Genomic DNA, 42165 nt, shown 5'->3' on the forward strand with positions numbered 1-42165 from the left:
GTGAAACGCGGTAGCGCCGATGGTAGTGTGGCATTCGCCATGCGAGAGTAGGACACTGCCAGGCACCCAATTAAACGATGATGTGCAAAATCACGTCATTGGCCGAGAGGATGACACCTCGTTGAAACGGCAGACAATTTAGCAAAAAGCTAACCAGACAGCGGAGCGGTAGTTCAGTTGGTTAGAATACCGGCCTGTCACGCCGGGGGTCGCGGGTTCGAGTCCCGTCCGCTCCGCCACTAATTTGAAGGCCTTCCCAATCGGGAAGGCCTTTTTGCTTTTGCGATCCCTCAAGTTCATCCGCTTCAACCTTCTCAATATTTCCTTGGCTGTATCAATTCAATCCCATTCAAGGTCTGAGGCCTGCCTTTTTCGTCCCCTTCATACACTTCAGTAAAACACGCAGAGCCAGACTGTTGTCATGTCGGGGTGAGTCCATTCCACCCTGTGTTTCTGGCGGGCGGGAATATTGATGTGATCGCCCGGGCCCAGTTGTACCGACTGTTGTGCCTGGGTCTGGGGATCGACGAACAGCAGATTAGCTTCGCCCTGTACGACCAGGATCCACTCATGTTCATCTTGATCGTACCACTCTCCCGGTGCTGTCTGATGTCCGTGAGAGAGAATGCGCTCTATCCGCAGGTGGTTGGTACTGACCAGATCCTGAAAGAGTTCGGTAGGCAGTGGTGAGGGGATATCGTTCAGCAGATTGCGTGTGTGCATGGGGTCTCTCCCGTCTGGCTGTGCGAATGGGTTCTCTGCAGTATAGAAGTGTGTCCCCTGGGTGAAGGTGATAGCAGTAACAAGCTGGTATGCAAACTTGTGTCCGAACGAGAACGCTTTCCGCCATTTTGATGAAAAAGTCAGGGAATTCGCTGCAATTTCGACAAATTCTTGCTATTTTGCGCGCCACAAACGCAAACGATTTCCTTCACACTTTCAGGACATGTCATGGCAAAGCAAGATATGGCCGCCCAATCAGGGAACGGCGGCTTTTTGGACTCTTATTTTTCCATTTCCGCGCGCGGTAGCAGTGTGCGCCAAGAGCTGTTGGCAGGGCTGACTACCTTCCTTGCCATGGTCTACAGCATCATAGTGGTGCCGAACATGCTGGGTGCTGCCGGTTTTGAGCAGGGCCCCGTCTTCGTGGCAACCTGTTTGATCGCCGCCTTCGGCTCTCTGCTGATGGGACTGTGGGCCAAGCTGCCCATGGCCATAGGTTGCGCCATCTCCCTCACCGCCTTTACCGCGTTCAGTCTGGTACTGGGTCAGGGACTGAGCATTCCGGTTGCCCTCGGCGCCATCTTCCTGATGGGGGTACTGTTTACCCTGATCAGTATCACAGGCGTGCGCCAGTGGATCCTGGATAACCTGCCCTCCGGTATCGCCCACGGCACCGGCATAGGTATCGGTCTGTTCTTGCTGCTGATCGCTACCAACGGCGTCGGCATGGTGATCAAGAACGAAGGGGCCGGTCTGCCGGTTCAGCTGGGTGAGGTGACCTCCTTCCCGGTCATCATGACGGTACTGGGTCTGGCCGCCATCTTCGGTCTGGAGCGTCGCAAGGTGCCGGGCGGCATCCTGATGGTGATCATCGCCATCTCCATCCTCGGCCTTATCTTCGACCCGAAAGTGACCTGGCAGGGTTTCTTCGCCATGCCGAGCCTGACCGGCGAGAAAGGCTCTCTGGTTGGCAGCATGGATCTGCTGGGCGCCCTCAATCCGGTGGTCATTCCGACCGTACTGGCGCTGGTGATGACCGCCGTGTTTGACGCGACCGGCACCATCCGTGCCGTGGCCGGTCAGGCGGGCCTTATCAACGAGCGTGGACACATCATCAGCGGCGGCAAGGCCCTGACTGCCGACTCCGTCAGCAGCATGGTCGCTGGCGTGGTGGGTGGTGCTCCGGCCGCCGTCTATATCGAATCTGCCGCAGGCACTGCGGCCGGTGGCAAGACAGGTCTGACCGCTGCACTGGTCGGCGTGCTGTTCTTGCTGATGATCTTCCTTTCCCCGCTGAGCTATCTGGTGCCAGCCTACGCCACCGCACCGGCGCTGATGTACGTCGGTCTGTTGATGCTGGGCAACGTCACCAAGCTGGACTTCAACGACTCGGTCGATGCCCTCGCCGGCATGCTGTGCGCCGTCTTCATCGTGCTGACCTGCAACATAGTGACCGGCATCATGCTGGGCTTCGTGGCGCTGGTCGTCGGTCGCCTGTTTGCCGCCGAGTGGAAGAAGCTCAACGTCGGCACCGTCATCATCGCCGTGGCGCTGGTAGTCTTCTATGCCGGTGGCTGGGCCATCTAACCCGTCCGGTTATAGCGAAGGGCCCTGCGGGGCCCTTTTTCATGGCTGTGAGGCCGCTTGCAGTTTCCCGCCCGTTTGTCCCGTGTCGTTTCAGATTGAAACGCCGATACCCCCTCTGCTGTTTCAAATCCGAACCGAACAGGCCGTCATTTTTCTCCCGATTTATCCCGTTAGACTGGCTTCATCAACCATTTGCCCACCCGTGCGGTGGCAAGCCAAGGAGTGAGCCATGAAGAAACTGATCAATGCCGTCGATGCCGTGGTCCGTGAACAACTGATGGGGATGGCCGCCGCCCACCCCGAGCTCAAGGTACGTATCGAACCCCACTACATCACCCGCGCCGATTCTCCCGTGATGGGCAAGGTAGCGCTGGTCTCCGGCGGTGGCAGCGGCCACGAGCCGATGCACGGCGGTCTGGTGGGCAAGGGGATGCTGGATGGCGCCTGCCCCGGCGAGATTTTTACCTCGCCGACTCCGGATCAGATGTACGAGTGCGGTCAGGCCGTTGATGGCGGCGCGGGCGTGCTGTTTTTGGTGAAGAACTACACAGGCGACGTGCTCAACTTCGAGACCGCGGTCGAGCTGCTGCACGGCGATGGCGTCAAGGTCGGCTTCTCGCTGATCGATGACGACGTGGCGGTGAAAGACAGCCTCTACACCGCCGGTCGACGTGGCGTCGCCACCACAGTGCTGTGCGAAAAACTGGTGGGGGCCGCAGCCGAAGCCGGCTATGACCTGGCCCGTTGCGAGGCACTGGCCCGTCGCATCAACAATCAGAGTCGCACCATAGGCGTCGCCATGCACGCCTGTACCGTGCCTGCCGCCGGCAAGCCCTCCTTCACTCTGGCGGACAACGAGATGGAGTTCGGCGTGGGCATCCACGGCGAACCCGGTATAGCGCGCCGCCCCTTCACCGACCTCAATACCCTGGTGGATGACATGTTCAGCGAGCTGGCGGACAACACCCCCTATGGCCGCACCCTGCGCCATTGGGACAGAGTCTCCGGCAGCTGGCAGGAAGATCACACCTTTATCGAACCGCTCAACCGGGGCGATCGTGTCATAGCCCTGGTCAACAGCCTGGGCGGCACCCCGATTTCAGAGCTGTATGGCGTCTATGGTCGCCTCGCCACCCTGTGCGAAGAGGCAGGCATCCATCTGGTGCGCAACCTGATAGGCCCCTACTGCACCGCCCTCGACATGACAGGTATCTCCATCACTCTGCTCAAGGTGGACGACGAGCTGATGACCCTGTGGGATGCCCCCGTTCACACCCCCGCCCTGCGTCGCGGCTGCTAAGGAGCCCTTACTCTCATGCTAAGCAAACATCACATCGTCAACTGGCTGCTGGATTGCGAACACATCTTCACCGAGCAGCGTGACTACCTCACTGCGCTGGATACCGACATCGGCGATGGCGACCACGGTCTCAACATGCAGCGCGGCTTTACCAAGGTGGCCGAGAAGCTGCCTGCGGTGGCAGACAAGGATATCGGCCAGGTGCTGAAAACCACCGGCATGACCCTGCTCTCCTCGGTCGGCGGCGCCAGCGGCCCGCTCTACGGCACCTTCTTCATTCGAGCGGCAGCCAGTACGGATGCCTGCCAAAGCCTGAGCCTGAGTCAGCTTGGCAAAATGCTGAGCGACGGAGTCGAGGGGATTGTCTCCCGCGGCCGCGCCGAGCCGGGTGACAAGACAATGTGCGATGCCTGGTGGCCGGCACTGGCCGCCCTGCAACAGGCGCAGCAGCAAGAGCTACCGCTCAATGATGCGCTGGACAAGGCGGTGGCAGCCGCCGCGGCCGGCACCGAGGCCACCATACAGATGCAGGCCCGCAAGGGGCGAGCCAGCTATCTCGGCGAGCGCAGCATCGGCCATCAGGATGCCGGGGCTACCTCGACCCTGCTGCTGCTGACCGCCCTGCGTGACAGAGCGAGGTTGTGACATGATCGGAATCGTAGTTGTCTCTCACAGCGCCATGCTGGCGGCCGGATTGAAAGCGCTGGCCGACCAGCTCGGCAGCCCGGCCCGATTGCTGCTGGCGGCCGGGGTCGATGACCCCGACCACCCCATCGGCACCAATGCCATCGCCGTGATGAGTGCGATTGAAGAAGCGGACGACGGCAGCGGAGTGCTGGTGTTGATGGACTTGGGCAGCGCCCTCTTGAGTGCCGAGACCGCTCTCGAACTGCTGCCCCCCGAGTTAAGCGCCCAGGTGCGGCTCTGCCCCGCCCCCTTGGTCGAGGGCACCCTGGCCGCCGTGGTGGCGGCAGGTTCAGGTATGAGCCTCGACGAGGTGGCCGCCGAAGCGCTCGGTGCCCTTGGCCCGAAACAGGCAATGTTGCCTGCCAGCGCGGCGCAAGCCGCCACTGAGACGGCTCCCGTTACCGATGACGGCTGGCTGCGCTGCGAAGTGGTAGTGGATAATCCCCACGGCTTGCATGTGCGCCCCGCAGCCCGACTGGTGGCCGCCCTCAAGCCCTTTTCCGCTGAACTCAAGCTGCAAAAGGGGGAGAAAGAGGCCAATCCCCGCAGCCTGACCCGGCTCACCATGCTCAACGTACGTCAGGGCGACACCCTCGCCCTGCTGGCGCGCGGGGAGGATGCCACCGCCGCATTGACCTGCTTTCAGCAGCTGGCAGCGGAACGTTTCGGCGACTGACCCGCCTGCTTCAAGGCGCGGCAACGGCCTCATCGGCCAGCAGCCGCGCCACTTAAAGACGAAGGACTCCCCGACACAGCCGCCCCTTCGCCCCTGTTAGTTTCAAAAGAAGTCTTATGAACTAGAGAGAGGGATAGAATATGGACCGCATCATCATCAGCCCCAGCAAATACGTGCAAGGCAACGGGGCCCTCGCCAATATCGGCAACTACGTTAAAGCGCTCGGCGCCAAGCCGCTCATTCTGGCCGATGCCTTCGTCACCAAGCTGGTTGGCGACACGGTTGCCACCAGTTTCCACGGCGTGGACATCAAACCGGAGTTCGACTGCTTCAACGGCGAATGCTCCCGCCCCGAGATCGACCGCCTGCTGGCTCGCTGCAACCAGACGCCGTTCGACGTCATCATCGGCATCGGTGGCGGCAAGACGCTCGATACCGCCAAGTCGGTCGCCTTCTACCAGAAGGTGCCTGTGGTCATAGTGCCGACCATCGCCTCCACAGATGCGCCAACCAGTGCGCTGGCGGTCATCTACACCCCACAAGGGCAATTCAGCGAATACCTGATGATCCCGACCAACCCCAATATGGTCATCATGGATACCGGCGTGATCTCCCGCGCCCCGGTGCGGCTGTTGGTCTCCGGCATGGGGGATGCGCTCTCCACCTACTTCGAGGCGCGTGCCAACAAGATCTCCGGTTGCCAGACCATGGCCGGTGGCGCTTCCACGCTGGCGGCGCAGGCCATCGCCGAGCTCTGCTACAAGACCCTGCTGGCCGATGGCTACAAGGCCAAGCTGGCGGTGGAACAGGGGCTCTGCACCAAGGCGGTGGAGAACATCATCGAGGCCAACACCTATCTGAGCGGTATCGGCTTCGAGAGCAGCGGTCTGGCCGCCGCCCACGCCATCCACAACGGCCTGACCCAGCTCGCCGAGTGTCACCACCTCTACCACGGTGAAAAAGTGGCGTTCGGTACCCTGGTACAGCTGGTGCTGGAGAACGCCCCGATGGCGGAGATCGAGACAGTGCTGGCCTTCTGCCGCTCGATCGGCCTGCCGACCAACCTGCATATGATGGGGGTCAAGGAGCTGGACATGGCGCGTCTGATGGAGGTGGCCAAAGCCTCCACAGCCGAGGGCGAAACCATCCACAACATGCCGTTCAAGGTCACCGCCGAGGATGTGCTGGCAGCCATAGTCACCGCCCACCAGCTGGGGCTGTAACATCAGCCACTGCTGACACTGCCATATAACACGGCCCCGCAACTGCGGGGCCTTTTCATTTTCTACGGGCCGGTTCGCAACGACCTGAATAACCATCAGCCGTGATAGTCGGCGGGATCGATCTCAAGCAGCTTGAGTCGCCGCCACAGGGTGGTGCGGCTGATGCCCAGGTGCTGGGCCATCTGGCTCACCTGCCCCTTGCAGGCGTGGGCGCAGCGCAAGATGGCTTGCCGCTCCAGCTCCGCCAGTGTGAGCAGCGGTTGCCCCACCACCTCATCCGCTACCAGTTGATAGCCGTGACGGATTGCGGCTGGCAGTGCCTCCGGCGGGATCAGCCCCTGACCGGAATGAAGCAGCGCATGCTCGACCGCGCTGCGCAGCTCCCCCAGATTGCCGGGCCAGGGATAGGCGCGCAGACAATCGAGTGCCGCCGGACTGAACTGGCGCATCGGCTCGCGCCCCTGCGCCCCTAACTGCTGGCTGATAAGGCCCGGCAGATCGGCCGCGCGCTCCCGCAAGCCCGGCAGCCACAGCTCGCACGCCTGCAAGGCATAGAGCAGTTGGCGGCCAAACAGCCCCTCCTGCACCAGTTGCTCCAGCGGGGCGCTGCTGGTGGCGACGATCCGCACCTTGAGCGGCAGTATGCGGGCCGAATCGAAGCGCTGGATGCGGCCGGTCTTGAGCAGTTGCAGCAGCGCCGCCTGCATGGGGGCGGAGAGGCACTCCACCTGCTCCAGCACTAGCGTGCCACCGTGGGCCAGCTCGAACTTGCCCGCCCGCTCCTGCCCCGCCTCGTCGGAGCCCATCAGCTCCAGCGCCATCCGCTCGCTCGGCAGCGCCTGACAGTTGAGTGTAATGAGGGGCCCGGCAGCCCGCTCGCTGCCAAAGTGGATCGCCTCCGCCAACTGGGCCTTGCCCACCTCCTCCTCGCCGCGCAGCAGGATCGGCCCCTGACTCCGGGCCGCCTGCCGGGCGTAGCGCAACAGCTTGCGCATGGCGCTCGATTCGCCCACCAGCGCCGACAGCTCGGGCACCGTCTGGCGCAGCTGATGAATGGCCCGCAGCCGATCGACCGGGTGCAGCAGGGCGATAAAGCTGACTCCCTCCGGCCCCGGCAGCGGCTTGAGGCTTATCAGCGCATTGATGAACTCCCCCTCCTGCCCGCCGAGCCGCTCCAGCGTCACCTCCACATGGCTGAGCGGCGTCTGCCCCTTGATGGCGAGCTGCAAACGCTGGGGCAGCAGCAGGTGCTGCTCCAGCGGCTGGCCGAGACAGAGCGCCGGATCGAGCCGCAGCCGATTGGCCGCCAGCCCATTGAGGTAGCGCAGCCGGCCCTGCGGATCCCAGGCCAGCACACCGTCATCCATGCCATCGAGCAGGGCGTAAAGCTCACTCAGGTGGTGCTGGGACTCCTGCATCAGGGTCTCCATCTGCAGCAGATGGGCCAGCTCGCGCCCGGCGCTGACGGTGAGCGCCAGATCGCCAGCGCTCGCCTCCTCCACCTTGCAGATCAAGGCGATAATGGCGACCTGACGGCCATTGCTGTTGTAGACCGGGCTAGCACAGCTGTGCCACGGGTGCAGGGTCTGGTTGAAGTGCTGGGGGCCGCTGACGCAGAGCGGTACTCCCTCCAGTGCCGCCAGATTGATGGCATTGGTGCCGATGCGCCCCTCGCTGAAGAAGGCGCCGGGGCCAAACCCCAGCGCTGCCAGCTCGCGCAGGGTGTCGGGGTGGCCGGTCTGGGCCAGCAGGCAGCCGCTCTCGTCGGTGAGCAGCAGGGCACAGGGGCGCCCCTCCATAAATTCGTAGAGATCTTCGAGGGCCATCTCGCCGGTGGTGAGCAGATCCCGCTTGCGCTGGCGCAGGCTCTGCAAGGTCTGCCCCTTGGCGCTGTGAGGCGGATGCCAGAGGGTGGCGCTGGTCTGGTGGGCGCAGCGCAGCCAGGAGGCCTGCAGATAGTCAGGCCAGGGCTGCAGTGGCTGAAGGTCAGATGGCATGGTCACAGCAATATCCGGCAAAAAGATAAGCCGTCATTTAACCACGCCCTCCCCGCAGATTCAGTGACCTGCCTCAGAGGGTGACAAGCCCGCCATCTTCCCGCTCGAGCTCACCGTCGGCAAATTGCTGGCCGAGGCACTCCTTCGATCTTTTGATATATAACCCCGCTCACACTACTGACTTGTTTATGAAAAGGAGGCCAGATGGCGCTTTCCATTGCCGCCCCAAAAGTGTATTTTTGCCAAAGGAAGACGTCTGGCGAATGCGTTCAACACCAGAGTCCGTAGGCAATGCTTTAAAATGAATTTTTCCGTGGTGATCACGGCGAAACGGAGTTATATGGAAGGCTCAATTAACGGATTGGTACCGCCTTCCATCTAATCACTGTTAGCCATACAGGAGGGTCTGGTGGCAAAACCAATCGTAATCGGAGATATTCAGTTTAGAACCAAAACGGCCGCTAAGGCGGAGATCAGGCGCCGTATTGGTCAATATGAAGCCGGTGATATTCTGTCTGTTGCGGACTAAGTATTTTTCGAAGAGCTATTCAAGCTTCACGATGAATATGTTGAAAAAGTAGGCGTAGGTATAAAGCATATTCAGGTTGAAAGGGATTTTCATCGAAATAGGTGCTTGTATATCCACCGAACAGATGGTTCGGAAATTGATATTAGCTGGGTTCCTTGCGTTCAACCTGCATCCACGAAAACCGTTGTTTCTGCCGCCTTCAGAAGAGCAGTAAAAGATCGTGTAATGGCATTTAAATCAAGTCAACTATCAGAAGTGTGTCGCTGCCCCATTTTGAATATTCCGCTAGATTATGAAAATAGTCATGTAGCGTATACCAAGAATAGCTTCGAGTCGTTACTAGATGATTTTCTTGGTCAAGCAGGTGTCACCTTCGAATCTATCGAGCTAATAAACCCGAGTCCAGATGATAGCGACCAGCGAGGCATTCTGAAAAATCCGGTTATAAAGGAGCAGTGGAACCAATTTTATGACTCCAACGCTCGGTTAACATTGATGAGCGCGGAAGCCAATCTGCGAAGAAAAGGCTAACCAATCCATTAAATTCACGCACTTCGTGTGCCGGACCTCGTTTCATTCAGCTGCTTATCGCGGCATTAATTTTTAGGGAATCCCGTGAAGATTCGATATATAAAACTAGGTGATGGCGGGAAATGGGAACTCTACTGCATAGAAGAAAAGCAGCCCGTAGGTTCGATTAGCCGTCAGGCGTAATCGGACGTTCGCGTCAATCAATTCTCCCGCTATCACGGCCACCCGATTTTCCCTCTGACAGAGGCCGATGATTGACGGAAACTCCGGGGCAACTGTACCTCGATCGTCCGATTACGCTTCGCTAATCGAACCTACATGGGACGGTAATATGTGGTGCATGCAGGTTGGTGCGGATCAGCCAATCTGACACGATCGCCAAAACAGAAGAGCCGCCCGATGGGCGGCTCTTTGTATCAGCTATTTATGGCTGAATCGTCACTCTGCCTTTGGCGGGGCAAGCAGCGGCTCTGCTGCGGCTTGTTCATCTTCTCTCACCCAGGCATCCAGCAGGGTGTAACCCACCGCCAGCACGACCGGGCCGATGAATAGGCCGATAATTCCCATGGTCAACAAGCCGCCGATAACCCCCACCAGTATCAGGATGAGCGGCAAATCCGCCCCTCGTTTGATGAGGAAGGGACGCAGTATGTTGTCCATGGTGCCTGCAAACAGTGACCATACCAGCAGGAAGGTGCCCCAAGTGGTGTCACCGCTCCAGTAGAGATAACCGATACAGGCCAGCAATACAGGGAAGGGGCCGATCTGGGCCACGATCAGCAGGAACATCACCACCACCAGCACCATGGTGTAGGGGATGCCTGCAATCAGCAGGCCGATACCGGCCACGGATGATTGCACCAGAGCGGTCACCACGACGCCCATGGCCACGGCGCGGATCGCCTGGGAGGCGAGCACTGTGGCATTGTCACCGCGCTCGCCGGCAAGGCGGTGGGCGAAGCGGCGAATGCCGGTCGCCACCATTTCACCCGAGTGATAGAGCACGCCGCAGATCCCGACTGTCAGCAGGAAGTGCACGAACAGCAATCCCAGATTGCCTGCCTGGGAGGCGAGCCAGCGGGCTGTCTGACCGAAGTAGGGGGCCAGCTTGGTAAACAGTACCTGGCCGCCGCTCGCCAGGATCTGCTGCCAGAACTCATACAGCTTGGTGCCCACCAGAGGGACCTGTTGCAGCCAGAGCAGCTCGGGGGGCGGTGAGTGGCTGATGGTGGTGCCCAGCTCGATCAGCATGGGGGCTTGCTCCGCCACATTGGCCAGTGCCATGAACAGCGGAATAACGAACATCAGCAGCAGTACCAGCGTCATGAAGAGGGCTGCCAGCATGCGCTTGCCCCACAGCACGCGCTGTACCATCCGCATCAGTGGCCAGGTGGCTATTGTGATCATGGTGGCCCACACCAGCGCAGGCAGGAAGGGGCGCAGCACCATGAAGCACGAGATGATGAGAATGCTGAGAAACAGCACCCCCAGCGTGGTCTTGGCTAAATCCACTTTTTTCATATTCATAACAATCCCTTGTCGGAGCCGGAGCCCCTGGGTAACGGGTCAGAGTTCATGAGTGAGAGTATCCACCAGAGGCCGGCGCTCAACCAGAGCCCCAGGCAACAATAGAGTAGCCACTGGCCCAGAAGAGTGAGTCCTGAGCTGGTCAGCCAGCCTGGCAGCGACCACAGCAGCGCCCCGAGGGGCAGGCCACCGAGCAGGGTAACCGTCAGCATTCGCAAGTATTGTGTCCGTGCGCGCGCCAAGGGTAGCAGCATGCCGAGCATCAGACCCAGGCTGAACATGGCAAGGCCAGCCAGGGCAGAGGATTGGCTCCACCAGGCGGCCAGTGCGCAGGCAAAGGTCAGACAGATCCAGCTCGGTGGTTTTGCTGAAATACCGGATAATCCGGCGTGAATTGCCAGCATCAGCGCGCCCAGCAGCAGTCCTGCCGCCACGTCCGAGAAGAAATGAACGCCGAGCCAGACCCGGGCCAACCCTGTCGTGGCAGCCAGCAAGAGTGCCAACGCTGCGCTGCGCCAGGGATTGGCTGGCCAGCACAGCCTGAGCAGCACGCCCCAGAACAGCAGCGCCGAGGCAGCATGGCCGCTTGGCATGCCAAAGCCCTGTGCACTCTGTTGTGCCAGTGCAGGATCGAGGTGGAAGGGCCTGGGCCAGCCGATACCCTCCTTGACCACGAGCACCATCAGGGCAAGGGTCAGCATGGCCAGCAACAGCTGACGCAGGCGAGGCCAGCCCAGCAGCGGCAGCAGCAAAGGTAACAGGGCAAGCTGAAACGCGGCTGAACCAAACAGATTGCTGGCATCAAGCCAGAGCACGTCAGCACCGAGCCAGCTCTGCAACTGCCGGATCAGCGGGAGCTCTGCCCGGTGCAACTCGTTGCCGTCGGTACTGAAGTCGTGCTGCCACAACACTGGGCTGTCGGGAATGTCGGCCAATCTGGGGGCCAACCAGTCGAGCTGCGCCGGGAAGCGGCGTTGTGCATGTGGCAACTGTGCCGGATCGATCAGCCTGGCATTGAGTATTTCACCGCCGAGGTTGGGGGCCTGCAACAGTGAGACGAAGCCCGAGCCTGTTTGTACCCTGATGGGTTGCAGGGCCTGGCAGGCGAACAGGACAGCTCCCTGCCATTGTCCCAATTCACCACTGATCCGGCTTCGCAACCCTGTCTCTTCAAACAGCTCGCGCTGCGCGGCTAGTTGCGGGGTCTCGCCTGCATCTATGTAGCCCCCGGCCAGGCTGTAGCGGGAGGAGACCCTGTCCTGCACCAGCAGCAGTTGTTGCTGATGCTTGACCACGCAGACGGCGGCGGTGGGATCGGCTGAGGCTGGTTGCACCAGCAGCAGGGCACAAAGCAGTAAAAAACAGTAGCGAAACATGGCGCCTGAACTGTGGGTGTGGATGAGCGCAAGGGTCACAGAAATCAGATAGTTGGGCAATGATTTCATATCTGGATGCCAGCTAATGGCGGGTTTGGTACACGGCAGCAAGGCGAGGAAGGATTGCCGTGGGGTGAGGCAGTCCCTAGTATTGGCAGCTATGTTATTTTCATGCAGCAAACCTTGGGACCTTCCATGAGACAGTTTGGTTTTTTTCTGGGCATTGCCATCGGTGTCATCCTGATACTGTTCGGCAGCATCGTTATCTTTCAGGCCTTGTCTGCCGCACTGGATGTGCTGGAGATGCCGAGCCGAATCCCGTTCGTGCGTGAGGTCTACACCTGGCTGATGACCAGTGCCAGCGGCCTGACCGGTCAGCTCGAACAGAACTTCCTGGAAGCATTCCAGACTGTGCTCAAGCTGATCCTGCTCATCACATTCATGTGGGTCTGCGTCAAGCTGGTCAACATGGGGGTGCTGATCATCCGCGCCGGGGTGGATCTCATCCGCACCGCCATCGAGCACAGCGAAATCACCCAGGCCAAGAAGTCCGAACACGACAGCCACTTCCAGTAACAGTGCGCTGCAATAAAACAGGCCACCTTAGGGTGGCCTGTTTGCATCTGTCTTCATTCAATCAGGGGCAGGTGATCCGCTGGCGGGGATTGCACCACATCCTGATAGCGGGCGATTAGCCGCTTGAATGCTTCCCCCTGTCTGACCTTGTCCAGCGCCTGTTGCAGGCGGGCGATCTGCTGCTTGTCGGCCGCAGGGTTGAAGGCGAAGCAGTTGTCCTGCTCTGCCAGGATGGCAACGGTGACGAAGGTATCAGCTTGAAAGCCCAGCTGTTGGGCTTGATGAAACAGCATCACTTCGTTGCCCGCCACCAGATCGGTGCGGGCCATGATGAGCTGGCGTACCACCTGATCCATCCGTTCCACTGACATCATGTTGGCAGTGCTTACCCCCTTGTTCAGCAGCAGTTGTTCCCCTACATCGGCCTGCATGACACCAATCTGCAACTTGGCCAGATCGGCCTTGCTACTGATCTTGGGGGCATCTTGCTTGCGGCCCACCAATGAGACCCGAGAGTGGCTTATGGGGCAGACCCAGAGGAAGTGAGGATCTCGTGCTTTGGTGCGAGCTGTTGTGAACAGTACGGCATCCGGTTGCTGGGTCAGCAGGTACCAGGCCTTGGCCCAGGGCATGAAGTGAATGGGTTGCTCCGGTTCCCCCATCTCCTGCCACATCAGTCTCAGCACTTCGACCGCCAATCCAGTGCCTTTGCCCTGCTCATCCTGACCATTGAGCGGCATATTCTGTTCGGAATAGTAAGTGAATGTCGCAGCATGCAACGTCATGGAGAGGCAGTAGCAGATCATCAGGCTGAGCAGACGTGACATGACGGCACTCCTTGCGAAAAATCGTCTTTTCCAGTTTAGAGGGCTATATCGAGAAGTTCATGATTTGCGCTACAAGCATGCGGTTTGCAGCCAAATATGGGGGAGAGGAGGGGAAAACAGGCCATCGTATGATGGCCTGTCCAGATTATTTGAGCAGCGCTTCCATCTCTGCTTCGGCGGCGGCGCGTGCCTGTTCGCTCTGTCGCCGAGCCGCGTCGGCCTGTGCTGCCGCATCAAGGGTGGCCTTGCTGCTGCTCATAGCCTGCTTGGTGGATTCGGCCACGGCCTTGTTGGCCTGCTGTTGCACCGTGGTGGTGGCGCTGCTGATGGTTTGCTTGGCCGGTTCGGCGACGGCTTTAGTGGCCTGCTGTTGCACCGTGGTGGTGGCGCTGCTGACGGCTTGCTTGGCGGGTTCGGCGACGGCTTTAGTGGCCTGCTGCTGTACCGTGGTGGTAGCGCTGCTGACCGCCTGCTTGGTGGATTCGGCGACTGCCTTGTTGGCCTGCTGCTGCGCCGAGGCGGTGGCGCTGCTGACGACTTGTTTGGTGGTATCGGCGACGGCCTTGTTGGCTTGCTGCTGCGCCGAGGCGGTGGCGCTGCTGACGGCTTGTTTGGCGGGTTCAGCGACGGCCTTGTTGGCCTGCTGCTGCGCTGTGGCGGTGGCGTTGCTGACAACTTGTTTGGTGGTATCGGCGACTGCCTTGTTGGCGCCTTGCTGTATTGAACCCAGCACATTGCCGAGTACAGAGGTGGTCGCTGTGGCCCCTGTCAGTACCTTGTTGGTATCGGTCAGAGCAGTGTTGGCACTGGATAGCGCGGTCGCAGCCGGTTTGGCTTGAGCCTGCCAGCCCTGCATCTCGGTTGGCCAGCTTGGTGTCGCTGCCGCCAGATTTTCGCCAAATACCTGAGGCGTTCCATCCCCCTTGAGCAGCATGACGGACATCTGGTTGGTTTGTGAGTTCCACACCATGCCAGCCTGCTTGGCTACATCCGGCATGGGGGCATAGCGGGAGACCACATAGAACAGCGGGCCTTCCTGCTGCAGCTCGTTGGCGGTCTTGAGCAGTTGCATGGTGCTGTCGTAGTTGGGGCCCAGAATACTGGTCATCCGATCCTTGATGATGGGCTGTTCAAACAGATTGGCTTCGTTGGGATCGAAGCCCACCAGGGGTTTGAGCAGCGCCCACATCAGCTGGCTGGTCGGGCTCATCATCAACAGGGGGGCAACGCAGGCGGACAACATCAGGCTCAGGCAGGCCGCCTGGAGCAACGGCATGATACGCATTGGGATAATATCCAAATAACGATTTGATAAATAAGGTTATATTTGTCGATGGATGACAAATCTACCGGGGTTTTCCTGCGCCGATTTTGACGGGCGTGGGCAGGCGCTGGCAGGCTATCATACTGGGTTGGGAATGCCAGCCAGCGCTGGGCTTATTAATCAAGTTTGCGCCTGTTATGGTCGCCCGATACTGGTATCGCGCAAGGAGTGATGTCATGAATCGAATCAAGGGTGGGACGGCTTGCCTGTTGCTGGCCATGTTGGGGACGAGCGGCGTGGTAGCCGAACCTGTCAAGGTGACGCGGGCAGAGGTCGGGACCGAGTGGGTGTTGCCGTTGGGATCGCTGCCGGAACGGATTTGCTGGTATCAGGATCAGAAATATTCGCTGGGTGCCCGAATTCAACAGGGGAATCGCTGGCTGGAGTGTGGCCCGCAAAACGAGCAGGAGACCAATGGCCCACTGGCCTGGCGCTTGCCGCCTCAGGTGACGCCTGTGACCAGGGCTCCGTCGGATAGCGAGACAATTAGCCTGGGCCAGTGAGGCTTTTCTTGATCCAGCTAAAGACATGGACGTGATCTCTATCGCATAATGCGGCTCTTTCCTTCTCTTGGCTGGGACCTAAGAAATGGCTCGTCGCTCTTCCAATACTCAACGTCGTCGCAGTAACTGGTGGTATAAACGCCTGTTGGTACGGGAACGGGCAGAGCGCGAAGCGCGTTCCGTTCGGGATTGATACAGCATTGAAAACGGAGCCCGGGGCTCCGTTTTTTTATTTACCCTTTCCGCTGCAAGACTCGACGTGCGATGGATTCAGTCGTGGGCGGGTCGCTCTTCCTCCCTTTGCCATATCCAACGTCGTCGCAGTCACTGGTGGTATAAACGCCTGTTGATACGGGAACGGGCAGAGCGCGAGGGCGCTGCGTTCGGGATTGATACAGCATTGAAAACGGAGCCTGGGGCTCCGTTTTTTTATTGCCGTTTCTGCTGCAAGACTCGACGTGCCGTGGGCTCAGAATTTATCCCGTGTACTGGGGTTGAAAGAAGGGGGCCCGCCGGCCCCCGTTCTTTTATTGCATCCTGGTCGCTTAGCGTTGCAGCGCAGCCAGTGCCAGCTCCACCCGCTTGGCGTACTCGGGGTCGGCCTGCTCAAGATGCCGGAGCTGGGCGACGACGATGGCGTCATCCTCCACGTTGATGAGGGAGCGTGCCATATTGGCGGCGAGGCGCGAGCGCTGCCCCTCATCCATGATGCGGAACAGCTTGCCCGGCTGGCTGTAGTAATCGCTGTCGTAGTCACGAAAATCGTAGTGCAGAGCAGCCCCTTCCAGACTCAAGGCCGGTTCGTGCTGCTCGCTCGGCTGCTGGGTGCCAAAGCGGTTCGGCTGATAGTTGGGGCTGGCGCCGCCATTGCTGTCGCTGCGCATGGCGCCATCACGATGGGCACCGTGGTGGAACGGGCAGCGCGGAGCGTTGACCGGCAGCAGACCGTGGTTGACCCCGAGGCGATAGCGCTGGGTGTCGCCGTAGGAGAAGAGCCGTCCCTGCAGCATGCGATCCGGCGAGAAGCCGATGCCGGGCACCACGTTGGCCGGGGTGAACGCCGCCTGCTCCACGTGGGCGAAGTAGTTGTCAGGGTTCTGGTTGAGCTCCAGCACGCCCACCGGGATCAGCGGATAGTCGCTGTGCGGCCACACCTTGGTGAGGTCGAACGGGTGGATCCGGTAGGTCTGGGCGTCGGCCTCCGGCATCACCTGCACATAGACCTTCCAGCGCGGGAAGTCGCCCCGCTCGATGGCATTGTACAGATCGGCCTGGCTGGTTTCCCGATCCTGACCGACGACATTGGCCGCCTCTTCATCTGTGTAGAAGCTGTGGCCCTGCTCGGTCTTGAAGTGGAACTTGACCCAGAAGCGTTCGTTGGCGTCGTTGATAAAGCTGAAGGTGTGGCTGCCGTAGCCGTTCATCTCCCGCAGACTCTTGGGAATGCCCCGATCGCTGAACAGTATGGTGACCTGATGCAGGGATTCGGGGTGGCGTGACCAGAAGTCCCAGGCGGCGGTGGCGCTGCGCAGGTTGGTGCGCGGATCCCGCTTCTGGGTGTGGATGAAATCGGGGAATTTCAGCGGATCGCGGATGAAAAAGACCGGGGTGTTGTTGCCCACCAGATCCCAGTTGCCCTGCTCGGTGTAGAACTTGAGGGCGAAGCCGCGTACGTCTCTCTCGGCATCGGCAGCACCCTTCTCACCGGCTACGGTGGAGAAGCGCAGGAAGACCGGGGTCTGCTTGCCGATGGCGTTGAACAGGTCGGCCTTGCTGAACGCGCTGATGTCGTGGGTCACGGTAAAGGTGCCGTAGGCGCCCGAGCCTTTGGCGTGAACCACCCGCTCGGGAATGCGCTCGCGGTCGAAGTGGGCGAGTTTCTCCATCAACCAGATATCTTGCATCAGCACTGGGCCGCGGGGACCGGCGGTAAGGCTGTTGTTGTTGTCGACGACGGGGGCGCCGTTGGTACTGTGCAGTGTCTTGTCAGTCATGAATGTCTCTCCTTGTTGATAGGAGTCAGCCTACGGATCCCGCTCCTCATGGGCCAATGGGCCTTTCCTAGCCCTTTGATAGGTATCGCAAATGGGTATTGTGGGGGGATGTGTAACCGCGTCGGATATTGCATGATGGGGGTTTCGAGAAGGAGCCTCATATGCAGATTACTATCCGTCATGCCGAACCCACCGATGCCCCCGCCTTGCGGGATCTCTATGCCATGCCTCATGCTCAGGCCGGTACTCTGCAACTGCCTTATCCAGCGTTGGGGGTCTGGCAGCAGCGGCTGGAAAACAGCGGTTTGGTGGCGCTGGTAGCGGAGGTGGATGGTCTGCTGGTGGGCCAGATCTCATTGCATATGGAGCCCAATCCCAGGCGCAAGCATGTGGCCTGTATCGGTATGGGCGTGCGAGATGACTGGGCAGGAAAGGGCATAGGTTCGGCCCTGCTGGGAGCCGTGCTGGAAATGGCCGACAACTGGCTTAATCTGCGGCGCATCGAGCTCACCGTCTACAGCGACAACGATGCTGCGCTGGCGCTCTATCGCAAGTTCGGGTTCGAACAGGAGGGGCTGGCTCGCGGTTATGCGTTTCGCCAGGGCGAGTATGTGGATGCGCTCTACATGGCCAGGATCCGCCCGTGATTGACTACCGTCGCAGACTCATCCCTGTGCTGCGGGCGCTGGAGCAGGATCCGGATCTCTCCATTGAGGCGCTGGCGAATCGAGCCTGCCTCTCCCTCTATCATTTTCACCGGGTGTTCACCGCAGTGGCGGGCGAGGCGCCGGGGGAGATGTGTCGGCGCCTGCGCATGCAGCGGGCTGCCTGGCAGCTGTGTTACACTGACGCCAGTGTCACTACCATAGCGCTGGGTGCGGGGTTGGCCAGCTCCCAGGCGTTTGCCAAGGCATTTCGGCGTCACTACGGCTGCACGCCGGGGGCGTTTCGCCGGGACAAGAGCAAGAATGGACACCTGTTGAGCAAGGATGGACACGCCAGCGACCGGCTGCTCCCTTATGCTGAAGACCACTCATCAGCAAGGAGCAACACCATGAAAACCATCGAGATGGATGCCCGCACCCTGGCCTATATTCGCGTCACCGGCCCCTATGGCGAAGGGTATGACCCTGTATGCAGTCGACTGCATCAGTGGGCCAGTGCCCGCGGACTGGAGGGGGGTGAGTGGATCTTCATCTATCACGATAACCCCGAGGTGACGCCGCCGGCCCAGTGCCGCACCGACATAGGTGTGACAATGCCGGCGGGTACGGTCGGGGCCGGGGAGGTCGAGATCCAGCTTATTCCCGCCGGTCGCTACGCCCAGTCCCGCTACCTCATCACGGACCGCAGTCAGTATGGACCGCGTTGGCAGGAGCATGTGGGCGATATAGTCGCCGCCGGGTTGGCGTTCGGTGACGGGCCCTGTTTCGAGCTATACCACAGCGTGAGCAATGACCCCTTGCGTGACGACGTCAGCTTCTGCTCCAGCGTTCAACGCTGAGGGGGCCGGGGCCGGGTACAGCAAAACGCAACATTGTGAGTGCAACAACGAGTGCAATAAAAAGAGGAGCCGATATGGCTCCTCTTTTTGGCTTCGTTCTGTGCAATGCCGCGCGCGCCGCGCCGTTAGCCCTGCTTCGGCAGGCGATCCTTGCGCGATTTCCACCACCAGCGCAGGCGCACCTGAGAGATGAGCATGCCTGCCAGCATCAGGGCGCAGCCGACGATAGCCCGCTCATCGAGGATTTCTCCAAGCAGCAGCACACCGCCGATGGCGGCGAATACCGTCTCCAGACTGAGGATGATGGCTGCGTGGGCAGGATGGGCACCGCGCTGACCCACCACCTGCAATGTGTAGCCGACTCCGACCGACACCAGACCGGCGTAAAGCAGCGCCTGCCACCCGGCCACGGCACCGCTGATAGTCGGCATCTCTATGGTGAAGGCGACGGCCAGGCTGAGCAGGCCGCACACCAGAAACTGCACACTCGCCAACCGGATCGGCGCGACCCGACTCGAATAGTGATCCAGTACCAGCAGGTGAATGGCCCAGAACAGGGCGCCCGCGACTTGCAGCAGATCGCCATAGCCTATGGTGAAGTCCTCGGTCACGCTGAGGTAATAGAGCCCCGCCATGGCGATGAGGGCGCCGACCCAGGTATTGGTCCCTGTCTTGTGACGCAGGGCCAGCCCGATCACCGGCACCAGTATGATGTAGAGACCCGTTATGAAACCCGCTTTGGCAGCCGTGGTATAGAGCAGCCCCACCTGTTGCAGGGAGGCGGCACTGAACAGCACGGCTCCGGCGAGCAGGCCCCCGGTCAGCAGCAGGCGACGATCGTCGGACTGGCCCGCGGGCTGGCGAGACTTGAGCCACCACAGCAGTGGCAGCAGGGAGGCGGCGCCGAGCAGGAAGCGCAGGCCATTGAAGGTGTAAGGCCCCATGTGATCCATCCCCAGGCGCTGGGCGACGAAGCCCAGCCCCCAGATGGCGGCGGCCATCAATAACATCATGTTCGAACGCATACGGATTCATCCCTGAGAAAGTGGCAGGCGCCCATCCTCACGGCGCCAGCCACCAAGATAACCGTGCGCGGGGGGATTTGTCTTTAGCGGCTCGCGAGTTTGGCTCGCCAGGGCGGATCAATGCGAAGAGAGAATGGCTATGCAGGATCCGTATCATCAGCTATCGCGGCTGAATGACACATCAGCTATTGGCGAGGTTGGCCAGCAGAGGGGCCAAGGTGAGCAGCAACAGAACGACTACGCAGGAGCCGTATCACATCAGCTATTCGCAAGGCTTGCCAGCAGAGGGATCAGGGCGAGCAACAACAGATTACCGCGCAGGATCCAGATCACCCAGAACTGCTGCTGGATGGAGACCATGGGTGCCCGGCCATGACGCAGGGAGCGGCGCCAGCGATAGAAGAGGCGGCTGGGGTAGCCGAAACTGATGGCCATCAGGAAAAACAGCAGCAGCTTGGTGCGATAACCTGGGTTGGCGAGCAGTATTGCGGGTTGGTCCGGGTGAGCGAGTACTTGCAAGACACCCGTGATGAAGATGAGTAGCAGGGCCAGCGCTGCCAGACCGTCGGCCAGCAACAGCTTGCGTACTTGCTCGATGGACATGCCACGCCGGAACAGAAAATACTCGGAAGTGATCGCCCCTGTCAGGGTGATCACGGCGCAATAGTGCAGCGCCATCAGCAGGTCCGGGTTCAGCATCCGTGACAGATCCTTCTGATTAATAACATAGTGAGCTTCCTTTTGGACGCCATCCGGTCGGGCTGATATTCTGACATTACATCATGTCTGGTGGTAGCAGGAGTCCTGTTTGGGCAAGCGAGTCGTCTCCAAGAAAACCTGGTCTCTGGTTGCCAGAATGCGGCTGGGTTTGCTGCTGCTGTTTATTCCCGTTTTGATGCTGGGTGGCATCTACTATCTGCACATGGAACGCAGCCTGCAAAACGAGTTGCAGCAGCGTCTGCTCGCCACCAATCACCAGCTGCGCCACGTCTTCATCGAGCCCTATCTCCACGAGATGGAACGACAGTTTACGCTGATCTATGACCAGGTGAAGGTGGACGATATCAGCGGCCCCCGCCTGCACAACACAGAGTCCTACCTGAAGGCCTGGCAGCTTTACAAGGGAGTCATGGCTGACCTGATCTACATCTATGTCGGCACGGCCGAGCGCCAGATGCTGATCTACCCCGAATGGCAGGCAGATGCCCAGTTCGATCCCAGGGTTCGGCCCTGGTATCAGCTGGCCAGCCAGCATGTGGGCGAAATGGTCTGGACCGAGCCCTACTACGACTACATCAATGGCAATCTGGTCATAGCGCTGGCGCGGGCCCTGACTGACCAGAGTGGAAAGGTGCAGGGGGTCTTTGCGGTCGACGCCATTCTGGCGCCTTTCTCGGCCCAGCTGAACCGGCAGGCGGACAATGGCTACCAGATGATCGTCAACCAGTCCGGCAAGGTGCTGGTACACCCGGATCCCGCCCGGTTGCTCAAGCCCATGGACCATCCTCAATGGCTTTCCCGTTTCAAGCGGGAGGACGGCATCTTTCTGGACAAGGATGCACAGCTGTTTGTGGCTTACAGCAAGTTGCCGGAGCGGAACTGGGTGCTCATCAGCGTGCAACCCGCGGCCAGTGTTCAGGCGGTGGTCGACAGGGTCTCTCTCAACGTATTGCTGATGGTAGCGCTGGCCTGCGTGCTCTATGTGATGCTGGCGCTGGTGTGGTCCCGCTATTTTCACCGCATGCTCAATGAGATTTCCTCCATGATCCGGGCCAGCCGGACCCAACCTGACGATGTGCCCCAGGGGGGAATGCAGGAGCTCAAGCATGTCTATGCCGAGCTGGCCGAGGCGGGCAAGGATTATCACGAGGCCCGCCAGCAGGCCAATCTGGACAAGCTGACCGGTCTCTACAACCGTCGGTTCTTCGACGAGCGTTTGAATCGCCTGCTGATTGAGCGCCAGCCCTTCTGTCTGGCCATGCTCGATCTCGATAACTTCAAGCTGGTCAACGATACCTATGGCCACCAGACCGGGGATATAGTGCTCAAGCGAGTATCACAGCTGGGTATGCAACTGCTGGGGGATCACGGTTGGGTCTGCCGTTACGGCGGGGAAGAGCTGGTGGTGCTGATGGCGAATCCGGACATCCACTTCTGCCAGATGCTGCTGGAGCAGTTTCGCAAGGGGGTGGAGTCACTGGATTGGCGTGAACCCGGTCTCAAGATCACCTTCAGTGGCGGGCTGGTGGCCAGCGGCGAGATAGCGCATGGCAAGACCCTGCTGGCGGTGGCCGACGCCGAGGTCTATCACGCCAAGCGCGATGGCAAGAACCGCATCTATCTGGGCAGCCTGCACGAGACGGTCGCCGAAAAGGGGAGCCCGCCCAACGACAGCGTGTTGAGCAACGAAGAGGCCTGAGGGCCTCTTCTTCATTCAGCAGGCCAGCTGCCAGTCATTCAGCAGGCCAGTTGCCAGTCGAGTGTGGGCCAATCGTGTTCGGCGGCAACTTGCCGCAGGCCGGGGGCCGGATTGACCGCATGGGGGTGGGCCACGGCCTTCAGCAGCGGCAGATCGTTGTGGGAGTCGCTGTAACCAAAGCTCTCCTGCCAGGGGGCTGCGTCTGTGGCAAACAGCTGGTTGATGCGTACTACCTTGCCCTCCTGAAAACTCAGGGTGCCGCGGGTCTGGCCGGTCAGCCGACCCTCCTCTTCATCCAGCAGTATGGCGATGCAGTGATCCATCCCCAGCATCTGCGCCATGGGCGCCACCAGATGCTCGCCGGAGGCCGAGATCAGCACCAGCGTGTCACCGCGTTGACGATGCCACTCGATGCGTGCCAACCCTTGGGGGTAGATCCGCTCCCGCAACACCTGCTCGGCGAAGTGGTGGCACTGCTGGCCGAGCCACTGACGTGACTTGCCCACCAGGGGTTGCAGGGTGAACGCCATGTACTCCTGCATATCCATCTTGCCCTGATGGTAGAGGGACATCATGGCCTGCTCCTCGGCGATCATGCCCGCCGGGGCCAGCTCCTGAGCCACCATGTACTCCAGCCAGAGGCTGGCGGAATCCCCGGCAATCAGGGTCTCGTCCAAATCAAACAGTGCCAGCGCCATGCCTGCTCCTAGCTATCCATAACTGTGATGATTGACGGGCGGCATGTTGGCCGCTCGCCGATTTAAATAGGGCGTAATCCATCGCTTATGCTACCTCACACAGCTGATCCCGGGCCACCGCCAGGGTGACGGCCGTGCCCACCGGCAACAGGTCGCGGGCCGAGCGATTGAGGGTATCCACCGTCAAGAGCCCCGCTTCGCACTCCACCTGATAGCGGATGATGTTGCCGAGCAACTGCTGCTGGCGAATGACGCCGGGCAGGCAGGGATCAAGGCTCTGCTCCCCCGCAGGCAACAGGTTGATGGACTCGGGTCGCAGCGCCAGGGTGCCGCGAAAACGGGGGCCGAACAGCGACTTGGCCTGCTCGGGGGCCAGCAGGTTGTAGTGGCCGATAAAGCTCGCCACGAACTCGCTGGCGGGACGGGTGTAGATCTCTTCCGGCGTGCCGCTCTGGACGATGGATCCCTTGTTCATCAGGAACACCCGATCCGACATGGTCAGCGCCTCTTCCTGATCGTGGGTGACGAAGATGGTGGTGAGCTCGAGCCGCTGCTGGATCTCGCGGATCTGCAATCGCAGGCTGCGGCGGATGCGGGCATCCAGCGCAGAGAGGGGTTCATCCAACAGCAGGATCCGCGGCCGTACCACCAGGGCCCGGGCGAGGGCGACCCGCTGGCGCTGGCCGCCGGAGAGCTCGCCCGGATAGCGGCGCTCGAAGCCATCCAGCTCCACCAGACTCAAGGCCTCCTGCACGCTGGCGGCCAGCTCCCGTCCCGGCTGGGGCTTCATTTTCAGGCCGAAGGCCACGTTGTCCCACACCGTCATGTTGGGGAACAGGGCATAGCTCTGGAACACCATGCCGATGCCACGCTTCTGGGGCGCCTGCCAAGTGATGTCCTCACCGGCCACCCGTACCTGACCGCCATCGACCGGCGTCAGCCCGGCCAGCGCCCGCAGCAGGGTGGATTTGCCGCAGCCGGAGGGGCCGAGCAGGGTCACCAGCTCCCCCTTGCGGATGCCGAATTCGATCCCTTCGAAGACCTTGGTCTCGCCGTAGGATTTGTGCAGTTGGCTTACTTCTAGATGGAACATATGGGATCACCGATGGAATCTGTTCGCCGCCCAGGTGAGCAGCAGGGTCAGCAGGAAGTAGCTCATCACCAGCGCGCTGGTGAAGTGGCCCGAGGTGGCGCGCATGTTGTAGAGATAGACCTGCAGGGTTTCGTAACGGGTGCCCACCAGCATGTTGGCAAACACGAACTCACCAAGCAGGAAGGAGAGGGAGAGAAACAGCGCCGCCAGCAGCCCCTTGCGCAGATTTGGCAGCACCACCAGGGCGAAGGCGCGTGTGCTGCTTGCCCCCAGTAGGTGGGCGGCATCCATCAGATCCCGGAGCGGCACGCCCTGCAAGCTGTTGGCCAGCGCCCGATACATAAAGGGGAGCACCACCGTGAACCAGGTGCCTACCAGGATCCAGGGCGTACCGATAATCGGTAGCGGGCCGTCGGCGTAGATCTGCAGCAACCCCACCGAGGAGACCACGGGCGGCACCGCAAAGGGGAGCAGGATCAGCAGGTTCATCCAGGGATCCAGCTTGGGGAAGTAGTAGGCCACCACCAGCACGGTCGGGACCAGCACCAGGGTGCCCAGCAGCAGGGTAGCGAAGCAGACAAACAGGCTGCGGCCGAAGGCAGCCAGGAAGCGCGGATCCCCCCACAGTTGCAGATACCACTCCAGCGTGAAGCCGTCTGGCAGCAGAGTCGCCCCCCAGCGGGTGGAGAGGGAGTAGAGCAGGGTCGCCAGCAGTGGCAGCAGCAGGGTTGCTACCAGGATGCTCAGCACCCAGCGTGGCCAGCTTGGTTGGAGTTCACTCATGGGAATTTCCCTTCGCATGGTAGCTGCGCTTGAGCAGCCATTGATTTGCCGCCGTCACCACCCCCAGCAGCACCATCAGGATCACCGCCAGCGCCGCCGCCAGATTGGGTTCGAGGAAGATGTCGCCGGAGACCAGACTGGCCACCCGTATGGTCACCAGGTTGAAGTTGCCCGTGGTGAGGGCATAGGCCGAGGCATAGGCTCCCACTGCATTGGCAAACAGTATGATGAGAGTACCGAGCAGTGCTGGCGTCAGCACCGGCAGCGCCACGTGCCACACATACTGCCTCTTGCTGGCCCCCAGCAGGGCGGCGGCCTGGGGCCAGTCATCCTGCAGTGCATCGAACGCCGGGTAGAGCAGCAGCAGGGCGAGGGGGATCTGGAAATAGGTGTAGATGAGGATGAGACCAGCCCCTGAGTAGAGGTTGAAACCGTCGATCCAGCCCCAGGATTTGAGCAGCAGTGTGATGGCGCCGTTGATGCCGAGAATGATGATGAAGGCGAACGCCAGCGGCACACCGCTGAAGTTGCTGGTCATGGTGACAAACGCCAGCAGGGCTCGCTTGACCCGCTCACCGCTCTGGCGCAGTGCCGCTGCCCCCAGGGTGCCGATGGCAAGCCCTGCCAGGCTGGCGATACCGGCGATGCGCAGCGAATTGGTGAAGGATTGCAGGTAGAAGGGGGAGCTCAGGATCTCCCGGTAATGATCCAGGCCCCAGCCTTCTGGGGTTTGAAAGCTGCCCACCAGTACCCACACCATGGGGGCGAGCTGGAACAGTATCATCAAGAGGAAAAACGGCAGCAGTACCAGCGCAGGCAGCCAGTGGCGACGGGCTTGACGCGGGATCACGGCTTGATCCGGCAGGATCCTTGTGGCGGCAGAGATCATCAGTGCACCTCGCGCAGGCAGGCAGCCTTGAGCAGCGGCAGGCCGCTAGGCTTGTCATGGGCAACGCCAAGCAAGTCGGCCATCAGGCCGCAGAGCTGGGTTTGTTGCAAGGCAGGTCCGGCAGGCCACTGAGCCACAAAGGCATCGCCAAACAGCCAGAGCGGCACAGTGCGCTCCTCGGGCAAGGTGCCGCCGTGGCTCAAGTCGTTGTTCATGCCGTGATCCGAGGTCACCAGTACCTGGTAGCCTTCCCCCAGCCACTGGGGCAGCAGATCGGCCAGCAGGCTGTCCATGCGGCGCGCCTGGTTGCGGTACTGGCACGAGTCCAGGCCAAACTTGTGACCCGCATCGTCCACTCCCATGGGGTGGATCAACAGAAAATCGGGGTCATGCTGGGTTCTGAGCCACTCCCCATCCATCAGCAGATGGCTGTCGGGGTAGCTGTCATCCCAGTAGAAGCAGCCGTGCTGGATAGGCAGCTGTTCGTCATGGGTATAGCGATCCCGCAGCGCCAGCCAGGGGCTGTGGTTGTAAAGTTCGCTCACCCAGTAATAGGCCGCGGCTGCCGTGCGTTTGCCGCCGGCTCGGGCGAGATGGAAGATGGATTCATGCTGGCTCAAGCGACTGACACCGTTGTGGGTGATGCCGCTGGCCACTGGCGGTACGCCGGTCAGGATGCACTCGTAGAGCGGCCGGGAGAGGGAGGGAAGGGCACAGCTCAGGGTCGTATACAAGCCGCGCTCTGCCTCCACCATGCCTGTGAGGTAGCCCATTGTGTGGGCTACCTCGGCAGACAGGCCATCCACAAGTACCACTATCACCTTGTGTTGCACTGGATACCCTTACTGCATGTTGATCATGACGGTTTCCTGCCACTGGCGCGGCAGGGCCTTGGAGCTCTGCTCCCAAGCTGCATGATCCTGCACCGGTTTGGCATTGGCATACTGCTCGGCAGGCAACAGCTTGGCTTTCACGTCATCCGGCAATACCACATTGCTGCGGATGGGACGGGCGTAGCCACGGGCCAGGTTGATTTGACCTGCGTCTGAGAGGATGTATTCCCGCGCCAGCTTGGCGGCGTTGGGGTTCTTGGCCCACTTGTTGATGATGGTGGTGTAGCCGGCGATGACGGAGCCGTCGCTCGGGATAACCACATCAAACTTCTTGGGGTCTATCTTGTCGCGGTAGTTGAGCGCGTTGAAGTCCCACAGCACGCCCACTTCCACTTCGCCCTTCTCGATATTGGCGATGGAAGGGTCGTTCAGGGAGAGGCGTCCCTGTTTGGCCAGCTGGCCGAACAGCTCGAGCGCGGGTTTCAGGTTTTTCTCGCTGCCGCCGGTGGCATAGGCCGCCGCCAGCACGCCGTTGTTGGCCTGGGAAGCGACGCCCACATCACCCAGGGTCACCTTGTAGTCACCGCCGAGCAGGGATTGCCAGCTGGTGGGGGCGGCCTTGACCAGGTCCTTGTTGATCAGGAAGGCGATGGTGCCGGTATAGGCCAGCATCCAGTGACCGTCCGCATCCTTGGCCCAGTTTGGAATGTCTGCCCAGGTGGAGGGTTTGTAAGGCTGGGTAACCCCCTGCTTGACCGCGACCGGACCGAAGGCACCGCCCACGTCACCGATATCGGCGGTGGCGTTGGCCTTCTCGGCGGCGAACTTGGCGATCTCCTGGGCCGAGCTCATGTCGGTATCCTGATGCTTGATGCCGTAGATGCTGCCCAGTTGCTGCCAGGTGTCCTTCCAGTTGGCCCAGCTGTCGGGCATGCCGATGCTGTGGAGCTGGCCTTCGCCGCGGGCGGCCTTCTCAAGATCCGCGATATTTTCGGCTGCAAAAAGTGGTTGGCTGATGGCCACCAGGGCCAGTGCACTTGCGATCACGCTTTTCATCATCCCATCCCTCTGGACTAGGTCAGTTAAGGTTCGAGAGGGATGCTAGAGGGGGAATATGACGGTGGCGGGGCGTTTTGATGGCAGTTTGATGACAATTGGGCTGTCACGGCACTGTCATCCAGACGGGTTACAACTCAGGGCCAATAGACGCTGGTCTACTCCAGCGGTGAACAAACCTGAATGACTAAGGGATGTGACAGTGACTGAGTTGCGATTGAGCGAGCAGGGTATGGCCGCTGGCCGGAGCCCCTCCAAGTGTGAACAGATTTGCCAGACCCTGCGCCGCTATATCGGCAGCGGCCAGCTGGCGGCGGGGCAGCAGCTGCCCGCCGAACGGGCCTTGAGCGAGCGCTTCGCCACCACCCGCATCACCATCAAGGAGGCACTGTCGAGCCTGGAGGCGGATGGCCTTATCTACCGGGCCGAGCGGCGCGGCTGGTTCGTGGCACCGCCCAGACTTACCTATGATCCCGCCATCCATACCCATTTCCACCAGTGGATCGGCGAGCAGCAGCGAATCGCCGAGACCCGGGTGCTGGCCCACGGCAGCGCCCTGGCCAGCAGCGAGTTATGTCACTGGATGGGGCTGGATCCCTTCACGCCGCTTTACGAGATCCGCCGCTTGCGCCTGATCGACGATCGTCCTGTGCTCCACGTCAGCCACCATCTGCTGGCCAGTCGCTTTCCCGATATCGCCAGTGCGCCGCTGGCCAGCTCCCTCACCGAGCTTTATCAGCAGCGCTATGGCATAGGCCAGGGCGGGGCCAGCCTCGAGATCACTCCCTCGGCGGCGCGGGGCGCTATAGCCCGCTCCCTCAATCTGGCGGAAGGGAGCCCTGTGCTGCGGCTGGTACGGGTCAACTATGACGAGAGAGGGGGGCTGGTGGATTGCGATATTGAACACTGGCGGCCGGATGCCATACGTATCTGTCTGGATACGCGGGCGTTGCAGCCGGTCGCAGGCAGATCGCAGACAGTTCAACTCACAGACTAAAGGGGCGCCAGAGCACAGACGGGCACAGTGGCCATCCGTATCTGTCTGGATATGCGAGTGTTGCGGATAATGGCAGCAAGACGGTCTGAATTGCCGCTATCAAGCTGATCAAATCAGACGGATCCCGCAGGATCCGCCGGGATCAGTTGTCGATATTGGGTATCAGATCGTCGAAGCTCTGATAACCGCAGTCCGCCAGCTGCAGCGACATTGTGTAGGTCTTGCTGCCCTCCCGCTGGCCTATGGCGGGGCGGTTGAGCTTGAGCTCCTGATGCCAGTACTCCTTCATCCGCTCGATCAGTGCCATGGCCTCGCTCTCGTCCAGATGAAGCTGGCACAGCGCCATGTAGTTGTTGGACTTGTGCATGTTCTCCACCAGATAGTCCCCTAGCACCGACATGGCTTGGCGCGCCTGCTGGCGGGCGAAGCGGCTGTGCTGCTCGAAGCTGATGCGCTCGCTGATGAGGAAGTGGTAGCTGTTGTCGATGCCGAGCTGCAAGATGCCGAGCTTCTCCAGTTTGCGCAGGTAGAGGTAGCAGGAGGCATCGGTCAGGCTGTACTCCCGCTTGAGATCGATCAGGGTCTTGTCGCGCCAGAAGATGTTGGCGAGAAAGGCGTAAAGCCCCGGCTCCTTGTGAAACGCCTCGTCCTGCTCCTGGGTGAAGACGGCCCGGCGGCTCTGAGCATCCTGGGTGCGATCCAGCAGCTCCTCGAACGAGAGCCCCACCAGGTGGCAGATCTCCAGCAGAGTATCGAACGGCAGGGAGGGCTTGTTCATCATGCGTTTGACGGTGGCGATGGAGACGCCCATGGCTTCTGCCAGGGTCTGATAGCGGATCCCCTTGTCGGTCAGGGTCTTCTTCAGGGTGTCGAGAATATTGTTGGCCAGGGTCTGGCTGTAGGTCATGCAACTATTCCTTTATCTGCATCTTTATGTTGTGTCAGAAACTGAGTTCTTTTCTGGTTATGGGCTCAGATATTGACACTTAAAAAAACCAGAGGAAATAAACCCGTTGAAAACGATTGAAATGGCCAGACCAGTTAGCGATGAAGGTTGCAGATAGTGATACTCAGCGGTGCATATCCTTCAACCGTTCAACATTTTACTGGTGATGCATAAAACATCGCGCATAATTCAAAACGAATCGGATTCAAGACCTTCCTGGTTGAGAAAACGATTGCTTGCTTCCAATTTAAGGGTTTTTTAAACCGCAAGGTTTTTATTCTTTCCTGGCATTGAGCGGAACTCGCAAGAGGTCCGCTTTTTTTCTTTTCCCCGAATTTGAGCCCGCCGTCAAGCAGAGGAGATCGCCGCCTCCATTTGTCATGCTGAGTGTTCCCCCCTCTTACTCTCCCTTGCAGGGAAACAGTTTGGGGATCTCCCGCACCAGCCAGCTCTTGGCCTTGCCCATGGTATCGCGGCGCCAGGCCAGCACGACCTGGATCTGGTGACGATATTCGGGGCTGATCACCTTGAGCCGACCGGCCTTGATGTCCTCTTCTATCCAGCTCAGTGGCATGGTGCCGACGCCTATTCCCGCCAGCAGGGCGTCACGCTTCTCTGTCATTGTGCTGACGGTGAGGCGTGGCTGTTTGTCGAGCAGGCGATAGGTGAGCACGGGTTTGCGCAGTGCAGAGTCGGCTACCGCTATGGCGCGGTAGCGGCGCAGCGTCTCGTCCGCCAGGGGCTCGGGTTCCCGGTGCAGCGGGTGATCCGGGTGGGCGACATAGAGCATCACCTCTTCCTGCAGCGCCTGATGCTTGATGCCGGTCATCATGATGTCAGGGTTGAGAGAGGAGATGAGCAGGTCTGCGCGGCCATCTTCCAGACACTCCCAGCTGCCCGCCAGCACTTCGGCGCGAAACCTCAATCGGGTATCCGTCAGCTCGGCCAGTCTTTCAACCAGGGGATAGAGCGCCTGCACCGGCACCAGGGCATCAACGGCTATGGTGATGTCGGTTTCCCAGCCCCGGGCCAGCGCCCGGGTTTCGCCCACCAGATGTTCGGCTGCCTCCAGCAGTACCCGGCCCCGCTCCAGCAGCATGCGGCCGGCCGGGGTGAACTTGGTTCTGTGGCCGCTGCGATCAAACAGCATGGCGTCCAGCTCGTCTTCCAGCTTCTGTACCGTGTAGCTCAGCGCCGAGGGGACCTTGCCCAGCTCGTCTGCGGCCGCCGCGAAGCTGCCGCGGCGATCGATGGCATCCAGCACCCGGATCGCCTCCAGGGTCAGCGCCCGTTCCTTGTTCGATTCCTTGGCCATTTCATACCTTCAATTTTTTTGAACATGTTTGCCAGTTTATCTCGCTAACAACTTAGGCCAAGTCACTTTAATATTCAATCAACGCTTAGGCAGGAAGGCCGAGCGGCCAAATAAAAGGTAGTTCCGGGCTGTGATATCGTAAATCAGGATGTCTGACTTCGGTGAAAGAACAACACACTATTTGAATAACCTCTTGCACGGATGCATTGATTCTGGCCAAACCGGCCCAGGCAATGACACAAATACCAAGAGAGTAAATTAACATGAAAAACGTAATCAAGATGTTGGCCGTTGCAGGCCTGATGACCGCAAGTTTTGCACAGGCTTCTGTGCCTGCCGACCTCAATGCCGCACCGGGCGTGCTGTTTGTAAACTGGCATGCAACCGCTGCGATGGATGGCAAGGCCAACCCCATGCTGGAAGTGCGCGATGAGTCCGGTGATCTGGTTGCCTCTGTCCACGCCAATCTGATGGGCGCTCAGCAGGTGAAGATACCAAGCCGCACTCAGGGCAACCTGACCGTCAGCCTGGGTGACCAGAGCAGTGACTACCGCATCCCGTTCGGTCTGGGTGACGGCCGCCAACGTTAATCGACCTATCTGGTACGTGAGGAGCACACCATGATGCAATTGAGAGCCGCAGAAGCGCGCGGCAAGGCCAACTTCGGCTGGCTGGATGCGCGCCACAGTTTTTCGTTCGGGCACTACTATGACCCGGACTGGATGGGACACTCGGTGCTGCGGGTCATCAACCAGGATCTGGTGTCACCCGGTGGCGGCTTCGCCACTCATCCTCACGCCAACATGGAAATCCTGACCTGCGTGCTGAGCGGCACCATAGAGCACAAGGACAGCCTCGGCCACGCCGAGCAGATACCGGCAGGGGATTTCCAGCTGATGAGCGCAGGGTCCGGCATCCGGCACAGCGAGTACAACCCCTCGCAGACGGAGCCGCTCTCCCTGTTGCAAATCTGGATCGAGCCGAACGAACACGGCACGGCCCCCGGTTATCAGCAGAAGAAGATTGAAGCCAACCCGGGATTGACCCTGGTGGCGTCTCCGGATGGCGAAGCAGGATCCTTCAGGATCCGCCAGCAGGCCCGCGTATGGCAGTTGCAGCTCGAACCCGGTGAGAGTCTCACCTGGGCGCTGGCTGGCCGACACGGTTACCTGCAGATGATTTCAGGGGCGCTGACCGCCAACGGTCTGGCTGCCCGACCTGGCGACGGGGTACTCAGTCGTGATGAACCCAAATGGGATCTGGTGGCAACGAGTGCCAGCCAAGCCCTGTTATTTGACCTACCCTGAAGCAGTCAGCGGTGATTTGACGTAAAACGAGGAATTTGAAATGGACAAGATGAAAGATATGGCACTGCTGGTGGGTCGTGTACTGCTGGCGCTGATGTTTGTGATGGCAGGCTGGAGCAAGATCGGCGGTTATGCCGGTACTCAGGGTTATATGGAAGCCATGGGCGTGCCCGGGTTCATGTTGCCGCTGGTGATCTTGCTTGAGCTGGGTGGTGGTCTGGCAGTGGTCTTGGGCCTGTTTACCCGCAGCATCGCCGTATTGCTGGCCGGTTTTACCCTGATGGCCGCCTTTATTTTCCACTATCAGCCAGCGGATCAGATGCAGATGTTGATGTTTATGAAGAACGTCTCGGTGGCCGGTGGTTTCCTGGCCCTGGCGGCGGCCGGTGCAGGGGCGTTCAGTCTGGATGCCCGCCTCGGCAAGAATTGGTAATACCCTGAAGGTTCAAGTTTTCCAACGCCTTTTAGCCGGTGCAACTGCACCGGTTTTTTTGTGCCCGGGACAAATGTGCGACCGCCCGCATATTCTGCCGCCGGCGCCATCAGGGGCAACAAGCGCCTTTTGCATCTTCCCCCTCGATCCCTGACAATCTCATTTCGTGTGAAGTGACGGGAATCGCTCATCTTTTTCCGTGCTCACCCCTCGTTTGAATTGGCGGGAGTCGTCCATGTTTACCCTTTACCACTCCAATCAGCTGGATCTGCTCAAGGAGCTGCTGGTCAACCACATCCGGCAGGCACCTCTCGCTCACCCCTTCGAGCAGGAACAGATCCTGGTGCAGAGTCCTGGCATGGCCCAGTGGCTCAAGCTGGAACTGGCCAAGGCATTCGGCATCGCCGCCAATATCGAATTTCCGCTGCCCGCCAGCTTCATCTGGGAGATGTTCACCCGGGTGCTGGCGGATGTGCCGCGCCAGAGCCCCTACAACAAGGGCGCCATGAGCTGGCAGCTGATGACCATTTTGCCCGCCCTGCTGGATCGTCCCGCCTTCGCACCGCTCGCCGCCTATCTGGGCGGTGGGGATGAGCAAGATCCTGCCGGGGATCCCGAACAGGTGCGACTGTGGCAGCTCTGCCAGAAAATTGCAGATTTGTTCGACCAGTATCTGGTCTACCGGCCTGACTGGATCGCTCGCTGGGAAGAGGGGGAAGGGCTGGTCGGAACAGGGAGCCAGGATCTGGCCGGAGTGAATGGTCAGGATTGGCAGCCGGAACTGTGGCGCGAGCTGGTGGCCCGCACCCTGGCATTGAGCCCCAGCGGCTACCACAGAGCCAACCTCTACGAGGAGTTCATCCACGAGCTGCAACGCACCCGGGATCTGCCGGGCAAGCTGCCCCAGCGGGTCTTCGTGTTCGGCATCTCGGCGCTGCCGCCGCGCTATGTGGAGGCGCTGCTGGCCCTTGGCAGCCGACCCGAGGTGGAGGTGCATCTGTTCGTCACCAATCCCTGCCGCTACTACTGGGGGGATCTGCTCGATCGCAAAACCCTGGCGCGTCTGGAGAACAAGCTCAAACCGGGCACGGACCTCGACACCCTGCAGGGGCCCGCCAACCCGCTGCTTGCCTCCATGGGCAAGCTGGGGCGTGACTATCTGCACCAGCTGATTGAGCTGGAGGTGCCACAAATCGAGGCCTTCGTCGATATCGACGAGGTGGACGCCAGTGGCAATGTCAGGCTGCTGCGCGCCATCCAGAAGGATGTGCTGGAGCTGGCTTCGCGGGGCGAGGGCCAGTTCGATCTCGACAGCAGCCACCACAAGAGCCCGATCGATCCAACGGATGGATCCCTGCAGATCCACGCCTGCCACGGCCCGATGCGGGAACTCGAAGTGCTGCACGACCGGCTGCTGGCACTGTTCGAGCAGGACCCGTCCCTCACCCCGAAAGACGTTGTGGTGATGATGCCGGATGTGAACAGCTATGGCCCCTACATTCAGGCCGTGTTTGGTGCCCGGGGGCAGATCCCCTTCGCGGTATCGGATCGGGCGGCGAGTCAGGAGAGCCCGCTGCTGCAAAGCTTCCTCGCCCTGTTGCACCTGCCGAACGCCCGCCTCGGCGCCGGCGAGCTGCTCGCCATTCTGGAGGTGCCCGCCGTGCTGCGCCGCTTCGAGCTGGATGACGACGAGTTCAACCAGCTGCGGGTCTGGGTGCAGGAGACCGGCATCCGCTGGGGGCTGGATGATGCCTACCCGGAGCGCTTTGAGCTGCCGCGCATGTCCGGCAACAGCTGGTTGTTCGGCCTGCGCCGCATGTTGCTGGGCTTTGCCATGGGGGATGGGGAGCCGGTGGCGGGCATGTCGTTCTGCGCCGATCATGGTGCAGGGCAGCAGGGCGCTGTGGCCAGCATATTGCCCTATGCCGAGATCGAAGGTCAGCAGGGCCTGGCCCTTGGCAAGCTGGCCTGGTTTGTCGACTCCCTGGCGGAGTTTCTGCCCCGTTTGCAGCGTGAGCAGAGCCTGCCCGAGTGGTCAGCCTGCCTCCTTGATTTGCTGGATCGCTTCTATCTGGCCGACGAGGAAGAAGAGCGCCTGCTGCAACTTATCCGCAGCCAGCTGGCCGACTGGCAAACCCAGCTTGGCGAGGCCCGCTTCGATCAACCCATCACCGCCGACCTGCTGCAGGATTACCTCGGCAAGGTGCTGGGGGAGTCCCGCTCCAGCCAGCGCTTCCTCGCCGGTCAGGTCAACTTCTGTACCCTGATGCCGATGCGCTCCATCCCCTTCAAGCAGGTCTGCCTGCTCGGCATGAACGACGGCGTCTACCCGCGTACTCTCGCTCCCATGGGGTTCGATTTGATGGCGGTGGCGTCGCGGCGCGGGGATCGCTCGCGCCGCGATGATGACCGCTACCTGTTCCTGGAGGCGCTGCTCAGCGCCCAGCAGGGGCTCTATATCAGCTATCAGGGCTTCAGCGCCCAGGACAACAGCGACAAGGTGCCGTCCGTCTTGCTGGCGGAGCTGATCGATTATGTACGCCAGGGCTTCGTGCTGGCGGGGGATGAGGCGCTCGACGACGAGACCTCCGGCGAGCGGCTGCTCAAGCACCTGGTGGTCGAGCACCCGCTCACCCCCTACAGCCGCAGCTACTTCTATCCGGAAGCAGAGTCCCGTCTCTTTACCTATGCCGCCGACTGGCTGCCCGCCCTCAATCCGGTGCGTGGTGCCGCCAACTTCCAGAGTGGCGAGCTGCTATTGCCGCCCGAATGGGGGAGAGAGCAGGGGCTGGAGCTGGCGGAGCTGCTGCGCTTCTATCGCCAGCCCGCCAAGTATTTCCTCAACCGCCGCCTCAAGGTGTGGTTCGAGTTGAACGAGGCCAATATCGAAGACAGCGAGCCATTCGAGCTGGACGGTCTGCAGCACTATCAGCTCAAGGCCCTGCTGCTCGATTCCCATCTGGCCCAGGGAGACAGCGCAGTACGGCGTGAGCGGTTGCAGCTCACAGGCCTGCTGCCCCAAGGCTGGTTCGGCAGCCTGCTGCTGGATGATCTGGACGCCGAGATGGGCAAGCTGGCGGAGCGCCTGCGCCCCTGGGTCAGTGAAAAACAGGCGGTGGAGATCGATATCTCCCTGGCCCAGGGCCAGCTGCAAGGGTGGATCGACACTCAGAAGGGGCGCTTGCTGGTGGTGAAACCCGGCAGCTTCAACGGCAAGGATCTGCTGCTGGGCTGGATCCAGCACCTCTGCCTCTCCCTGAGCTGTGCCCCCGGCGACACCCTGTTGTTCGACGCCAAACAGAGTCTGCGACTGCCAGCCCTCTCGGCCGACGAGGCGCGCCCCAGACTGGCGGAGCTGGTGGCGCTCTGGGCGCAGGGGATGAAGCGGCCGCTGCCGTTTTTCCCCAACACGGCTTGGGATTGGCTCAAGGCGATGGAGAAGGAGCCCGACAAACCGGATGCTGCCGACAAGGCGGCCCTCACCCGTTTCAACGGCGGCTGGATGGTGACTGGTGAGGGACAGGATGTTTATGTTGCCCGCTGTTTCCCCGAACTGGATGAAGCCGTGCTGAGCCAGTTGCAGGCGCTGGCTCGCGAGCACCTGACCCCGCTGCTCAAGACCCTGGAGGAGCTGAAATAATGGCTAACCCGCTCAATACCCTGCGCTTTCCCCTCCACGGTGAACGACTGATCGAAGCCTCTGCCGGTACCGGCAAGACCTACACCATAGCCGGTCTCTACCTGCGGTTGCTGTTGGGGCACGGCCCGCTTATCGAAGAGGGGGCGGATGCCGGTCAGCCCAGCGCCCACGAACGGCCGCTCTCTGTGACCGAGATCCTGGTGGTGACCTTTACCGAGGCTGCCACCGCCGAGCTGCGCGGGCGGATCCGCGCCCGCATCCACGAGGCGCGCCTCGCGTTTTTGCGTGGTGAGAGCAAGGATGTGCTGCTGACCCAGCTGCTTGAAGAGGTGGAGGATCACGAACTGGCGGCCCGTCGCCTGCTGGCCGCCGAACGGCAGATGGACGAGGCGGCTGTCTTTACCATCCACGGCTTCTGCCAGCGGATGCTCACGCAGAATGCCTTCGAGTCGGGCGCCCTCTTTGAAACCGAATTTCTCACCGATGACAGCCAGCTCAGGCTGCAGGCGGTGAGCGACTACTGGCGCGCCGAGTTCTATCCGGTGGATAAAACCCTCGCCAGCTCGGTGCGCGCGCTCTGGCCGAGCCCCGCCGCCCTGCTGCGGGAGATGAGCAGCTGGCTCGACAACAGCGAGCTGGAGATACTGCCTGCGCTGGGGGATGAGACCCTTGCCGCTCGTCATCAGGCGGCCATGGCCCGCATCGAGGCGGTGAAGAGTGAATGGCTGGCGCAGACGGACGAGATCCGCCGCCAGACGGATGGGCAAGTAAGCCGCTACACCGGCAAGAACTACGAAGGCTGGCTTGCCAAGATAGCTGACTGGGCGCAAGACGAGGCCAGTGGCTACGCCATCCCCAAGGAGCTGGAGCGCTTTGGCCAGACGGTGCTGGAGGAGAACCTCAAGAAGGGGGGCGCAGTGCCGACCCTGCCGCTGTTCAGCGAGATCGACGAACTGCTGGCGAGCCGCCCCGGTATTCGTGACCTTATCCTGCAACGGGCGGCCAGGGTGGTGCGCAGCCGGATGCAGGCCAGCAAGCGCCAAGCCCATCAGCTCTCCTTCGATGACCTGCTCAAGGATCTCGACGGCGCGCTCGGCTCCAGCCTGGGCGAGCGGCTCTGCGATCGCATTCGCGCCACCTATCGGGTGGCGATGATCGATGAATTTCAGGATACCGACCCCCAGCAGTACCGCATCTTCCACCGTCTTTACGGCGGCCACAAAGACACTGCGCTCTTGATGATTGGTGACCCCAAGCAGGCCATCTACGGCTTTCGCGGCGCCGACATCTTTACCTACATTCAGGCGCGGCGAAATGTGAGCGCCCACTACACCCTGGGGCGCAACTGGCGCTCCAGCAGTGCGCTGGTGGGGGCGGTCAACGGCCTGTTCGAGCGGGCCAAGGATCCCTTTATCTACGAAGCGGATATCCCCTTCCTGCCGGTGGAGGCGCAGGGCAAGAGCAAGGCGCTTGTTCTCGATGGCGCCACCGCCCCTGTACTGCACTGCTGGCAGCTGAGCGGCCAGCCCACCTTCAATCGGGGGGATTACCAGAGCAAGATGGCGCGCGCTACCGCCGCCGAGATCCACCGCCTGCTGACCCTCGCCCGCGAAGGCAAGGCAAAGATAGGTGATCAGGCGGTGAAGGCGGGGGATATCGCCGTGCTGGTACGTACCGGTGCCGAGGGCAAGCTGGTGCAGCAGGAGCTGGCGCGCCTCGCCATCGCCTCCGTCTATCTGTCGAATCGCGAGAGCGTGCTGGAGCAGGTGGAGGCGCGGGAGATTTTGCTGATTTTACACGCCTGCCAGAACCCGAGCGAAGAGAGGAGCCTGCGGGCGGCGCTCGCCACCGGGCTGTTTGATCTGGATGCCAAAGCGCTCGATGCGCTGGCCTCGGACGAGCGGGCGTGGGAGAGCGCAGTGCAGGAGTTTATGGAGTACCGCAAGATCTGGCACCGCCGCGGCGTGCTGGCCATGCTGCGGGCCCTGCTGCACAGGCGCAATCTCGCCTCCTCCCTGCTGGCGAGCCCCTATGGGGAGCGGCGGCTGACCAACTTCCTCCATCTGGCTGAGCTGCTGCAACAGGTGAGCAGCGAGCTGGATGGGGAATATGCCTTGCTGCGCTGGCTGGGGGAGGCGGTGAGCCGCCCGAGCGGCCAGGATGCGGAACAGGTACTGCGGCTCGAATCCGAGCGCAAATTGGTGCAGATCGTCACCATCCACAAATCCAAGGGGCTGGAGTACCCGCTGGTGTTCCTGCCCTTTATCTGCAGCCACAGAACCGCCGAGACCCCGCTCTATCACGAGGCGGACGAGGTGGGCAATCGCACCATTCTCGATCTGACCGGCGCCGAGGGCTCCTTGGCGGAAGCGGACAAAGAGCGCCTCGCCGAAGATTTGCGACTGCTCTACGTGGCGCTGACCCGGGGCGTCTACGCCACCTGGCTGGGGCTGGCACCGGTGCGGGCCGGTAACGGCAAATCGGAGAAGACAGACCTGCACCACACCGCCATCGGCTATCTGCTGCAAAAGGGCGAAGAGGGGGATGCCGAGACACTGGCGATCGCCCTGACCGAGCTGTCGCAGGCGCTGCCCGGGGTAGCTGTCGGTGAGCCCTCGCTCACCCGTCCCGCCCCGCTGCCAGTGGAGCAGGAGCAGCTTGGCGAGCCGCAGGTGCGCCACTTTAGCGGGTCCCTTGAGCGGGACTGGTGGATCAGCTCCTACTCGGGTCTGGCGGCGCAAGGAAATGGTCACAGCAAGGGCGTGCTCGCCAATCCCGGCTTCGATGACGAGGTAGCCACAGAGTCGGCGAGCGCGGCTGCCTTGCTGGCCGAGTCGGGGGAGGTGGCTGCGCCTGAGCCCTCCATCTTCACCTTCCCGAAGGGGGCACGCCCCGGCACCCTGCTCCACAGTCTGTTCGAAACCATCGATTTTCAGAGCGCCGGTGGCGAGTCGCTGGCGCACCATATCGCTGCCCTGCTGGCGCAAGATGGCTTCGACGAGGACTGGGCGCCCGTGCTGCAACAGCAGGTGGAGGCGGTGCTCGATACCCCGCTGGATACCGGCTTTGGCGAGCCGGTGCGACTGCGGGATCTGGCGCCCGAGCGCAAACAGGTGGAGCTGGAGTTCTTCCTGCCCATGGGGCGGGTGACGGCACCGGCGCTGACCGCGCTCTGCCAGCAGCACGACCCGCTATCGCGGGGCAACAAGCCGCTGAGCTTTGCCACAGTGCAGGGGATGCTCAAAGGCTTTATCGATCTGGTGTTCGAGTGGCAGGGGCGCTGGTATCTGCTCGACTACAAATCAAACCACCTCGGCATGAGCCCCGCCGATTACAGCCGTCCGGCGCTGGAGCAGGCGATGGCGGAACATCGCTACGACCTGCAATACCAGCTCTATTCGCTGGCGCTGCACCGGCTGCTTACCCTGCGCCTGCCGGGCTATGACTTCGAGCAGCATTTTGGCGGTGTCTTCTATCTGTTCCTGCGCGGCATGCCGCAAGGGGGCATTTTCCATACCCGCCCGAGCCATGAACTGGTACTGGGGCTGGATCGGTTGTTTAGCGCAGGCAGTGAGCCGCCAGCAGCGGGATCCCACTCATTGAACGAGGTAGAGGCATGAGCGACACCATGATCAGCACGGCGACCAGCGCCATCATGATCGAACGGTTGAAAGCACTGGCGCTGACGGGGCGCATTCGCCAGCTGGATCTGCAATTTGCCAAGCTGGTGGCCGATCTTGGCGGCAGCCCCGAGCTGGTGCTGGGGGCTGCGCTCACCTGCTTCGAGCTGGGGCGCGGCCATGTCTGTCTGCCGCTGGAGATGCTGGCGCATTCCGGTAACGAAAAGGGATCCTTGCGCCCGTTCGGGCTGGATCCCCAGCAGAGCCGGGATCTGCTGCTGGATCTGGCGGATCCTGCCCGCTGGCCCGCCCTGTTTGCGGCCAGCCCCCTGGTTGGTACGGAACAGGATGAGGGGATCGCCCCGCGCTGGCCGCTGCGGCTCTGGCACGGGCGGCTCTACCTCACCCGCTACCACGACTTTGAGCTGGGGGTGGCCCGCCATCTGCGCGCCCTGAGTGAACGCGCCGAATGGCCCGAGATAGCTCCGGCCCTGTCGCGGCTGTTTGCCCGCGACTACGGGCTGGTGTTCGGGGCGCTGCTCAAAGCCCGCCTCGCCCCCGACTTCTCGGCCCGCCACTTTATCGAGAAGTATCTCGATCTGGTATTCCCCCATGAAGTGGATTGGCCCGCCATCGAGGCACTGCTGGCCAGCGCCCAGGCGGCGAGCGACCTTGGCAAGCTGGATGCGCTGGTGCCCGAAGCGCTCTGCTGCAACGGCCAGAAGCTGGCGGCGGCCACTGCGGCGGCGCGCCCCTTTGCGGTGATCTCCGGCGGCCCCGGCACCGGCAAGACCACGACTGTGGCGAAGCTCTTGGCCATTCTGGTGGAGACCGGCCTGCAAGCAGGCAAGGCCCCGGCGATCCGGCTGGTGGCCCCCACCGGCAAGGCGGCGGCGCGTCTCACCGAGAGTATCGGCTCTGCCTTGCAGGCTCTCGATCTGCCCCCCGAGTGGGTCGAAGCGATCCCCACCGAAGCGGGCACCCTGCACCGGCTGCTCGGGGTCATTCCGGGTCGCAGCCAGTTCCGCCACCACGCGGGCAACCCGCTACACCTCGACTTGCTGGTGGTGGATGAGGCCTCCATGGTCGATTTGCCGATGATGGCGCGCCTGCTCGATGCGTTGCCGAGCCACGCCCGCCTGATCCTGCTCGGCGACAAGGATCAGCTCGCCTCGGTGGAGGCGGGGGCCGTGCTCGGCGATATCTGCAGCTTTATCGAACAGGGCATCAGCCCGGCGCAGGCGGACTGGCTCTCCCGCCAGACCGGCTACCGCTTGCAGGGCACGCCTGCCGGTGCACCGGTACGTGACAGCCTCTGCCTGCTGGCCAAGAGCTGGCGCTTTGATCAGCACTCCGGCATAGGTCAGCTGGCGCGGGCCTGCAACGGCGGCGATGCCACGGCGGTGGAATCAGTCTGGGGCATGGGCTTTGGCGATATCAGCCTGCACCCCTGGGCCAGGGAGGCTTACGACGCCCTGATTGCCCAGGGGGTTACCGGTTATGGCAGCTATCTGAAGGCGGCCCGCGCAGGGAAAGAGCCCGCCGCCGTGTTCAAGGCATTCAACAGCTTCCAGATCCTCTGTGCCCTGCGCGATGGCCCGTTCGGGGTGCTCGGGCTAAACGAGCGGCTCGAACTGGCCCTGTCAGGGGCCGGGCTGATTGCACGCGATGGCGACTGGTATGCCGGTCGCCCTGTGATGGTGGTGCGCAACGATCACGGGGTCGGCCTCTACAACGGCGATATGGGGCTCTGCCTGCCGGATGAAAGTGGCCGTTTAAAGGTATGGTTTGAGCTGCCGGACGGCACTTTGCGGGCGCTTTTGCCCAGCCGCCTGCCGCCCCACGAGACGGTCTACGCCATGACCATCCACAAGTCCCAGGGCTCGGAGTTTGCCCATACCGTGCTGGTGCTGCCCGACAGCCCCAGCCCGCTGCTGACCCGCGAGCTGGTCTATACCGGCATCACCCGCGCCAAGGCGCGGCTCGATCTCTACGGCGACCGCGCCCTGCTGGCACAAGCGGTGCGGAAAAAGACCGAGCGTTATTCGGGATTGGCAGAGAGGTTGGGGAATAGCAACCATGAATGATGAGCAATAATCTTTATCTGACTGAAACAGGGATATGTTATGGCATTAGATTTAAGTAGAACGCTAGGGAAGGTGCGAATAAGTCACCAAACATAAAAATGCGCCTTTGTAAGTATTTGAATTTAATAAACTAATTTTTT

Annotated in this window: 34 protein-coding genes, 1 tRNA gene and 1 pseudogene; 19 read left to right on the forward strand and 17 right to left on the reverse strand. The window is 61.2% G+C overall.

Annotated elements, in window-relative coordinates; all coding sequences use genetic code 11:
- The first annotated feature begins 162 nt into the window (after positions 1-162).
- Positions 163-239: transfer RNA gene (locus OKC28_RS19415), tRNA-Asp, on the forward strand.
- Between the two features lie 151 nt (positions 240-390).
- Here the strand turns inward: OKC28_RS19415 and OKC28_RS19420 are convergent.
- Complete coding sequence (locus OKC28_RS19420) at positions 391-723, reverse strand: cupin domain-containing protein (RefSeq protein WP_021139898.1); 333 nt, start codon at positions 721-723, stop codon at positions 391-393.
- A 228-nt stretch (positions 724-951) separates the two neighbouring features.
- On the opposite strand from OKC28_RS19420, the gene OKC28_RS19425 reads away from it, so the two are divergent.
- The 5 genes from OKC28_RS19425 to OKC28_RS19445 all read left to right on the forward strand — a co-directional run bounded on the left by OKC28_RS19425 (position 952) and on the right by OKC28_RS19445 (position 6196).
- Positions 952-2310 carry an NCS2 family permease gene (locus OKC28_RS19425; RefSeq protein WP_256686102.1) on the forward strand — a complete coding sequence of 453 codons (1359 nt, stop codon included), beginning with the start codon at positions 952-954 and terminating at the stop codon, positions 2308-2310.
- Between the two features lie 229 nt (positions 2311-2539).
- Positions 2540-3610 carry a dihydroxyacetone kinase subunit DhaK gene (gene dhaK, locus OKC28_RS19430; RefSeq protein ID WP_270690989.1) on the forward strand — a complete coding sequence of 357 codons (1071 nt, stop codon included), beginning with the start codon at positions 2540-2542 and terminating at the stop codon, positions 3608-3610.
- Positions 3611-3625: 15 nt separating this feature from the next.
- Positions 3626-4255 (forward strand): dihydroxyacetone kinase subunit DhaL, encoded by a 630-nt coding sequence (gene dhaL, locus OKC28_RS19435; protein ID WP_005330055.1) that lies wholly within the window; start codon positions 3626-3628, stop codon positions 4253-4255.
- Position 4256: 1 nt separating this feature from the next.
- The gene (gene dhaM / locus OKC28_RS19440) at positions 4257-4973 is read left to right on the forward strand and encodes a dihydroxyacetone kinase phosphoryl donor subunit DhaM (protein ID WP_021139901.1); all 717 of its coding nucleotides are present in this window, start codon (positions 4257-4259) and stop codon (positions 4971-4973) included.
- A 140-nt stretch (positions 4974-5113) separates the two neighbouring features.
- Complete coding sequence (locus OKC28_RS19445; protein ID WP_021139902.1) at positions 5114-6196, forward strand: glycerol dehydrogenase; 1083 nt, start codon at positions 5114-5116, stop codon at positions 6194-6196.
- A 95-nt stretch (positions 6197-6291) separates the two neighbouring features.
- Here OKC28_RS19445 and dhaR read toward each other — a convergent pair whose 3' ends face one another.
- Positions 6292-8193: a dihydroxyacetone kinase operon transcriptional regulator DhaR gene (gene dhaR / locus OKC28_RS19450; protein ID WP_270690990.1), complete on the reverse strand. Its 1902-nt coding sequence runs from the start codon at positions 8191-8193 to the stop codon at positions 6292-6294.
- A 550-nt stretch (positions 8194-8743) separates the two neighbouring features.
- Here dhaR and OKC28_RS19455 point away from each other — a divergent pair.
- Positions 8744-9253: pseudogene (locus OKC28_RS19455) on the forward strand (DCL family protein); the annotation flags it as partial.
- Between the two features lie 438 nt (positions 9254-9691).
- Here OKC28_RS19455 and ydiK read toward each other — a convergent pair.
- The gene (gene ydiK / locus OKC28_RS19460; RefSeq protein WP_021139905.1) at positions 9692-10780 is read right to left on the reverse strand and encodes an AI-2E family transporter YdiK; all 1089 of its coding nucleotides are present in this window, start codon (positions 10778-10780) and stop codon (positions 9692-9694) included.
- Complete coding sequence (locus tag OKC28_RS19465; protein WP_034523970.1) at positions 10777-12156, reverse strand: bifunctional NUDIX hydrolase/phosphatase PAP2 family protein; 1380 nt, start codon at positions 12154-12156, stop codon at positions 10777-10779. Before OKC28_RS19465 ends, ydiK begins: the two co-directional genes overlap by 4 nt.
- 195 nt (positions 12157-12351) lie before the next feature.
- On the opposite strand from OKC28_RS19465, the gene OKC28_RS19470 reads away from it, so the two are divergent.
- Positions 12352-12732, forward strand: a complete 381-nt coding sequence (locus OKC28_RS19470; protein ID WP_270690991.1) for a hypothetical protein — start codon at positions 12352-12354, stop codon at positions 12730-12732.
- 53 nt (positions 12733-12785) lie between these two features.
- On the opposite strand, the gene OKC28_RS19475 is transcribed toward OKC28_RS19470, so the two are convergent.
- Complete coding sequence (locus tag OKC28_RS19475; protein WP_021139908.1) at positions 12786-13559, reverse strand: substrate-binding periplasmic protein; 774 nt, start codon at positions 13557-13559, stop codon at positions 12786-12788.
- 145 nt (positions 13560-13704) lie between these two features.
- Entirely contained in the window at positions 13705-14844 is a 1140-nt protein-coding gene (locus tag OKC28_RS19480; RefSeq protein WP_270690992.1) for a hypothetical protein, read from the reverse strand.
- Between the two features lie 215 nt (positions 14845-15059).
- On the opposite strand from OKC28_RS19480, the gene OKC28_RS19485 reads away from it, so the two are divergent.
- On the forward strand, positions 15060-15386 hold the full coding sequence (locus OKC28_RS19485) for a YnjH family protein (protein ID WP_021139910.1): 327 nt from the start codon (positions 15060-15062) through the stop codon (positions 15384-15386).
- A gap of 545 nt (positions 15387-15931) precedes the next feature.
- Here the strand turns inward: OKC28_RS19485 and OKC28_RS19490 are convergent.
- The gene (locus OKC28_RS19490; RefSeq protein WP_021139911.1) at positions 15932-17380 is read right to left on the reverse strand and encodes a catalase; all 1449 of its coding nucleotides are present in this window, start codon (positions 17378-17380) and stop codon (positions 15932-15934) included.
- Between the two features lie 161 nt (positions 17381-17541).
- On the opposite strand from OKC28_RS19490, the gene OKC28_RS19495 reads away from it, so the two are divergent.
- Together OKC28_RS19495 and OKC28_RS19500 are read left to right on the forward strand one after the other, a co-directional pair.
- A complete protein-coding gene (locus OKC28_RS19495; protein WP_021139912.1) occupies positions 17542-18027 on the forward strand; it encodes a GNAT family N-acetyltransferase in 486 nt (161 codons plus the stop codon).
- Complete coding sequence (locus OKC28_RS19500; protein ID WP_021139913.1) at positions 18024-18884, forward strand: AraC family transcriptional regulator; 861 nt, start codon at positions 18024-18026, stop codon at positions 18882-18884. The genes OKC28_RS19495 and OKC28_RS19500 overlap by 4 nt, the downstream gene beginning before the upstream one ends.
- Positions 18885-19009: 125 nt before the next feature.
- On the opposite strand, the gene OKC28_RS19505 is transcribed toward OKC28_RS19500, so the two are convergent.
- Together OKC28_RS19505 and OKC28_RS19510 are read right to left on the reverse strand one after the other, a co-directional pair.
- Complete coding sequence (locus tag OKC28_RS19505; RefSeq protein ID WP_034523963.1) at positions 19010-19909, reverse strand: DMT family transporter; 900 nt, start codon at positions 19907-19909, stop codon at positions 19010-19012.
- Between the two features lie 258 nt (positions 19910-20167).
- The gene (locus tag OKC28_RS19510; protein ID WP_005316642.1) at positions 20168-20608 is read right to left on the reverse strand and encodes a DUF2214 family protein; all 441 of its coding nucleotides are present in this window, start codon (positions 20606-20608) and stop codon (positions 20168-20170) included.
- A gap of 109 nt (positions 20609-20717) precedes the next feature.
- Between OKC28_RS19510 and OKC28_RS19515 the strand changes: the two genes are divergently transcribed.
- Complete coding sequence (locus OKC28_RS19515) at positions 20718-22328, forward strand: sensor domain-containing diguanylate cyclase (RefSeq protein ID WP_021139915.1); 1611 nt, start codon at positions 20718-20720, stop codon at positions 22326-22328.
- Between the two features lie 38 nt (positions 22329-22366).
- Here the strand turns inward: OKC28_RS19515 and OKC28_RS19520 are convergent, their stop codons facing one another.
- From OKC28_RS19520 to OKC28_RS19545, 6 genes are all read right to left on the reverse strand, one after another.
- Positions 22367-23026 (reverse strand): HAD family hydrolase, encoded by a 660-nt coding sequence (locus OKC28_RS19520; RefSeq protein ID WP_021139916.1) that lies wholly within the window; start codon positions 23024-23026, stop codon positions 22367-22369.
- 85 nt (positions 23027-23111) lie between these two features.
- Positions 23112-24119: an ABC transporter ATP-binding protein gene (locus tag OKC28_RS19525; protein WP_021139917.1), complete on the reverse strand. Its 1008-nt coding sequence runs from the start codon at positions 24117-24119 to the stop codon at positions 23112-23114.
- 6 nt (positions 24120-24125) lie between these two features.
- Entirely contained in the window at positions 24126-24902 is a 777-nt protein-coding gene (locus tag OKC28_RS19530; RefSeq protein WP_021139918.1) for an ABC transporter permease, read from the reverse strand.
- Positions 24895-25791 carry an ABC transporter permease gene (locus OKC28_RS19535; RefSeq protein ID WP_021139919.1) on the reverse strand — a complete coding sequence of 299 codons (897 nt, stop codon included), beginning with the start codon at positions 25789-25791 and terminating at the stop codon, positions 24895-24897. The genes OKC28_RS19530 and OKC28_RS19535 overlap by 8 nt, the downstream gene beginning before the upstream one ends.
- Positions 25791-26624: an alkaline phosphatase family protein gene (locus OKC28_RS19540; protein ID WP_021139920.1), complete on the reverse strand. Its 834-nt coding sequence runs from the start codon at positions 26622-26624 to the stop codon at positions 25791-25793. Before OKC28_RS19540 ends, OKC28_RS19535 begins: the two co-directional genes overlap by 1 nt.
- A 9-nt stretch (positions 26625-26633) precedes the next feature.
- The gene (locus tag OKC28_RS19545) at positions 26634-27680 is read right to left on the reverse strand and encodes an ABC transporter substrate-binding protein (RefSeq protein WP_021139921.1); all 1047 of its coding nucleotides are present in this window, start codon (positions 27678-27680) and stop codon (positions 26634-26636) included.
- Between the two features lie 232 nt (positions 27681-27912).
- On the opposite strand from OKC28_RS19545, the gene OKC28_RS19550 reads away from it, so the two are divergent.
- The gene (locus OKC28_RS19550) at positions 27913-28677 is read left to right on the forward strand and encodes a UTRA domain-containing protein (RefSeq protein WP_021139922.1); all 765 of its coding nucleotides are present in this window, start codon (positions 27913-27915) and stop codon (positions 28675-28677) included.
- 142 nt (positions 28678-28819) lie between these two features.
- Here the strand turns inward: OKC28_RS19550 and OKC28_RS19555 are convergent, their stop codons facing one another.
- Entirely contained in the window at positions 28820-29584 is a 765-nt protein-coding gene (locus OKC28_RS19555) for a helix-turn-helix domain-containing protein (protein ID WP_021139923.1), read from the reverse strand.
- Positions 29585-30023: 439 nt separating this feature from the next.
- The gene (locus OKC28_RS19560) at positions 30024-30938 is read right to left on the reverse strand and encodes a LysR family transcriptional regulator (RefSeq protein WP_017411874.1); all 915 of its coding nucleotides are present in this window, start codon (positions 30936-30938) and stop codon (positions 30024-30026) included.
- Positions 30939-31195: 257 nt separating this feature from the next.
- Between OKC28_RS19560 and OKC28_RS19565 the strand changes: the two genes are divergently transcribed.
- The 6 genes from OKC28_RS19565 (at position 31196) to recD (ending at position 42025) form a co-directional block, all read left to right on the forward strand.
- Positions 31196-31528 (forward strand): hypothetical protein, encoded by a 333-nt coding sequence (locus tag OKC28_RS19565; protein WP_034523965.1) that lies wholly within the window; start codon positions 31196-31198, stop codon positions 31526-31528.
- Between the two features lie 30 nt (positions 31529-31558).
- Complete coding sequence (locus OKC28_RS19570) at positions 31559-32245, forward strand: pirin family protein (RefSeq protein ID WP_256686085.1); 687 nt, start codon at positions 31559-31561, stop codon at positions 32243-32245.
- Positions 32246-32285: 40 nt separating this feature from the next.
- Positions 32286-32678: a DoxX family protein gene (locus OKC28_RS19575; protein WP_005316605.1), complete on the forward strand. Its 393-nt coding sequence runs from the start codon at positions 32286-32288 to the stop codon at positions 32676-32678.
- Positions 32679-32913: 235 nt separating this feature from the next.
- Positions 32914-36318 (forward strand): exodeoxyribonuclease V subunit gamma, encoded by a 3405-nt coding sequence (gene recC / locus OKC28_RS19580; RefSeq protein WP_256686083.1) that lies wholly within the window; start codon positions 32914-32916, stop codon positions 36316-36318.
- Positions 36318-39938 carry an exodeoxyribonuclease V subunit beta gene (gene recB, locus OKC28_RS19585; protein ID WP_256686081.1) on the forward strand — a complete coding sequence of 1207 codons (3621 nt, stop codon included), beginning with the start codon at positions 36318-36320 and terminating at the stop codon, positions 39936-39938. The genes recC and recB overlap by 1 nt, the downstream gene beginning before the upstream one ends.
- Positions 39935-42025, forward strand: a complete 2091-nt coding sequence (gene recD, locus OKC28_RS19590; RefSeq protein ID WP_270690993.1) for an exodeoxyribonuclease V subunit alpha — start codon at positions 39935-39937, stop codon at positions 42023-42025. The genes recB and recD overlap by 4 nt, the downstream gene beginning before the upstream one ends.
- Positions 42026-42165: the final 140 nt, after the last annotated feature.

This window comes from Aeromonas sp. D3 (assembly GCF_027705025.1).
In the GTDB taxonomy this organism is placed as follows: domain Bacteria; phylum Pseudomonadota; class Gammaproteobacteria; order Enterobacterales; family Aeromonadaceae; genus Aeromonas; species Aeromonas salmonicida.

Bases quoted from the DNA above. Each gene is read 5' to 3' on its own strand.
- ydiK (WP_021139905.1), bottom strand. From the start codon at position 10,780: ATGAATATGAAAAAAGTGGATTTAGCCAAGACCACGCTGGGGGTGCTG.
- OKC28_RS19535 (WP_021139919.1), bottom strand. From the start codon at position 25,791: ATGATCTCTGCCGCCACAAGGATCCTGCCGGATCAAGCCGTGATCCCG.
- recC (WP_256686083.1), top strand. From the start codon at position 32,914: ATGTTTACCCTTTACCACTCCAATCAGCTGGATCTGCTCAAGGAGCTG.
- dhaM (WP_021139901.1), top strand. From the start codon at position 4,257: ATGATCGGAATCGTAGTTGTCTCTCACAGCGCCATGCTGGCGGCCGGA.
- OKC28_RS19505 (WP_034523963.1), bottom strand. From the start codon at position 19,909: ATGCGTTCGAACATGATGTTATTGATGGCCGCCGCCATCTGGGGGCTG.
- OKC28_RS19555 (WP_021139923.1), bottom strand. From the start codon at position 29,584: ATGACCTACAGCCAGACCCTGGCCAACAATATTCTCGACACCCTGAAG.
- OKC28_RS19470 (WP_270690991.1), top strand. From the start codon at position 12,352: ATGAGACAGTTTGGTTTTTTTCTGGGCATTGCCATCGGTGTCATCCTG.
- OKC28_RS19485 (WP_021139910.1), top strand. From the start codon at position 15,060: ATGAATCGAATCAAGGGTGGGACGGCTTGCCTGTTGCTGGCCATGTTG.
- dhaR (WP_270690990.1), bottom strand. From the start codon at position 8,193: ATGCCATCTGACCTTCAGCCACTGCAGCCCTGGCCTGACTATCTGCAG.
- OKC28_RS19465 (WP_034523970.1), bottom strand. From the start codon at position 12,156: ATGTTTCGCTACTGTTTTTTACTGCTTTGTGCCCTGCTGCTGGTGCAA.
- OKC28_RS19570 (WP_256686085.1), top strand. From the start codon at position 31,559: ATGATGCAATTGAGAGCCGCAGAAGCGCGCGGCAAGGCCAACTTCGGC.
- OKC28_RS19575 (WP_005316605.1), top strand. From the start codon at position 32,286: ATGGACAAGATGAAAGATATGGCACTGCTGGTGGGTCGTGTACTGCTG.
- OKC28_RS19445 (WP_021139902.1), top strand. From the start codon at position 5,114: ATGGACCGCATCATCATCAGCCCCAGCAAATACGTGCAAGGCAACGGG.
- dhaL (WP_005330055.1), top strand. From the start codon at position 3,626: ATGCTAAGCAAACATCACATCGTCAACTGGCTGCTGGATTGCGAACAC.
- OKC28_RS19560 (WP_017411874.1), bottom strand. From the start codon at position 30,938: ATGGCCAAGGAATCGAACAAGGAACGGGCGCTGACCCTGGAGGCGATC.
- OKC28_RS19530 (WP_021139918.1), bottom strand. From the start codon at position 24,902: ATGAGTGAACTCCAACCAAGCTGGCCACGCTGGGTGCTGAGCATCCTG.
- recD (WP_270690993.1), top strand. From the start codon at position 39,935: ATGAGCGACACCATGATCAGCACGGCGACCAGCGCCATCATGATCGAA.
- recB (WP_256686081.1), top strand. From the start codon at position 36,318: ATGGCTAACCCGCTCAATACCCTGCGCTTTCCCCTCCACGGTGAACGA.
- OKC28_RS19490 (WP_021139911.1), bottom strand. From the start codon at position 17,380: ATGACTGACAAGACACTGCACAGTACCAACGGCGCCCCCGTCGTCGAC.
- OKC28_RS19550 (WP_021139922.1), top strand. From the start codon at position 27,913: ATGGCCGCTGGCCGGAGCCCCTCCAAGTGTGAACAGATTTGCCAGACC.
- dhaK (WP_270690989.1), top strand. From the start codon at position 2,540: ATGAAGAAACTGATCAATGCCGTCGATGCCGTGGTCCGTGAACAACTG.
- OKC28_RS19480 (WP_270690992.1), bottom strand. From the start codon at position 14,844: ATGCGTATCATGCCGTTGCTCCAGGCGGCCTGCCTGAGCCTGATGTTG.
- OKC28_RS19510 (WP_005316642.1), bottom strand. From the start codon at position 20,608: ATGCTGAACCCGGACCTGCTGATGGCGCTGCACTATTGCGCCGTGATC.
- OKC28_RS19495 (WP_021139912.1), top strand. From the start codon at position 17,542: ATGCAGATTACTATCCGTCATGCCGAACCCACCGATGCCCCCGCCTTG.
- OKC28_RS19425 (WP_256686102.1), top strand. From the start codon at position 952: ATGGCAAAGCAAGATATGGCCGCCCAATCAGGGAACGGCGGCTTTTTG.
- OKC28_RS19525 (WP_021139917.1), bottom strand. From the start codon at position 24,119: ATGTTCCATCTAGAAGTAAGCCAACTGCACAAATCCTACGGCGAGACC.
- OKC28_RS19475 (WP_021139908.1), bottom strand. From the start codon at position 13,559: ATGTCACGTCTGCTCAGCCTGATGATCTGCTACTGCCTCTCCATGACG.
- OKC28_RS19520 (WP_021139916.1), bottom strand. From the start codon at position 23,026: ATGGCGCTGGCACTGTTTGATTTGGACGAGACCCTGATTGCCGGGGAT.
- OKC28_RS19420 (WP_021139898.1), bottom strand. From the start codon at position 723: ATGCACACACGCAATCTGCTGAACGATATCCCCTCACCACTGCCTACC.
- OKC28_RS19545 (WP_021139921.1), bottom strand. From the start codon at position 27,680: ATGAAAAGCGTGATCGCAAGTGCACTGGCCCTGGTGGCCATCAGCCAA.